Genomic DNA, 56469 nt, shown 5'->3' on the forward strand with positions numbered 1-56469 from the left:
CATCCCCCGCCCAATGCATTTGCCACGCATGGCGCTCGCCGATGCGCTGTCGATGAAGCGGATCTTCTTCGGCAAGAACGCCATCGAAATCCGTGGCGCCGGGCCCGAGGACACCCGCTTCGGCGCCATGGTGTCGATCCGCGAGTATCCGGCGCAGACCGGACCGGGCTCCTTCGACAATCTGTTGCGTGTCCCGCACGAGTTCATCGCGACGCAGAGTTTCGCCATCGTCGACCGCCCCGAGGCGGCCAAGCAGATCGACCGCGTCGCCCGGCAGGTCGACATGTCGGACGAGGCCGGCTCCATCATCGCCGAGCATCTTGACGAAGCGCGTGACGAACTCCTGGCGTCCGAGGCGATCTACGGTGAGCACCACATGTCGGTGATGTGCCTCGGTCGCACGGTTGCCGAGGTTGCCGCCACCGTGACCGCGGTCGGCGCGGCGCTGACCGATCGCTCGGTGATCTGGACGCGCGAGGATCTCAATTGCGAGCCGGCCTTCTGGGCCCAGCTGCCTGGGAATTTCCCCTACATCGCGCGCAAGTCGGTGATCTCCTCAAAGAACTTCGCCGGCTTCACGTCATTGCATAATTACCCGAGTGGGCGGTTGGACGGGAACCATTGGGGTCCGGCGATCTCGGTGTTCGAAACCACTTCGCAGACTGCCTATTACTACAATCACCATGTTCGCGACCTCGGCAACTTCACCGTCGTCGGGCCCTCGGGCAGCGGCAAGACGGTCTTCCTGTCCTTCATCTCGGCGCAGTCGCAGCGCGTCACGCCGCGACCGAAGCTGCTGTTCGTCGACAAGGATCGCGGCGCCGAGATCTTCATCCGCGCCATGGGTGGCCAATATGAGGTTCTGGTCCCAGGCGAGCCGACGGGGTTCAATCCGCTGTCCCTGCCCGACACAGCGCCGAACCGCGAATTCCTGTTCCAGCTCCTCGGCTTCATGTTGCGGCCAGGCCATGGCGGCGAGCTCAGCGCCTCCGAGGAGCAGGTCATCCGCAACGCCATCGCTTCAGCGCTGAGCGCCGGGCCGGACGGGCGGACGCTAAAGGCCTTCTCGACGCTGTTGCGCGGGCGCATCCGGGCCGGCGAGGGCGATCTCCTCGCTCGGTTGGAGAGCTGGATGCGGCCGGACCAGCGCGGTTGGCTGTTCAATAATGAGGCCGATCAGTTCTCGGTCTCGAGCATCTTCGGGTTCGACATGACACGGGTGCTGGACGATCCCGTCATCCGCACCGCGGCGCTGATGTACATCTTCCACCGCACCGAGGAGCTGTTGACGGGCGATCCGGTGATGATCTTCCTCGACGAGGGCTGGCGGCTGCTCGACGACCCGGTCTTCGCCTTCTTCATCAAGGACAAGCTGAAGACGATCCGCAAGCAGAACGGCATCATCGGCTTCGGGACGCAATCGGCCGCCGACATCGTGCGCTCCAACTCGGCGAGCACGCTGATCGAGCAGACCGCGACCAATGTCTTCTTCCCGAATCCGAAGGCGGATGACGAAAGCTACACCCGCGCCTTCCGGCTCTCGGAGCGCGAAGTGACCTGGATCCGCAGCACGGTGCCGGAGAGCCGTTCCTTCCTGATCAAGCACGGCCGCGACAGCGTCATCGCCAAACTCAATCTCGCCGGCATGCCGGACATCATCAAGGTGCTGTCGGGCCGCACCGAGACCGTGGCCGAGCTCGACGCGCTGCGGGCCCGCGTCGGTGACGATCCAGCCGTCTGGCTGCCGATATTCATGGGAAGGGCTGAGGCATGAAGCGGCTCGCGCTGACAGTGATTGCCTGGTCGTGGATCGGCGCAGGCGCGGCCTTTGCCGCCATCCCGACCACCGACGCCGCGCAGCTAACGCAGCATTCGGAGACCGCAGGCGCGACCATCAAACTGGTACCGATCTCCACGCAACGGCAGAACGCCAATCAGGGCGTGAAATGCGCCGTCACGACGGGCAAGAAGGCCAGCGTCACCGATCCGACGGTGCAGCCGCAATCGGGCGCCGGCAGCCGCACCATCCAGGTCTATGCACCGGATATGCCGGCGGTCCCGACCGCGGATGCGCGCGGCGCCGCGCTCAACAGCCAGACCTTGTTCAAGTCGACGGGCGACGTCGTCGCCAGCCTCGATGCCAGCCGATCGACGCTCGGCGCCGCCCAATCCGCGTTTCGCACCGCCGGTTCTCAGGTCGGCACCGCCACTACGGTGATGGCGGCCATCGATACGAACAGTGCCGCGCGTCTGCAGAACAACCTCGCCTGGAACGGCGTGATGGGCTCGGCGAATATCTGGGTGACGGCCCTGAACGCGCTCAATCTGGCGCAGAACAGCGACATCAGCCGCGCCACCATCGGGATGCGCTCGGCGACAACGTCGTCGTCCGGCACCCCGACCACGCCGGCCTGCACGGTCGGCATGGTCGGATCGGGGACCGTGGCCGATCCCTGCCGCACGGCGGGGTCATGCTCGACCACGCCGCCGGGATCGCCCGTGGACCCAGGATGCGTCGCGGCCCGCCACATGGATAGCGACGGCAACGTCCTGTTCTACCTCTCGGCGGCTCAGGACGAGGCGCGGACTGCCGCTGCCGCGCCCTCCACCCAGCCGCCCTTGTCCGGCGCTGATGTCGCCGCCGCGATCGAGAGCATTCAAGCCAACGGCCAATAGGAGGCTGCCATGCGATCTGTCCTGAAACTGGCGCTCGGCCTCGCCGTGGCCCTGCTCATCGCCACGTCGGGAGCGCGCGCCCAGGTGCCGGTGATCGACAATGCGAACCTGACGAAAGCGCAGGAGATTGCGACCAGCACCCGGCAGATTCTCGACGCCGACCAGCAGATCCTGCAATTCACGCAGAAGACGGTTGCCGCGGTGACCGGGGATCGCACCTCCCAGGCGCAGGGCAGCCTGGCGCAGATGGCCCTGGGTGGTGGTTTCTCCATGGCGCAGGCGCCGTCGCTGGGCTCGGTGATCTCGGGCGGCGCGCTGTCCTTCGCCGGCATGGGCTCGGGATCTCAGAACATCGTGTCGACGCTGATCAATGGCCTGCAGCTCGTCCAGAGCCTCACCGGGCTGAGCGGCGGTCAGACGCACCCGGTCGACACCGCCTACAAGAACTCCGTCAATGTCGCGGCGACCCTGTCCGGCCTGATCGATTCGACTCAAGGGGCGGTGAAGCAGCGCTCCTCCGCATTTACCCAAGGCGGCCAGCAGATCGGCCAGGCCCAGGACCTGAAGGGCAGCGTCGACCAGAACACTCAGGTGCAGATCCAGACCGGACAGACCATCAACGAGCTCAACGGCGTCGTGAACAACGCCGCCGCCGCTGCCAACCAGGCCAATCTCGATCGCATCGCGGCGGAGTCGGCCGTCGCGCGCGCCATGAAATTCACCCAGCAGTGACTTTGGAGGACGCTTGAACAAGATCACCATCGCCGTCGCCGCTGCGATCATCCTCATCGTCGCTGCCGGCGTGATCGTCATCCGCATGCCCGCGCCACCGGCACCCGCTGCGCAGACGAAGAGCGAGCCGGACACCGATGGCCTGTCGCGCGCCATGACCTTCACCTCGCCGGCCGAGCCGAAGAAATGATCCGCACCTCGGCAGCACTCGCCGCGATTTGCTGGATTGCGCTTGTCCTCGCGGGCTGTGCCTACAAGCCACTCAAGGCGCCGTGTTCGCCGGACGAAGACGGCGCGCCACTCGGCTACGCGGCGTCCGCGCCGACGCCATCACCTCAGCCGTTCGAGTCGCTTGACGCCTGTGGCCCGATGAAACCGATCTGAGGGCACGATGGCGACGTTCAGCATCACCTCGCTACTGCAATCGGTCGACCAGATCGGCCAGAACTATGTCTCAACCGCCTATCAGGCGCTGTCGAACGCGCTGACGTCGGGGGGAGCGACGAGCGTCGCCGGGCTGCTCCTGACGCTCTATGTGATCTTCTGGGGTATCGGCATCTGGCAGGGCACGGCAACCGGCGGCCCGGCCGACCACGCCTTCAGGCTGTTTCGCGCCTTCCTCATCTATGCGCTCGCGACCAGCTGGAACGATTTTCAGACGCTGGCCTACCGGTTCATGAATGACGGGCCGTCGGCGATCGGAAACGCCTTGCTCAGCGCCGTGACCACCGCCAACAACACCGGCACGGCGCAGAACCTGACCTCGGTCAACGGCGTGCAATCGGCCCTGCAGAACATGTGGGACACCACCAACAGCGCCACCGAAGCCTTCCTGCAGAATGCGGGTCTCACCAATTGGGGCCCCTACATCTTCGCCGCCGTCTTCTATGTCGTGATGGCGCTGCTGATCGGTTTCGCGATCTTCCTGATCGTGCTGTCGAAACTTTTCATGTGGCTGCTGCTGGCGCTGGCGCCGGTCTTTATCATCCTGCTGCTGTTTGGGGTCACCTCGCGCTTCTTCAGCGGCTGGCTCGGCACGCTCATCCAGTATTTTCTGGTGCAGGTCCTCGTCTACGCCTTCCTCGCCTTCTACGTCTCGCTGATCCAGCAGACCATCGACACGTTGAACGGCGTCGCCAACACCAAGAGTGCGAGCTGGGCGACGATCGGCCCCGTTGTGCTGCTCGCCATCATCGGCGTGCTGCTGCTGGCCCAGATCAACAACGTCGCTGCGGCCATCGCCGGAGGCGTGCCGATCTCGAGCTCGCGGATCGGTGCGGTGCTCGCCACGGTCAGCGGCTATCGGCTCGGCGTGGCGGCGAACAGGGCCCGCCTTGCCTTCCGCAACCCGTTGAACCCGGCCTCGACGTCACGACGCGAGGAGCTGGCGGCGCGCCAGCGCGCGCGTGTCGGTTTGCGGGCGTCGTCATGGGCGCAATCGCCTGAGTTTCGCAGGCTCGCCGAGCAGATCAAGCATCCCGGCTCGCCGCCGGCGCAGGGTGGGGGAGGGAGCCGACCTTGAGCGATACTCCGACGGCTGAGGCTGGAGTGGTCGAGCCGCCAGCCAAGATCGATCCACGGTACTACATTGAAGGCGCGAGCTGGGAGCATGACGTCGCCCGACGCAACCGGAACTCGCGGGCGCTGGCCTGGATCGTCGCCGGCGTCATGACCATCGTTGCCGTCGGCTCGCTCGGCGCACTGGCGCTGCTGGTGCCGTTGAAGACCTACGAGCCCTATATGGTGGTGGTCGATAGGGCTTCGGGCTTCGTCGAGGTCAAGCGACCGATGGCCGAGGGGCCGCTGACGCAGGACGAGGCCGTCACCACCTTCAATGTGGTCCGCTATATCAAGGCGCGCGAGACCTATGATCCGAGGGCGCTGAAGGACAATTTCGACCTGGCGCAGCTTCTCGCTACCGGCGACGCGGCGCGTGAGCTGACCGAGATCTATTCGCCGGCCAATCCGCAGAATCCGGTCAAGATCTACGGCTCCAACACAGAGGTCACCGTCTCGGTGAAGTCGGTGACGTTCCCGAACAACCGCACCGCGCTGGTGCGGTTTTCCACCGACGAGAAAACGGCGACCAGCATCACGACGCGCAACTGGGTTTCGCTCGTGCGCTTCCGCTACACCTCCGCACCGATGCGCAACGAGTATCGCTTCGACAATCCGCTCGGCTTCCAGGTGCTCGAATATCGACGCGACCAGGAGACGGCTCCCTCTCCCGGCACGGCCGGAGCGCAGAGATCATGAGGCGGCGCCTGATCCTTGCAGGCTGCGTCTTGCTTGTGTCCGGCCATGCGTTCGCGGAAGCGATCCCGCGCGCGGGACGGGTCGATGCTCGCGTCCGCGACGTCGTCTATAACCGCGACAACGTCACGGCGATCGACGCCACCTACGGCACGTCGACGATGATCCAGCTGCAGCCGGACGAGAAGATCGAGACGCTGGCGCTCGGCGATTCCCTTGCCTGGAAGGTCGAGCCCAATCGCAAGGGCGACATCATCTTCGTCAAGCCGATCGACAAGAATGCGCAGTCGAACCTCAACGTCGTCACCGACAAGCGCATCTACAGCTTCCTGCTGCGGTCGAACACGCGCGCGCCGAATGACCAGATCTACGCGGTTCGGTTCCGGTTTCCCGACGACGAGGCGAGCGCGAAGCTGCTCGCGGCCGCCAAGGAGCGCGCCGCCAATCCGAACCTGCGCGATCTCAACATCGCCAACGCCAACAGCGACTATGGCTACAAGGGCTCGTCGACCAACAAGCCGGTCGCCGTGTTCGACGACGGCGTGAAGACCTGGTTCCGCTTCGAGGGTGAAACGCCGGCGATCTACATCGTCGATGCCGAGCGCAATGAGAGCCTGGTCAATTTCCGGACCGAGGGACCGTTCGTCGTCGTCGACAAGGTCAGCCCGCAATGGACGCTGCGCAATGGCACGGAATCGACCTGCATCTTCAATCGGCGTGCGACCAATGTGCACGAGCCGAATGGGCTCGAGCCCTATGCGCCGCAGCGCGTAGGTTTTCCGTCAGCCAGCGCAGGAGGCTGACGCGCCATGCCCTCGCCACAGGATTATCGCTCGCTCGAACTGGAAGCCTCCGCTGCGACGGCGGTAGCGCGGGGTTCGACTGCCCTCGGCAATTTGGTGAAATTCGGCGTGCCGCTCGGCGCCGTCTTGATCGCGGGATGGATGATCTACGCCTCGCTCGGCAGCGGTCCACGGAACATGACCGCGCCGGACAAGGAAGAGTTCACGACGACGCAGTTTCCGGCGCCATCGCTGCAAACCCCACGGACCCAGACCGACCAGGGCACTATTCTCATCCCGCAAGCGCCGCCTGTGCCGCCCGAGCCGGTCTTGCCACCACCGCCCATCGCGCCGCCCCTGGCACTGCCGGCGCCGCCGCCACCCGAGCCACCGCTCGCCCTGTCGGCACCGAACGATGATGAAGCGCGCCGGCTGGCCGAACTCGAGCGGCTGCGCCAGGAAGAGGAGCGGCGGAAGTGGGAACGGTTCCGCGCGCCGCAGGTGATTGCCGACAACGCCAGTCCGAGCGATGCAGCTGGCAGTCCCGCCGATCCGGCGCGCGCGGCTGCCGGGCAGGACGAGGACCCCAACCGCCGCTTCCTGGCGTCGGTCGCGAGCGCCGGCGTCGAGATCGCGAAGGCGGTGAAGAACGATCGGATCGATGCGCTTGTCGCACAGGGCACGATGATCCGCGGGATTCTTGAGACCGCCGTTCAGAGCGACCTGCCGGGCATGGTGCGCGCCGTCACGGCTGAGAATGTCTGGTCATTCGACGGCCGCCGCATTCTCATCCCGGCAGGAAGCCGGCTCGTTGGCGAATACAAGTCCGGAATCTCGCAGGGGCAGACCCGCGTCTTCGTGGTGTGGACGCGGCTGCTGCGCTCGGATGGGGTGTCGGTCCAGCTCGGCTCGAACGGCACCGACGATCTCGGCCGCGCCGGCAATGCCGGCTTCGTCGACAATCACTACCTCGAGCGCTTCGGCTCCGCGATCATGCTGTCGGTCGTCGGCGGCGTTTCGCAATTCCTGAGCGGCTATGGCCAGTACGACAACAATAATAATGGCACCACGATCACGACGACCGATCCGGTCACGGGCCTCGTCACCACGACCCAAACGGGCACCAACCAGAACAGCCAGTCGCTCCAGGCCCGCCAGATCGCCGCGCAGAATGTCTCGCAGACGCTGACCAATATCGCCCAGGAGGCGCTGAAGAACTCGATCAACATCCCGCCGACGATCTATCTCGACCAGGGCACGCGGATCATCGTCTTCGTGCGCCGGGACCTGGATTTCTCCTCCCTTTACCCCGATCCGGTGAAGGAGGCGCTCAGGGAGCTCAAGCGTGAACGCGCCGGCGCGAAACCTGACAGTCTTCCTCGATAGGGCGCTCGGGCCCATTCGGCCTTGGCTCGACGACGACCAGGTCGTCGAGATCTGCGCCAATGGCCCCGGTGAGGTCTGGGTCGAGCGCTTCGGTCAGGCCGCGATGGAGTGTCATCCGGTTCCTGAGCTCACCGAGCTCGCAATCCGACACCTCGCCGAACGCATTGCCGGTCATTCCGGCCAGAGCGTCAACGAAGAGCATCCGCTGCTGTCGGCGGCGCTGCCGACGGGCGAACGCTTTCAAGGCGTGATGCCGCCGGCGACGACAGCGGGCGGGGCTTTCGCGATCCGCAAGCAGGTCATCAAGGAGATGCGGCTCGATGATTATCGCCGGCTCGGCTCGTTCGAGAAAGTCGCGACCGTCACTGAGGGCGAATTGTCGGATGTCGACCGGCAGCTCTGTGCGCATCTCGACGCCGGCCGCATCGAGAACTTCATCCGCCTCGCCGTCGTGAACCGCTATTCGATCCTGCTCTCGGGTGGCACCTCCTCCGGCAAGACGACATTCCTCAACGCGATTTTGAAGGAGGTCCCAGTCGAGGAACGCATCGTCACCATCGAGGACACCCGCGAGGTGAACCCGATCCAGAGGAACTATCTGCCGCTGGTCGCCTCGAAGGGCGATCAGGGTGAAGCCCGCGTCACCGTCGAGACGCTGCTGCAGGCTTCGATGCGCCTGCGTCCGGACCGTATCTTCCTCGGCGAGATTCGCGGTGCGGAGGCCTATTCGTTTCTGCGGGCCATCAACACCGGCCATCCCGGCAGCATCACCACGGTCCATGCCGATAGTCCGGCCGGCGCGTTCGAGCAGCTCGCGCTGATGGTGATGCAGGCCGGGCTCGGTCTGCGGCGGGACGAGATCGTTGGCTACATCAAATCCGTCCTGCCGATCGTCATCCAGCAGACCAAGGTCGGCGGCTGGCGCGGCACCTCGGCCGTGTATTTTTCGCGGATGGCGGAGTGGCGGGCGGAGAGGGCAGGGGGGACAGGAAGGAAGGCCGGCCATGGCCCGCGTCGTCGTTTATAGGATCGGCATTGCGATCCTGCTCGCCATTGCCTTCTGGCTGCTCTGGAGCATGGCCTATGAGATCGTCGTCGGGCTGCGCTGGGCCCCAGCGCGCTTTCCGGGCGAGGGCGCCAGCCGCTGGGGATTGCTGCGGCTGCAGAATGCCGACCGCTCGGCCGGCTTCTTCCTGGTCGCCTGGCAGCATTTCCATGCCCGTCTTCTTTACCCGGCGACACAGATCGAGGCGCTGATCCGCGCCGGCATTGCGGCGGGGGTGGTCATTGCCCTTGGTCTGGCAGGATGGCTGTTCGCCTTCATCAATCGCCGCCAGATGCCCTTTGGGGCGGCGCGCTTCGGTACGTTGATGGAGGCGGCGAAGCAGGGCCTGACCGGCAAGCAGGGCATCGTGCTGGGGACGATCGGTGGTGTCACGGTGCGTTCGGATGAGCCAGCCCACATCCTCGTGGTCGGGCCCTCGCGATCGGGCAAGGGGACCGGGTTCGTGCTGCCGAACGGCTATCTCTGGCAAGGTTCGGCGGTGTTCTTCGATCCGAAGCGGGAGAATTTCGACGCGCTGGCGAACCACCGCAAGGCCATGGGCAACAAGGTCTTCATGTTCTCGCCGGGCTCCAATGACACGCACCGTTACAACCCGCTCGACTTCGTGCGCCGCGACGAGCGCATGGCGACCGATTGCCTGGTCGTCGCTTCCTTCGTGATCCCCGAGAAAGCGGATGACACCTGGGCCGGGGCGGGGCGACTGCTGCTATCCGCCCTGATCGGGTATGTGCTCTCGTCGCCGCTGATCACCGGGGCGCAGCACATGCGCACGGTCGCCCGGATGACGACCACGGGACGGGACATCTCGTCGGTGCTGCGGGCGATCGTGAAGACCGAGCGGCAGCATCTGCCGACCTGGGTGATCGACAATTTCAACCAGTACATCGCGCTCGAGCCGGAGACCCGCAACAGCGCCGTGTTCAACGTCAACATGGCCATGTCGCTCTGGAACAACGGCTTGATCTCGGCGGCGACCGAGACGTCCGACTTCGACATTCGCGAGCTGCGCCGCCAGCCGATGACCATCTTCATCGGCTGCACCATCGCCGAGCTCGCCATCTTCCGTCCGCTGATCCGCATCCTGTTCCAGCAGATCCATGATCTGATGATGGTGAGGATCCCGGGCGAGGATGAGCCGCACCAGGTGCTGCTCATGCTCGATGAATTCTACCATGTCGGGCGCATGGACTCGCTGATTTCCAAGATTACCATCAGCGCCGGCTATGGCTTCCGCATGGCGATCGTGATGCAGGACATCTCCCAGCTCGATGAGCTCTATGGCCGCAACACGCGCATCACCACCGTGTCCGGTTCGCAGATCAAGCTGTTCATCCAGATCAACGATCTGGAGACGTCGGATTTCGTGTCCGAGATGCTCGGCGAGACGACGCAGGTCTACAAAACGCCGGTGATGCGGCCAGGGCAGGGGATCTTCGCGCCGCGCGCCTGGGCGCCGCACTACACGCCGCGCCCGCTACGCAGCCCGCTCGAATTGCGCGAGATGTCCGACCGCGTGTCGATCCTGATGGTGAAGAACTCGCGCTCGTTCGAGCTTACCAAGATCCGCCACTATCTCGACAAGCCCTATCGACGGCCCTACGAGGCGGCGAAGGGAAATCCGCCGGCGTTGCCGAGCCTGCGCGAATGGAAGGATGAGGCATTGGGCGGCGCGATCAATCCGGCGCCGGCCGCCGAGAGCACCGAAGACGACACGGTCGCCCGGCCACCGCTCCAAGCCGCCGCGCAACGGGCGCCAAGGCGAAATCCTCAACCCCCAGGAAAGAAGGCCCCAGCCAAGCGGCAAGCCGCGGCGGAACCCGCTTTCTTTCCGGCGCCGCTGGTGATCACGAGGGTGAAGCCAGTCGAACGACTGGCCCGCAAGCAGCTCTCGCTTGGTGACCAGCCATTGGTTCCGCCTGGGGAGAATTGCAACATCAGTGATCTACTGGCCGCGTCGGAAAGCGCTCAGCGCCGCGACTTCGAAGCGATGGCTGCCAGCACCGCGGCAGTTGGTCAGGAAGAGCGGGTCAGGCAAGCGCTGACAACCCTTACCGGGCTGCAGGACGGGTTCGGCGACGACGCGCCATGAAATATGTAGCCGTGGTCCGCGCGGCCCGCGTCGCTCACCGAGACGAGCTTGAAGCGACGCGATGGCTCTGCTTCTCAGCAGACGCCGTCCGTTCAGAATAGGCCCATCGGGCTCACCATCAACTGATCGGCGGTGCGCTTCTGCTCCTCGCTGAAGCTTGCGTAGAGCGGCTCCACCGCTACTTTGATCTTTTGGAGCGCTTCCTGGCAAAGAGCCATGGCCTTCTCGATCCGCTCAAGACGCACTGGAAGAGCGCCGTCACGTGCCTGCATCATGCCCTCACGCATGCCCATCATCGCCTTCGCGTTGGCTCGCACGGCGTCTGCGAACACGTTCCATTTGGATTCCTGAACGTCGGTGATCTTGATTTCGGTTTTCAAGAATGCCAGCCGGCCTTCAACGCGCCCGGTCATCATGCCCATCATGGGCATGCCGCCAGTACCCATCATCGACATCATCCCACCCATGGGAATTTGTGATCCGGGCGCGTTCAAAGGCGTGGCGGGCGCTTCAGCGCCCCCGGCCGGATGGTGCTCATCATTAGCCGAGGCGGGTGACCCTGCGAGGAGCATGGCGCTGAAAAGCAGGATGGAGATCGAGGGCATCTTGATCATCGGAGCCGATTCCTTCGCGTTGTGAGTTGTCATGACAGGGCGGAGCCTGCTACGGCGAGGCCCGAAACTCGCTGTTCAACCTTGGCCGGCGTGGCTACTTTTCGGGCCGCCGAGCCGTGGAATGAAGCCCGGCACGTCTCGCATATAGCGTTCATAGTCAGAGCCAAATTCCCCCAAAGACTCGCGTTCTTCGGCGCGGGCAAGACGCACGTACATGAACACCAGCACCGGGAACATCGCGAGGGTCAGCAAGGTCGGCCATTGCAGCAGGAAGCCGAACATCACCAGCACGAAGCCGACATATTGCGGATGCCGCACATAAGCGTAGGCGCCGGTGGTGGCGAGCGTTTGATGGCGCTGTGCCTCGTAGAGCACCTTCCAGCCGGCCGAGATCAGGATAAAGCCGCCACCGATGAATGCGAAGCTCAGGAGGTGAAATGGCCCGAAATGCGGATTGGCTCTCCAGCCGAACATCTCCTCGAGAAGATGCCCGGCGTCATGGGAGAACCAATCGACTCCCGGAAAGCGGCTCTGTAGCCAGCCGGAGAGCAGATAGATCGTCAGCGGGAACCCATACATCTCGGTGAAAAGCGCGACCAGAAAGGCGCTGAAGGCGCCGAAGGACCGCCAGTCGCGCTTTGTCTGCGGCTTGAAAAAACTGAAGGCGAAGAAGATGAAGATCGCCGAATTGATAATCACCAGTGACCAGAGGCCATAGGCAGGAACATCGTCGTGCATGGTCGACCTCCGGACCGTTGATCGCGGCTCAATGTTTGTGAGGCTGGTTCTGGCCGGCATCCGCCGATCCGCTGCCGCTGTCGTTGCTTCCTCCCCGTCCGCCGTGGCCGCCATGCCCGCCATGCATGAAAACATGCATCAACGGGCAGGCGAGGATCAGCAGGAACGGCCAATACCCCAAATACGGGATGAGATGCGCGCGATGCTCGGTCAGAAGATAGAAGCCGCCGATCGCGAGAAAACCGATCAGGACCCAATTTGCGCGGGAGCGAAAGAAGCCACCCTCACCACCATGACCGCCGTGTTCCATTGGAAACTCCACCCACGTCAGACCAGGACGCACCGGCACGCCCTGCAACCGTCCAGAGGTCGCTAGACGATGCAGGCTTGCATCGGCCAGACGCCATCCTCCGAGCGACACGACAGCGCTCGAACCATGGCCGGCCATCTGTTCTGAATCTTTGATCCCGGTTAAACATCCGCCGAGTGTGGATCGATGCAGCAGGACCGATCAGATGCCTCGCCTGCCCCGGCCCGTGGCAGCCGGCGTCATGCTGCAACGAGAGCGGAAAAGCAGGCCACGAGTTCCTGGATCGTCCTCACGCACGAGCCGAGCCTCACGTCGATCCCAGCAGCACAAAGTCTCTGTTTCTCTGGCTCGCCGATAAAGCCGCAGATCAAGCGACCTGGTCTGGCTGCGACAATGAGATCGCATACCGCTGCGGACGTGCGCTGCGGGTTGGCGCGGAATTCTGTCGCGCCCGTGGCGGTATCGACGATCCATATTCCATCGCACTTGCCGAAGAAGGGGCAGAGTGCTGGGCCCGCGTCGGATTTCATCACGATGATCGCAATGCGATTTGCCGGCGGGGGTGGTACGCAGGCGGACCTAGCCATCGGTTCCTCGTTTGAACACCAGCAGAGTCGGGCAATTATGGGACCGGCTAACATATCGGACTTTAAACTCGATCAAACATTCGCGCGGGCAGCGCGGCATGACATCATCTGCCGAGCATCCGACGGGCGGCCGCAGAGTTGCCCCGCGCGCAGGTTTCCGGGCGGTTGATGCGCCCCGCCCGGCATTTGATTTCAATCAATCTCGCCGGGCCTTTCCCCGTATAGGTTTCCGCCGGGCAAATTGGTAGCTGCGGGGCGGTGTGATAGCCTCCGGTTCTGGCCTTCTTGGAAAGAGGCGGATGCTGCGGTTCCTCGCCATACTGATCTTCGCCACAGCGATCATCATGACGCTGAGCGGGCGGAGTATGGCCGGGACAGTAGCGATCACTGCTGATGCGACCATGGTGGTTGTGAGCGCTTCTGGCCTTGGGCCCCACAGTGACGAATGCGACGACTGTCCGGAGTGTCCAAATTCGGACAAGCCCTGCTGTCCGATGAGTACCTGCTCCTGCCCGGCCACCTGCTCAACGAGCTTGGCGCCCCTCCCTAGCAGCCTCGCGGCCCATGCCTTCGAGCGCTCTTCAGTAGGGATGGGGTCCGAAGAAGCCGACCCAGGCTCGGTCATCCCCGGACTCGACCCCCCAGTTCCTCGGCGCTCGACCTAGCGGGTCGATCGGCCCAGCGGAGCGCGATCTAGCTGCCAACGGTCCACGCCCTGCGCGGATCGGGAGCGTGGCTTGATTGTTCCATTCCCGCTGGCGTCGCGCCGCCGAAGCGGCCGGCCGAGCCGGGCGACCTGGTCAGATGGATTCAACCTTCCAGGTGAAACCGACCAGATCGAGGACTGTAATATGACTCCGAGCCAAGCGTCTTATTTGGAGAGCACTATCCGAGCGTCGCGGGATCACGCCCATGGCCGATACGACGGTCTGCAACCCGGGGTGGTCCGGTCCCCAGTTCCTTGGGGAACCGCAAACACGATCAGTGATGCGGAAAGGAACGCCCGTATGCCGATGCCTGGGAATGGCACGACGAAGCAACCCCCGGGCTGTGAGGCTTGCTTCGCGCGGGCTAACCGGGGTTTGTGCGGCGATTGCCAGCCGGGATCGCCCTGTGTGATCGCGAGTTACAAATCTGCTGATCGGGAATTCAAGGCCGGCCAGGATCTCTTCAGCCTCGGTGAGCCGTGCGATTCGATCTACAATCTCCTTGAAGGTTGGGTCATTCTCTATAATTTATTGGAAGATGGGCGACGGCAGATTTTGCACTTCGCATTGCCGGGCGCCGTGCTTGGATTCCATCCTGGCGGCGGCGCGATGATGACATTTGGCGCGCAAGCCTTGACGGATATCGTCGTCAGCACAATTCCGCGCAAGGCGCTTCCACCGATCGTCAAACAGCAGCCGGAGTTCGGTCTGCGGCTTGCCTGGCTGATCGCGCGCGATTGCACCCTGGCTTATGACCGTCTTACCAGCATTGGGCGGCATTCAGCCCGTGAGCGTGTTGCCCACCTGCTGCTCAAGCTGTTCGTCCGCTACCGCGCGCAATGGCCGGGCAGTCATATCGAGGAGATGCATCTTCCGCTGACCCAAGAAGATATCGGAGATGCGACGGGTCTGACCTTCGTTCATGTCAACCGGGTGCTAAGGGATCTGCGAAAGGATAGGATCCTGGAATTCCATTATCGACGGCTCCGGATCCTCGATCCGGACAAACTCGTCGACGTTGCAGGTCTTGACCCTCAGCTCGTGATGTCCTGGATCCGCTGATGGACGATCGACCGGGACAATATTGGATGGAGCGGGCGGAATGTCCGATCCAGCCTTGTTGCGAGCTGCCGCGTCATGCTCCTTCGGCTCCATTGTTGCGCAAAGACAACCGCTGATCTTCCGTCACCAGCGGCCCCTTTGCGTTGCGGCGTCACGGGTCGCGTCTGCGCCCAAAGATGCGATCTCACTCCACGACAAGCCTGTCCGTGAATATCCCCATCTGGCAGCCGAAGCCGAATTTGCCGGGCTTGTCTGGCATGGTCTCCACCCGAACCGTCTGTCCGGCCGACAGGTCCGCGCGCTTATTGAGTCAGCGAAAGCGACCTTCTCGGAACAGAGCGCCGTCTCCTCCCGCGGAAACGTTCAATTGCACCGGCTTGCCATGGCGAACGACGACGGTGTCAAGCTTATACGGCCGGTGGCGCTGCTGGCCGAGCCGAGGCGGGAACATCGTAAAGCGCCTGGAAGACCCGTTCCTCCGTCGCGTCGCGCTGCCTGCGGCCGTTTTCGATCACCTCGGAGACACGGTCAATCGCCTCCCGCTCACGACGGAGATTGGCATCGTCCTCCGGCAGCGGCTGGCGGCGCTGCTCGATCAGACGCGCGAGCGCAGCGACGCCACGCATCCACGGACTGAAGGATTCCGACAGCAGGTAGCGGCTCGTGCGCATCGGATGGAGCCATTCGAGCGTCGCTGCGGTCCAGGGATTGGAGGCCATGCGCACGAACGGGCTGACCATGGTCTTGTAGAATTGCTCGTTCACCTCTGAAAGATGGCGAACCTGCTCGAACTCCGCGCGCGGCGTCGCGAACCGAAGATCCTCGACACGCCGCTCTTCGAACCGGACCGAGTATTCCGGCTTATGGCAGTCGGGATTGCCGGTCGGATTGTCGATCTTCATCTCGTAGAGACCGGGGGCGAGGGTCTCGATTTCGCCGAGGCTTTCGAGGATCGCGCGATGTTCGAACCGCGCCACCTTGGCTGACACGAAAATGCCGAGATGGCCCGCATGGGGGTTCGTCAGGTAGACAATGCGCTGACCGGCGGCCTTGAGATCGCTCGTATCCTTGTACACCACCGGGATCCAGCCGAGCGCCTGGTGCGGCGGGGTGATGTTGTCGCCGTAGGACGCGAAGATCACCAGCGGATTGCGAATACGCCGAAGGTCGGCGACGCAACCCTCGCAGATCCGCATCTTGCCCTCCTCGAGGCGATTGCCGATGAAGAGGTTCTCGACGATGGCGACGATCTCTTCCCGGCTGAGGAAATAGAAGCCATTCCACCACCGCTCGAACTCGAGGAAGCGCTCCCGTTCCGTGTCGACATGCGTAAACAGGTTGGCGTATTTCTCCCAGACGGCTTCGGGCTGAAGGTTTTCGAAATTGAAGGCGAGCCACGCACCGTCCAGGCGGCCGTCGTTGAGATCGGCGAGAAGGTGGGTGGCCCAGACGCCGCCGAGCAGCCCGCCCGCGTTCCGCATCGGATTGACGCCCGATTCTCCCGCCCAATAGGAGAGCGGAGAGCCGTTGAGCACGGCGGGGCCGACCAAGCCTTCGCAATCCGCCGAGAGCAGGGTGATCGCCCAGCCGGCCTGACAGTTGCCATAGAGCACCGGAGGCTTGCCGGGGTGACGTTTGACCACGTCCTCGACGAAGCGTCCGAGCGCATGCAGCACATCCGCCAGGGTCTGGCCCACGCAGGGTTCCGGAAAGAAGGAAACGAAATAGACCGGATAGCCCTCGTGCATGGCGATCCCAACCTCGGAGTCGCGCTTCAAGCCGCCGATGCCGGGCCCATGGCCGGCTCGAGGGTCGAGGATGACGACGGGTGGCTTCGCCGGATCGATACAATCCTCGATGCAATCGTCGCCGATCCGGGTGATCCGCAGGAGGGCGTAGTTGACAGGTCGTTCGAAACGGCGGGCATCGACCAGCGTCTCATAGTCGAAGTCGAGAAGCGGCGGTTTGCCGGCGCGCTCATGGGCGATCATGTTGTTGGCACGCTGGCGCAGCGTGTCCCAAAACAGAATCGACCGTTCAAAGACATCCCTCTGATAGGCCAAGGGATCACCGATGTTGATCGGCAGCCCGGCTGGATTCGCCGCGACGGCCGGTTCCAGGCTTTTCACCGTAGCGGCCGCTACGGTAGCCCGCCGAACAGCCAATTGCCGACCCGGCGACGCCTTCGGCTGGTCAATCAGCGCGGAATCCGATCTTGCTTCGGCCATCACCATCTCCATCATCTGATCTTTAGGGCGAGGAAGTTGAACAGCGGCCAGAAATCCGGCTGCTGTGCCAGCCGCACGCCACGGTCTCGGCAAGACCCCGCGGGACGCTCTTCAACACTATATGCGGCTAGGATGCCTTGACGCTGCTTCCGGCGTCAGGGGTTCCATTTGCCTGCCGACGGATTTCGCCTGCGGTCTCCCGTGCCATGGTCGCACAGTAGTCTTGGACCTTCTGCGAGAGATCGAGCCAAGTCTTCGTCTGCAATGACGTCTCTTCCAGGATGGCCGCCATGACGCTCGATTCCGCCGCGATCACATCCTGCGGTCGCCGGCACTGCACGAATTCCAGAAGCGAGCGTCCGATCCGCTCATTGGCGCCAAGGAGCGTGCTCATCTGAGCGCTGTATGTCTCGCCATAGGCCTTCTGCAGATCGGACGTGAAGGCCTGGAACCGTTTGAACTGGCCGTCGAGCTTGCCGGTATTGTCGGCGCCCGACAGTCCCCACCATGCGAATACAGCGTTCATGCGATCGAAACCAACTGGCGCCTCATTCTTCGTGGCCATTGTTCTCTCCTTCATTGTTTTGTTGCAGTTTCAGGAACGCGACGTTCGATTTACTGTGATGGGTCGCATTTTGCGCTCTCGCGGTCAGTGGATAGCCTCAAGCGCCAAAGCGACCCCCTGACCGCCGCCGATGCACAGCGTCACCAATCCGCGGCGGAGACCGTCCCGGTGCATCGCGTGAAGGAGGCGGGTCGTCAGCACGGCTCCTGTCGCACCGATCGGATGGCCATGTGCTATGGCGCCGCCCTCGACATTGACGATGTCCTCCGGGAGCCCGAGCTCTCCGATGAGCGCCAGGACGATCGCAGCGAAGGCCTCGTTGATTTCCACCCGCTCGACGTCGCCGAGGGTCCAGCCAGCGCGATCCAAGGCCTGCCGAACCGCGGGAACCGGCCCGAGACCGAACAGGCCGGGTTCGACCGCGCCGACCCCGAAGGCCACAAGACGGGCCATCGGCGTCAGGCCGTGCTTCTCGGCCCAGCGGACATCCGCAACGATCATGCCTGCGGCGCCGCTGTTGAGGCCCGGTGCATTGCCGGCGGTGATGGTCCCATCCTTGCGGAAAGCCGGCTTCAACTTGGCCAGCGACTCCAGCGTTGCGTCCGGGCGGTTGTGCTCATCCTTGTCGAAGATCGTCGGCCCCTTGCGACCGGGGATTTCGATCGGCGCGATCTCGGCATTGAACTTGCCGGCCGCCTGCGCCGCGCCGAAGCGTTGCTGCGTTCGCTCCGCCCAGCGGTCCTGCGCCTCGCGCGTCACCTGAAACTTACTGACGAGATCCTCGGTCACCAAGCCCGAGTGGTGATCGGAAAAGGCGTCGTTGAGGCCGTCGCGCAGCATGCTGTCGTAGATCTGGGCATCGCCCATGCGGTAGCCCCACCGTCCGCCCGACATCAGGTAGGGCGATTGGTCCATGTTCTCCATGCCGCCGGCGATGGCGCTCTCGGCGAGGCCGAGCATGATCTCCAGCGCGGCGGTCGCGATCGCCTGCGCACCCGAACCACACACCCGGTTGATGGTCATCGCAGGAACGCCGGCCGGAACGCCGGCCTTGATCGCCGCCTGCCGCGCCGGGTTCATCTTGGCGCCGGCCTGGACCACCTGCCCCATCACGACGGCGTCGATCGCACCGTCTGCGATCTTCGCGCGGGCCAATATTTCCTTGATCACCACGGCGCCAAGCTCGGGTGCAGCTATGTCCTTCAGCGTTCCGCCATACGTGCCGATGGCTGTCCGCACCGGGGTGCAGAGCACGACGTTCGACTGTGCCATGTGGATGTCCTTTCGATTTCCCGGGGGGTGCCTATGCCATGTACTGGCCGCCATTGGCGGTGACCGTTGAGCCGGTGATGAACGTCGCCTCCTCGCTCACCAGGAACTGGACGATGCGGGCGACATCGTCGGCATTGCCCAGCCGCCCGACAGGGATTTGCCCCTCGATCTTTGCGAGAACATCTTCAGACATGGCAGCGACCATGTCCGTCGCGATGTAGCCGGGCGCGACCGCGTTCACGGTGATGCCCTTCGACGCCGTCTCGAGCGCGAGCGCTTTGGTGAAACCAAGGATGCCAGCCTTCGCGGCTGCATAGTTGGTCTGACCAAGCTGCCCCTTCTGACCGTTGATCGAGGAGATATTGACGATCCGGCCGAAGCCGTGATCACGCATGGCGCCGATGACTGCTCGGCACATGTTGAAACAGGAGGTGAGGTCGGTCGCGATGACCTCGCCCCACTGGGCAGATGTCATCTTGTGCAGCATGGCATCGCGGGTGATGCCCGCATTGTTGACGAGGACCTCGACCGGTCCGCCGAGGTCGTTCGCCACGCTGGCCACGCCATCCTGGCAGGCGTCAAAATCGGCAACATCCCATTTGTAGACCGGGATACCAGTATCGCTCGAGAACGCGTCGGCCGCTGTCGCGTTGCCGTGGTAGACGGCCGCAACCGCGTATCCCGCGTCCTTGAAGCGACGCGCAATCGCAGCGCCGATCCCTCGCGTTCCGCCGGTGATGATCGCCACGCGCTTGGTGAGATCATTTGCATTCATTGTATTCATCCGTCTTGGGGCGGCGTCTTGGTTTCGTCAGCGAGTTCACGAGCTCGTTGGCGAATGCGCTCGGCCTCATCGCACCGGCAATCGAGGAAGCCGTGGACCGGACAGGTCAGGCACATTTCCTCGAGCCTCTTGCGGAGCGCCTGGCGCCCGCGGTGAAGCCGGACCGCGATGTTGTTGAGCGTGGTGCCGAGGCTCGCGGCGATCCGATCCCGCGGCTCGCCAAGAATGTCGGAGCGCCAGACGACATCGGCATATTCGGGCTTGAGCGTCGGCAGCAATTTATGGAGGCAGTTGCAGACGGCCTCATCGGTTTCTCGATCCGGCTCGATCGCCAGGTTCTCGACGTCCGACTGCTCCATGTCGACCTCCCGGCGACGCCGTCTGATGGCGCGGCGCTGGTGATCGACGAGTGTCGTCGCCAGTATGCGCCCGAGCCAACCGCGGACCGTGCGGACGTCCCGCAATTGCCAGGCGCGCTCGATCGCCCGGAGCGAGAACTGCTGCAACAACTCTTCAGCCTCGTCCCGGCTGCCCACCCGATGATGCAAAAAGACCAGAAACTCCTCGCGTGCCTCGACAAGCGCTCGTCGTACAGCCGCGTCCGCTGGTTTTGCGGCGTCCTCTCCTTCCGGATCACTGCCCGAATGCTTGGCATCCGTCTCACGCCTGTTGGTCATCGTCCAGCCAGATCTTTCAATGGTTGAGACGTCCTCTTGAGACGTCTCTGCCAAAACCAGACAGGATTTAACGTTACGGCCGCGACCGCTCACGTTCTTTAACGCAGATCAAGCTTTCTGTTGCCGGTCGTCGCTACGAATCCGTCTCGAATATCAGCCTTTTCGCCGCGATGGGCTGCTGTTCTGGCGGGATCGGAACGGACCGAACTCTCGCCGGCACGTCGTGCACCATCTTAGGTCGTTGGCCAGCGGTGGGAGAGCAAATGACCATGCGAGCAATGAGCGTCGGGGTGGCGCTGGGTCTGATCCTGCTTTCCGGATTGGCCCACACAGCAATGGCGGCCCCTAGCGGCGACAGCAGAGTCGTCGGCGATGTCCAGATCTATATGGGAATCCTGCCGGCGGAATTAGTCCGCGGTCATCCGCAAGGCCACACGGAGAATTCCATGCATGGCGGGCAGCCGATGGCCCGCGGGCAATTCCATATCGTTGTTGCACTCTTCGACGTCAGGAGTGGGCGACGTCTCACCGGCGCCGACGTCTCGGCCCGCGTCTCCGAAATCGGCCTTGCTGGGAGCCAGAAGAACCTCAATCCGATGGAGATCGCGGGCACCGAAAGCTACGGCAACTACTTTGAAATGCAGGGCAATGGACCGTTTCGGATCAGCCTGACGATTCGCCTGCGGGACCGGGCGCAGGATATCAAGGTGGAATTCGAAGAACAGCACCAGTAATAACGACTATGAAGTGATCGGTCGAGCGCGTCGGTTATGTCGATGAACGAGGCCCTGCCATTTGTGACTACGCCGGCCAGAGAGATGAAACCGCAGCGAGTCGTTCAAATGGAACGAATGCATTTCCACTCGGAAGAATATCAACCCCACAATAGTTGAGGGCCAGCGCATATGGCCGGTCCCGGGGCGCGCTTGGCGCTGCGCGTCGACGCCGGCCGTACGAACACGCTCACTATGATGCAAGACTACATCACTGATCGCGAGTGCCAAGACAAACGCAAGACCGCGGGCTTGCAATCCATCACGACGCGCGCTGCGATTTCCTTCGGCGCTTCGCGCGGCGCAAGTGGCGATCTTTAACCTGCCGCAAAGCTCTCACTGCGATTTCAGCTTTCCTCAGTGCCTCAGTCGACAGGAGGCAGACATGGATTGGATCTCCCAGAACTGGATCTGGATCGCACTTGCAATTGGCGCATTCTTCTTCATGACCCGCATGGGCGGTCGCGGAATGGGCCGATCGGCACGCCACAGCCACGGAAGCGGGAAAGACGGCCCACCATCCGACGCTGGAGCCGGTCCGCGGTCGGTCCTTGATCCCGTAAGCCGGCAGTCTGTCAGCGGCAGTTCGTCGATATCTTCGGTCTATCGGGACCGCGCCTACTTTTTCGAGTCCCGCGAAAACCGTGAGGCGTTCGAGGCGGATCCCGAAAAGTATCTGACCGGGACGGCTGCTTCGGGCCAAGCGATCGATAACCAGCGCGACGACAACCATCCCCAGCACCACCGACATGGCTGCTAGGGCGCAGAGGTCCCGGACCGTTCGGCTTGGTCCCAATACGGGTAGAGCACCTCAGAGGCGGGAATGAACCATACGGGCACGATCGAAAACCGGACGTTCGAGGAGATTCGGATCGGTGACACCGCCAGCATCGTCCATACGCTCGTCCAAAAGGACGTCGCGCTCTTTGCCGTCATGTCGGGGGACGTCAATCCCACTCACGTCGATGAAGCCTTCGCCAAGAGCGATCTCTTTCACAAGATCGTAGCACACGGCATGTGGGGCGGTGCCCTTATCTCGACCATTCTCGGCACCGAGCTGCCAGGCCCAGGCACCGTCTATTTTGGCCAGACTCTTCGTTTCCATCGTCCAGTTGGTCTCGGCGACACCATCACGGTGACCGTGCGGGTCGCCGAAAAGATTGAAGACGGGCATCGTGCCCTTCTCGACTGCAAGGCGGTCAATCAGCTCGGTGAGATCGTCATCAGTGGAATCGCAGATGTGATCGCGCCAACGGAGAAAATCTCTCGCCAGCGCACGATTCTGCCAGAGGTAGAGTTCATCGAGAAAGGGCGTTGGCATCGCCATCTCATGGGATTGGCCCAAGGTCTTGAGCCAATTCGCACGGCTGTGGTTCATCCCGTCGATACAACATCACTACTCGGCGCGATCGAGGCTGCTCAACAGAAGCTGATCGTCCCCATCCTGGTCGGACCTGAGGCGAAGATTCGGGCCGCTGCTCAGCAAGCTGCGCTCGATCTGTCCCCCTTTGAAATCGTCCCGACGGAGCACAGCGATGCTGCGGCGGCACAGGCGGTCGCGATGGCGCGTGCCGGCAAGGTCGGGGCCTTGATGAAGGGGGCGCTGCACACCGATGAACTCATGGGCGCCGTAGTGGATCGCGATCATGGACTGCGGACCGCGCGGCGGATCAGCCATGTGTTCGCGATCGACGCGCCACGCTATCCACGCCCGCTCTTCATCACCGACGCGGCGATCAATATCAATCCCAATCTCGACGACAAGCGCGACATCGTGCAGAACGCGATTGACTTGGCTCATGCCCTGGGACTCACGACGCCGAAGGTAGCCGTCTTGTCGGCCGTCGAGACGGTGTCGTCGAAGATTCCATCGACACTCGACGCCGCAGCTCTCTGCAAGATGGCGGACCGCGGCCAGATCACCGGCGCGCTCCTCGACGGCCCGCTCGCGTTCGACAATGCCGTTTCCGTCGATGCGGCAACGACGAAGGGCATCATCTCTCCCGTCGCGGGCCAAGCAGACATCCTCCTTGTGCCTGACCTCGAGGCCGGAAACATGCTGGCGAAGCAGCTCGAATATCTTGCCGAGGCCGAAGTCGCCGGCATCGTACTGGGCGCGCGTGTCCCGATCATCCTGACCAGCCGTGCAGGCACGACGGCGGCGCGGTTGGCCTCCTGTGCCATCGCGCTTCTGCTCGCCCGCCATAGGGCCGGTATCCGGCCGTAACGGGCACAATCCTGGTCCAAGATGCCGGATCTTTGATCTAGCGATCCAAGTCGGCCTCATTCAAACCGGCGGGGCTCAACCTGAAGCTACGAGCAATGTCTGTTCGTGCATGCTTCCAGAGCTTGATCATGCATTTCACTCAACATTCGGGGCTCGCCATCTACGCCCGTGGATAGTGCATTTCCAGTGTGGCGGCGCAGGCTTCTATACTGCCGATGAGGCCATCCGCAATCGAATTGCCGGGCTTCGGCGCTGTCATGAAGGTGGCAATGGCCCTGTTCCAGGCGGCTTCGCCGACGCATGCGTGGAGGGCGTTGTCGGCCAAAATCTCAACATGGCGTTCGCCCAAGGACACGAAGAGCAGCATGCCGGGACGATGTTCGTGGTCGGCCAGGATCCGTGCCGCAAACTCACGACGGGCCAAGCCGACACAGTGCTCGCGCTTGATCCGGCCAGGCACGAGCAACAAACGTAGAGGCAACCAATCAAAGATCAGAGCCGAGCTCGCGAACGTCCCCGCCTGGATCAGAAAGCCGATGGGGAGCGGCAATAGCGGCCAGAAGATCGCCAATAGGCCTCCGACTGCAAGGGCGGCTGCAGCCGCCCATATCAGCGGAAAAAGCAAATACCGATCGCTGAGCGGAGTGACCACCAACGCGAAGTGTGCGCCAGTGCGCCGTTCGACGGTCGTCATAAGCTCGTGTAGGCGTCGGCTGTCGTCGTCGGACATGCATTTCATCTTCATCACCAGCGTCCTGATGCTCCCCCGCCACCAAACGAGCCTCCGCCGCCGGAAAACCCGCCGCGCGAGAAGCCGCCACGCCCGGACCCCCCGTGCCGTCCGCCGAACCCGCCAAGGAACAGCAGAGGCCAGAAGAAACGGCCGAAGATGAACATGATGACGATAATGGCGATGACGCTTCCGCCTCCGCTACCGTCTTCGTCTTGGCTCCTTCGTTGCTCAGTTTGCTGGGGCAGGGCAGACGCATCGCCGCCCAGAACACGCAGAAGCGTCGTTGCCCCGACAAGAACGCCGGTGTTGAAATCGCCCTTCCGAAATTCGGGCAGGATGAGATTCTCGATGATCAGCTTGCTCTGTGCATCGGTGAGCCGACCCTCCAGGCCGTAGCCGACTTCAACGCGCACATTGCGTTCGTTCGGCGCTACCAACAGCAATGCACCGTTGTTCTGACCCTTTTGTCCGATCCCCCAGGCGCGGCCCAACTGATAACCAAAGTCGTCGATGGAATAGCCTTGAAGTGATTTGATCGTTGCAATGACAATTTGGTTCCCGGTCTGCACCTCATGCTGAGCCAACATTTGTGTCAGCTTTTGCTGCGTTTCAGCTGAAAGGATACCTGCGTCATCCACGACGCGACCGGTGAGGGGTGGAAAAACCGGCGCTGCGTAGAGCGCGGTGGCAAGCAATACATAGAACAGCCCTGCGAGAAGTGCCTGCCATGCGACCTGCGGATGCATGCGGGGGCGGATCATAGTTTGACTTGCGGCACTTCTTGCGCCTTTTCATCGATCGTAAAGGTTTCTCTCACCTTGGCGTTCGGATAAAGGATAGCTGCGATCCATCGGCTGGGAATGGTGCGCAAGGTCGTGTTGTAGGTTTGCACCGTGCCGATATAGTCGCGCCGCGCGACGGCGATGCGGTTCTCCGTGCCCTCGAGCTGCGATTGAAGCGCTAGGAAATTTTGGTTCGACTTGAGATCGGGGTATTGCTCGCTGATAGCCAAAAGGCGTCCCAAGGCCCCGCCAAGAGATGCTTGGTTTTGTTCGAACTGACGGAAGGCGTCCGGGTTGGTGAGAATGTCCGCCGGCAAGGTCACTTGGGTGGCGCGCGCACGAGCCTCGGCGACCTGCGTCAGCACCGTCTGCTCCTGTTTAGCATAGCCCCTCACCGTTTCTACCAGGTTGGGAACGAGATCGGTGCGCCGTTGATACTGGTTCAGCACCTCGCTCCAAGCAGCTTTCACCTGCTCATCTTGGGTTGGCACAGCGTTGATACCGCAGCCGGCGAGGCCGATCGCAAGAAGGAGGACTGCGCCAACGCGAGCGGCCAAGCGTGCAATCGGATGGCTCATTCTATTGTCTCCTCCTGGACGGCAGGGCGATCCAGGGATGGCGGAATTGCCAGGCATTTTTCGTCTGATGCAGCCTTGGCTCCCGGGAGCGCTCAGACTTCGAGTTTTTGACCTTAGGTGGTACGCTTGTCGGGAATCTTTGATCCTGATTAAGGAACCGCGCTTTGGCCGCGCACAGTGTTCATCCGTGATGAACCTCAGCATCCGACGTGTCTTGTAACCCGCACACATCGACTGCCAATCGCACAGATGCTCGCCGTCCCGAAGAATTGCGCTATCGCTTCGACGTCCATGGCAAGATTCGAGCTATTGTTGCGGCGCCAATAGACGTTGCTAAACCCACACCATTTTGGAGAGGGCTGATATAGTCCTTCAGCTTCACGTCAGCATAGGATGGTATTTGCTCAAGGCAATTTCTTGGGAGAGACCTTGCGCATATTACTGATCGAAGACGACCAGGTGCTGGGCACGGCCATCCGCGATCACATCGCGTCAAACGGCCACGGCGTCGACTGGGTGCAGCGGATCGACGACGCGCGATTGGCCCTGGCCACCGTCGGGTATGAACTGATCCTTCTCGACCTCGGGCTGACCGACGGTGACGGTCTGGCCTTGTTGCGCGAATTGCGCGCCGCGCGAAACCCGGTGCCCGTCATCATCGCAACGGCACAGGACCAGATCGCCGTCCGAATCGAGGGGCTGAACGCGGGGGCGGACGACTATCTGGTCAAGCCGTTCGACCTCAGCGAAATGATCGCGCGGATTTCCGCCGTGACGCGTCGCTATACTGGCGATCCGAACCCAGCCATCAACATCGGCCCGGTCTCGATCGACCTGGCCCTGAAACTGGTCACGGTGGCGGGCGAGGATGCCGGGATCACCGCGCGGGAATGGGCGGTACTGGAACGGTTGGTCCGCCATCGCGGCGCCGTCGTTACGAAGAGCGAGATCGAGGATTCGCTCTATGAATTCGGCGCGGAAATCGACAGCAACGCCGTCGAGGTCTATGTCAGCCGCCTGCGCAAAAAGCTCGGCAGGGAGTTCGTGAGCACCATCCGGGGCCTTGGCTACAAGGCGGGAAGCTGAGATTGGCGCGTCCTTCGATCGCCTGGCGCCTCGCCGCTGGTCTCTCGGCGACCATGGCCGTGCTTTGGATCGGAGCCGCGGGCCTCGCCGGCACGGTCATGATCACCCAGATCAATGAGGCTTTCGACCAATCCTTGCGCCAGGGTGCTCTTCGCCTGCTGCCGCTGGCGGTTCATGAAATCGGCGAGGGTGACAAATATGGCCTGGATCGCGTGCGCGGCTCCGATCTCGACGAGGACGAAGCCTACTTCACCTACTACTTGATCGACCAACATGGCGCCGTGGTCTTGCGGACGGACGACGCGCCGAACGATCCGCCGCCATTTCCGATTTCTGCCGGCTTCTCGGATGTCGAGGGCCGGCGCCTGTTCTCGAAGACGGACCCTCGGTCCGGTTTCTCCATCGTCCTTGTCGAGCGCACCGAGCATCACCGCGCGGCCCTCAAGGCGGCGCTCGCAACGGTCCTATGGCCCCTCGCCGGGCTGATACCGCTGGTCGCGGGCGGCATCTGGATCGCGATCCGGCTGGCGATGCGTCCCGTCGAGCGGTTGACACACGATATTTCACAGCGCGGCAGCCGGAACTTGTCGCCTCTGACATCGGACGGGCAACCCGCCGAACTCGCGCCCATCGCGGTGGCGGTGGCGAGCCTGCTCAGGCGCCTGAGCGCGGCGCTGGATGCGGAACGAGCGTTCGCGGCCAGCAGCGCCCACGAATTGCGAACGCCGATCGCGGGCGCCTTGGCTCAAACCCAGCAACTGGCGATCGAACTCGGCGACCAGCCGGCAGGCAGGCGTCTGAGGGAGGTCGAGCTCTCCTTGAGGCGCCTGGCGCAACTGTCCGAGAGGCTGCTGCAGCTCTCGCGACTCGAAGCGGGCTTCGCGCAGGCCGAGACAGCCTCCGATCTTCTCCCGGCTCTGCGTCTGGTGGTGCGGGATTTCCAGGTCGCATCCGGAACGCGGTCTCGGGTGAGATTGCACGTTTGCGAAGGGCTGGTCCTCGTCGGCCGGATCAACCTCGATGCCTTCGCCGTCGCCGTGCGCAACCTGGTCCAGAACGCCCTGATCCATGGCGCGCCGGATGGCTTGGTCGAGTTGATCGGCGGACCCGGCAGGCAGGTTCGCGTGATCAATGCGGGGCCGGTTGTCCCCGGAGCAACGCTGGCGCGGATCGCTGAGCCCTTCAGGCGCGGTGCCACATCGGCCAAGGGAACGGGCCTCGGCCTGTCCATCGTCCGCTCCATCATGGACCAGACGGGTGGAAGCCTGACGCTCCGTTCGCCCGCGATCGAGAGGAAGGATGGCTTCGAGGCCATTCTCCAATGGCCGGACGAGTTGCCTTCGGAAAAAGCGGCCGTCCATTGCCGTAGTGCGGTCGTGGGTACCGTCGATGACGACTTGCCGGTGCATCACCTACCACCGCAGGTACCGGCGAAACGTTGAAAAGCTTGCGGCCACGCACTGGAGCGACAGCCGGCTTTCCGCCGACCTCTAGCGGACGATGATGGAGCAGGATTCAAGCCGGCGTCATGCGGCGAAGGGTATCGTCCTTCAGGACGAAGTGATGATACAGCGCCATGAGACCGTGGAGACCGGCGATAACGAGAAACACGGTTCCGCCGTTGCTGTGGAGGTCCGCGACGATGCCCGGAGGTTGCTGGATCGGAGCCGTCAGGGCCGGCAGGGTCACTCCGAACACGGTAACTGGGATGCCTAGCGCCGAGGCGGCGTACCATCCAGAAAGCGGCATGGCGATCAAAAACGCATAGAGCACAGCATGGCCGGTCTTGGCGGCAAGTTGCAGCAGCGGGGCGCTCCGCGGGTCGAGCCGAGGAGCACCGCCGGCCAGCCGCGCGATGAGCCGCGGCACCACGAGCACCAGCACGGCGAGACCGAACGCGAAGTGTACTGTTGGAGGGTTCTTCAGAATTTGTGGTCCGCCTTCGCCGAGGAACCAGGCGATCACCACGCAAATCGCCGTCAGCCAATGCAGTACGATCATGAATTTCGAGTAACGCTGAACCATGTGCCGCCTCGGCTGTCTTTCCATAGGATTGTTGCCGGTGCAACTAGACCCTACCAAGCTGACACCCACCTGAAGCTCAAGCGCAGCGTCCAAATGAACGTAGCCTTACGTGACGCCGCGAGCGGAATGGCCAACGTTCACGCGACGGCGCCAACGCCAACTGATTGCATTCTGCCCCGAAATAAACGACGGTTGAGCGGATGCGCTACGATCAATCGGAGATTGTCTTCGGTGCCTCGCCTTGGCGAGCCAACAGGACTTGCCCATCCCAATCAGCATCGGTCATTTCGACAGCCCGCAAAACGAGACGTCCCCCACCGAGAGACCCTGCCAGGACTTGTCGCGGCGCATTGACGTCAGTCTGCGTCGAGGCCACCGAGACGAGCGAAAAGGGACGATAGAGGCGTTCCTCGACGACCGATCCGATCCAGAGCGGAGCGGTCTGTCCATTTGTGAGCTCGAGGTCGACGGCCCACAGTCGGAGCACGAGACGCGACGCGGTGGGTGTACCAACGCTATTGGGTCGAATGAGAGTGAGGCTGGGAAGACGCCCGCTGGCGAAGAGAGGAACAACCGGAAGATTGGCGGGGTCCGCCGATGGGGTAAGCCAGCTTAGGGCGCTCAAGAGCTCCCAGGCAGCTGATGTGTGCCACCCATCCCGCAGCAAGGCGTCTTGCAGGTCCCGCAGGCTACCGGTCCACTGGAAGGTCAGCGGCTCCTCCACCTCGCCGGTAAGATCGATCCGCCTACCTGGCAATTGCTGCCAACCCGATGCCCACCATTCGGCGGCGGCCATCGTCGGCAGCACGCTTTTGACGGCATAGCGATCGCTGTCCGTTGCGTGGTTGCGGTAGATGTTGAAGCCACCGGCGAGGACAACCGCCGCACATCCGACGGCGAGCAGGCCGCCCGGCTCAACGCGTTCTACTTTCCGCCGCAGATAGGACAGCCCGAGCAGCGCCAGCCATGCAGACCCGAATGCCAGGCCTCCGAGCACGTCGGAAAGCCAGTGCGCACCGAGGTAAAGGCGTGAAAATCCGATCAAAAATATCAGGGTTGCCGCGCCGAGAGCGACCGATACGCGCAGTGCCGAGCGAAACTCACGCGCGATGAGGAAGGTGAGGAAACCGTATAGAACCAAGTTGATTGTGCTATGACCACTGGGGAAGGAAAACGCGCTCCAGCCCGAGTAGTGCAGATCACCGGGCCGCGCTCGATGCAGTGCCATTTTGATCGCGGTATTGAGCGCCGAGGCGCCGGCGATCGCAACCAACCAATAGGCTGCCGTGCGCCATGCCCGTTTCCAGGCAAGCCACAGGAAGACGATGACAGTGACCGCCACGACGACGACCGTATCCCCAAGTTCAGTGATGGCGATCATTACCGCATCGCCGGGCGCCGTGCGGAGATCCTGGAGAGCGCGGTAGATAGCGCTGTCGGCCAGCACCAACGGATCTCTGCTGACGACGTCTTCAAGGATACCGAAGAAAAGCCACGCCGCGCCGACGAGCAGAACAGTCAATAATGCGAGAGTCCGCGCCTCGTGCCGCTCTGGGTCGAGCAAACTGGAGAGATTGCGGCTGAGCCAGGTGTCGCGGGTGCCGACCCAGCCCCGCAGCCGTTCCACACCAATGATGAGAAGGGGTATGCCGCGACGCAACGTCCAGCGCACGATGTGCAGAATGACCCAACCCACTGCGGCCAGAACGACCAGAAGGACGGCGAGCGGCTTGGCGGCCGCGCCGAGAATGCCGAAGGCGGCCCCGACGAATACGCCGGGCAGAATATGCGACGGAGCCCAGGCGAGCGCCGATGCGACATTGACGGCGTAGAATCGGCGGACCGGCATTCCCAGCACACCGGCGAGGAGAGGAACGAAGGCGCGGACGCCCGGTGTGAAGCGTGCGAGAAAAACACTCTTGTCGCCGTGGCGGGTGAAAAACGATTCGCTACGCTCGATCAGTCCCGGATGCCGGTTCAATGGCCAGAGGCCAAGAATCTCGCGGTGGTATCGATGCCCTAGCCAAAACGAAACTCCATCACCGGCGACGGCGCCAAACGTGGCGGCAGCCAGCAACGGCCAGAGCACCAACGCGCCGCTCGGTACTAAGGTGCTGAGTGCCAGGATCCCGACCGTACCCGGTATGACGGCACCGATGATCGGGATCGACTCCGAAAGGGCCAGGAGAAACACCGCCAGATAGGCGACATGCCGATGTGCCGTCAGGAAATCGACTATCGTTAGGACCAAGGACGTCATCATCCGACAGTGCCTATCGAATGCCGGTGATGACGCGATCGATGCGCGTGTCTTCTCGATAGGCTGCGTGCACGATGACGCCTACAATAATTCTTTTGGCGCTCCGCCACGGCATCTCAGGCGACCGTGCCGAAGATGGCCCCGATCCCGGCCGTCACGGCCATTGCGAGAGCCCCCCAGAACGTCACGCGGATCGTCGGCTTCAGGATGTCGGCTCCGCCGGCTCTGGCGCCGATCATGCCGAGCAGGGCCAGGAACACGAGCGAACCAACTGAAACAGCTGGCAGCAGCCAGCTCGATGGCGAGACGAGCACGAGCGCCAACGGCGCGGCCGCTCCGAGGGAAAAGGTCGCCGCGGACGCCAGCGCTGCTTGCACGGGACGCGCCGTGGTGATCTCCGAGATGCCGAGTTCGTCCCTGGCATGGGCGCCCAATGCGTCCTTGGCCATGAGCTGCTCCGCGACCTGGCGGGCAAGCCCGGTCTCGACGCCTCGGGAGACATAGATCTGAGCCAGTTCCTTCTTCTCGAACTCCGGATCACTCGCGAGTTCGCGCTTTTCACGTGCGAGATCGGCATGCTCAGTGTCGGACTGCGAACTGACAGAGACATATTCCCCCGCAGCCATGGACATGGCGCCGGCGACTAGACCGGCGACGCCCGTCAGCAGGACATTGCTTGAGGAGGCCGCTGCCGAAGCCACGCCCAGGATCAGGCTCGCCGTCGAGATGATCCCGTCGTTTGCGCCCAGCACAGCGGCGCGCAGCCAGCCAATTCGCCCGACAAGGTGCCTCTCGTTATGCATGCGACTCATGTCAGCCTTGCTCCATTGATTCCATCCGCAGCGCTTCCCTCACACAAGCATTGCTGAAATCCCGGCTTGATCTACCAGAGGGAGATGTCTTGGAACTTACAGAAGCTCGATATCCCATCGGGGAAATACGCCTCGAAGCATGGTATCGACAAAGCTCGCGCTGCGAGACGCCCCCGTTCGGAGTCCTTGGGAAATGGCAACAGACACAGCGCCTGCCGGGCCGAAATCGCGTGCCAGGCTGCCGCCAGGCATCTGGGCGCTCGGCTTCGTCAGCATGTTCATGGACATCTCGTCGGAGATGGTCAACGCGCTGCTGCCGGTCTATCTGGTAACCGTGCTCGGCGCGTCGACGCTGACGGTCGGCTTCATCGAAGGCATCGCGGAAGCGACCGCCAATATCACCAAAATCTTCTCGGGCGCGCTGTCCGACTGGCTCGGCAAGCGCAAGTTGCTGACCGCCCTCGGATACGGTCTCGCCGCCGTCACCAAGCCGATCTTTCCGCTGGCCAACTCGGTCGGCTGGGTGGTCGCCGCACGTTTCATTGATCGTATCGGCAAGGGCGTCCGCGATGCTCCGAGGGACGCGCTCATCGCCGATCTTGCGCCGGCGGAGGTGCGGGGCGCGAGCTTCGGCCTGCGGCAGGCGCTCGATACGGTCGGCGCCTTTGTCGGGCCGCTCGCCGCGATCGTCCTGATGTCACTCAGCTCCGACAATTTCCGCTTCGTGTTCTGGATCGCGATCATCCCGGCGTTCATCTCGCTCGCCGTGATGATATTCGCCGTCCGCGAACCGGTCCGGCGTGAAACCGATGCCAAGCCGCGACTGCGCCTCGCGGATGCGAAACGCCTGTCCCGCCCGTTCTGGATCGTGGTCGGCGTCGCCACGATCCTGACGCTCGCGCGGTTCTCGGACGCGTTTCTCATCCTGCGTTCCCAGAATGTCGGTCTGCCGATCGCGCTGGTGCCCGTCGTCATGGTGGTGATGAACGTCGTCTATGCGCTTGGCGCTTATCCGGCCGGCGTGCTCTCCGACCGGATCGGCCGAGGTGGATTGCTCGCGGTCGGCATCGTCTGCCTGATCGTCGCCGACCTCATCCTCGCGCTCGGCACAACGGTTCCTCTGGTCATGCTCGGCGTCGTGTTCTGGGGGCTGCACATGGCGCTCACCCAAGGCCTCTTTGCCAGCCTCGTGGCCGATACCGCGCCCGAGGATCTGCGCGGGACGGCGTTCGGCGTGTTCAACTTCGCGGGGGGCATCGCCATGCTGATCGCGAGCGTCATCGCCGGCGGCTTGTGGGACGCTTACGGTCCGGCAGCGACCTTTCTGGCCGGCGCGGGGTTCACCGTGGTTGCGTTGATCGCTTTCGGCCTGTCGCAATACTGGGCCGGCGGCGCCTCCCCGGACCCAAGCAAGGATTGATCTGCCCTCTCGCCCCGAGACTCAGGCCGTCAACCATCCGCGCCAGAATCGCTTCAGGATCTCCAGAACGACAACCAGACCTACGGCGATGCCGAACGCGACGGCGAGATCATCGGCGTGCAGAGGCCCGAAGCGAAAAGATCGCGCGCCCACGCCAGGGCAGTGCCCAGTAGGACGCCGGCCACGGCGCTTACCCGCCACAGCGCGTGATTGTCCCACCGCAGCGCCCCGCGCATCGAGCTGTCGAAGGAGCGGTTGACCAGCACCAGTCCCAGATTGGCCAGCACGAGCGACACGAAGGTGAGCGCACGCACATCCCCGGCCGGCATGCCGCGCTGTAGCGCCAGCAGATAGAGTACGGCAACGGCTACGAAGGCGAGAACGCCCTGCAGCAGACTCCAGAGCACGAGCCCCGACGAGAACAGACGGCTCGTCGCCGCGCGCGGCCGTCGGCTCATGATGTCCTTCTCCTCCTTCTCCGCCTCGAAGACCAACGAGCAAACGGGATCGATGATCATCTCGAGAAAGGCGATGTGGATCGGCGAGAAGATGATGGACAGGCCGGTCAGCAACGGTAAATGCAATTACATGCTGTCCGGTTCAACCGTGAATGAGCTTCCGTCAATATTCTTCGTAGGTGGCGGGAACAGCCCCGGAGATATTCTCCGCTTGCTTGCCTTCGACGATGAGCATAGCTGTCGCGGCCTCAATGCGACGCTCAAGTTCCGTCATGAAATGCCGCCGATCAAGTCCAAGCTGGATTGGGGGGAGAAACTCAACGAGGATTGTGCCGGATCGTTTTAGGAAGGAGCGACGGCCCCAAAATAGACCGGAACTGAGTGCCACCGGCACGACCGGAAGACCAAGCTGCATGTAAAGCGCGGCGACCCCGGGATGATAGGCTTGGTGAGCTGCCACCGGCGTGCGCGTCCCCTCCGGGAAGATGGCGATCGAGCGACCGTCTGTTATCGCAGAGCGAGCCGCCGCGACCATCGGTCTTAACGCTTTCGCGCCTGCCTCGCGATCGATGATGATCGCCTCGCCCCGTTTCATATACCAGCCAAATACCGGTATCCTGGCCAAGCTCTGCTTCAGCACGATAGCCGGATTCTTAAGCAAGACCCACAGCGCAATGGTCTCCCAGGCGGAATGGTGCTTGAGCGCAACGATAACCGGGCCTTCGGGCAGGTTGTGTCTGCCGCGCACCTCGTAGGTCAGTCCGACGATTGACCGCAGCAGCAACAGGGAAACGGTCGCCCACAGTTCGGATACACGCGCAGCCGCGCGTTGCGAGATGAAAAGCGCTGGCAAGGCAAGGACAGAAAGAAGAGTTGTCCAAGAATAGAACGCTAGGTCGAATAGGAGGGAGCGAACGAGGGTCACCGTGCAAGGCCTCCGTTATTCGCTGGACGGGAAACTGATTGAGGGGGCGCATCGACATCCGCCGCATCAATCTTGTGCAGCTGCTCCCAGCTCTGGATGTAATCGCGGGTCAGCGGTGCGGCATTGACACGCTTGCTCACCTGAATCTGGAAATTGATCAGGCCGCCGTGGCGAAAGGCTGCTTCGCAACTGGCCAGGTAGAATTCCCACATCCGGCAGAACCGCTGGTCGTAGATTTCCGCGACGCGCCCACGGTTAGCGATGAACCGTTGCCGCCACGCCTTCAGCGTTTCTGCATAATGTAGCCGCAATATCTCGATATCGGTCACGTACAATCCGGCCCGCTCGATGGCGGGCAGAATCTCCGACAGCGCCGGGACGTACCCACCCGGAAAGATGTACTTGTTGATCCAGGCGTTGGTCGCGCCGGGGCCGTCGGCGCGACCAATCGTATGGATCATTGCCACCCCGTCGTCCGTGAGGAGATTCCTAACCTTCTTGAAGTATTCGCGGTAATGTCCCACCCCGACATGCTCAAACATGCCGACCGAGACGATGCGGTCATACCGGCCTTCTTCTTGGCGATAGTCCTTTAGCAAGAATCTCACCCGGTCCCCCAAGCCCGTCTCGGCAGCGCGTCGTTCGGAGTATGCGTGTTGCTCGGTCGACAGTGTCAGGCCTGTAACGTCAACGGCGGCAACCTGGGCAAGATAGAGACCGAGCCCACCCCATCCAGATCCGATGTCGAGGACCCGCTGCCCTGAGCTCAGTAGCAACTTAGCCGCCAGGTGCCGCTTCTTTTGTTCTTGTGCTCGCTCCAGTGTGTCGTCACTTGAGTTGTAGTACGCACAGGAATACTGACGGTCTGCGTCTAGAAATTGCTCGTAGAGCGCGTCCGACAGGTCGTAGTGGTGCGCGACGTTCGCACGTGCGACTGGGATGGGATTGTGTTGAACAAAGCGTCGGACGAGGCGACTCAGGGCTGCACGCGCGCGCCTTACCCCTTGGCCAGTGCTCCAGCCGATGTTTGAAAAGCAGAGATCAAGAAAGCCGTAGATATCCCCGTCGTCCACCAATAATGCGCCATCCATGTAGGCCTCGCCGAGGGCAAGATCTGGATTGAGGAGCAGTCGCGGAATCACAGCTGGATCCACGATACGAATCGTAATTGACGGTGTTCCGTTACCGATGTGATGGACGCCTCCGTTCGGCGCGATCACAGTCAATCTGCCGTCGTGGATGATCTGCCCAAGCAGCCTCCGAAACAGGAGCATTGTCGCATTCGTGCTCATGTTTTTGAGCGACCGAATTGGGCTTGATCGACTCACTTCGATATCAATCGGTTGGGGCCTCTCAGAAACGGTGGAAGCAGACGAAGGATCGGATTGGATGCTCATCCTTGGGCCCCACGCAGACGACGGCTGTTGAATGCCAATGAACCCCGCGGAGCGGGCGCATTCTTTGATTGGGGTTAAACATCGGTATTCGATGATGGCTTCAATCGATCGCCGATGAGAGCGGCCGCGACGACGGCTCGGGTGCACCGTGGCTTCCAGCAAAAGCGGAAGGCAACATCCACAACACTCGACTGCTCTTTAACCTCGAGCAATGTTTCGCTTCGGTCGAGCCGAGAGACTATCGATACGTGATCGACACAAGGAGATCTTCAATGGCATTGATGCGAGCAGCCGTTTTTGTCGAACCTGGCCGCATCGTCCTTGATGAAAAGCCGATTCCAGACATTGGTCCGCTTGACGCGCTCATCCGGATTACGACCACGACGATTTGTGGAACCGACGTGCATATTCTCAAAGGTGAGTATCCGGTGGCCAAAGGCCTGACCATCGGTCACGAGCCGGTCGGGGTGATCGAGAAGCTCGGCTCCGCCGTTTCCGGTTTCCACGAGGGGCAGCGCGTCATCGCCGGCGCAATCACACCGAGCGGTCATAGCAATGCTTGTCTTTGCGGCTATCACTCGCAGGACGGGGCAGACACCAAGCACGGGTGGAAGCCGGCGGGCGGTTGGAAATTCGGCAACACGATCGATGGCTGTCAGGCCGAGTTCGTGTGCGTTCCTGATGCCATGGTCAATTTGAGTCCCGTACCCGAAGGCTTGACCGACGAACAGGTTCTGATGTGCCCGGACATCATGTCTACAGGCTTCGTCGGCGCGGAGAACGGAGACATTCGCATTGGCGATAGCGTCGTGGTTTTCGCTCAAGGGCCGATCGGCCTTTGTGCCACCGCCGGCGCCAAATTGAGAGGCGCCACGATGATCATCGCCGTCGATGCGATCGGCGAACGAATGGCCGTGTCGCGCATGCTCGGCGCGGACTTCATCATCGATTTCAAGAAAGCTGACCCTGTCGAGGAGATCATGAGGATCACGGACGGGCGCGGGGTTGATGTCGCGATCGAGGCCCTCGGGACGCAGGCAACCTTCGAGGCTGCGCTGCGCGTGCTGCGGCCGGGCGGCACGCTGTCGAGCCTTGGCGTCTACTCGACCGACCTTCGGATCCCGCTTGGGGCCTTCGTTGCTGGGCTAGGAGATCACAAGATCGTCACGGCGCTGTGTCCGGGTGGCAAGGAGCGGATGCGGCGGCTCATGGACGTGATCGCTTCCGGCAGGGTCGATCTGACGCCGCTGATCACCCACCGCTACAAGCTCGACGACATCGAGAATGCCTATGACCTCTTCTCCCATCAGCGTGAGGGGGTGTTGAAGGTTGCCATTACTCCGTAGCGCCTGGAGCGCCACTCGCTGCCGATACACTGCTGCGACGAACTACAGGTCCTTAACCAGGCGCTTTTCTAAAACATTCGGAAGCCTCAAGATGTCTCGGGAGGAAAGCAGTTCTTCACCCTTCGATCCCCGGGGTGACACGACACCATCTTCGCCCTGATATCGGTGGTCACCCTTACCGTTCGAAGAGTTGTGGAGCCCAGCTTCAATTTTCGCGGAGAATTTCCGGTTCCGCTTGATCTCAACCACGAAGGGCCGAACCGACTGTTTCATCCGTCCTCTCCAATCTCTCGGCAGGGCTTGCATGCTACGACACCGATGTGACTGGCGTTTGATCTCAGTCAATTCCGTCGCAGCGGCACACTTACCTCAACCAATACATCGTCACTCGAAGGACCGGACTGCCTGGCAAACGCCGGAGTGCCGAACTCGACTTCCCGCCAAGCGGCATTCGGGCCCCCAAGGCCTTTAGAGCGACAGGGGTCGCGCGTCAGCGCGATCCCGACCTATCCCGCGGCCATTCCTGCAACGCAACAATCCAGAGACCCACCAAGTTGGCCAGAGGCACGAGCGCAACGATCGACCAAAGTGGCGAGAATCCAATTCGAGCGAGAATGCGTCCGACGGGGTAAAGCAGCAGCGTGACAAACAAGACGAAAGCGATCCAGTGCCAAGCCGACCAATAGCCAATCATCATATAGGGTTGGTCCATCATTAGAATGTCCTTAGGACTTTTGCTGCCTGAATTCACAACCTGAGATACAAGAATCTGCGAAGGGGCGAGCCCTCCGTCCAGGCTCGTCGCGGTAACACGAAAAGCCAGATACTTCTCGCGTCAACACCACCAATTGACATGTCTCAGCAGCCATGCCGACCTAACGTGCGACGATTTCATCGTAAGATGGCAAGTTCTATGCTGGAATAATTACTCCGAGATAAGGCCGTTCGTAACCGCCGCCTTGTCGTACAAGAATACGAGATTGGGGTCGGGGAGGTCGCGAGCGCGGTCCTTACCGTCGAAGTCGAAGCGCGTCAGGAAATCTCGGATGACATTTAGCCGTGCCTCTGACTTGTTATCCGCGCGCACGACGGTCCAAGGCGCAAATGGCGTGTGCGTACGGGCCAGCATCTCGTTCCGGGCTACACTATAATCGTCCCAGTGCTTTGTCGCTGTATCGTCGATCGGGCTCAGCTTCCACTGCTTGAGCGGATCGTCGCGGCGATCCTTCAGCCGGCGCTTCTGTTCGGTTCGCGAGATATCCAAATAGTATTTGAGGATAGTGACGCCACAATGGGCGAGCAGCTGCTCGAACAGCGGGGCCGTCATGAGGAACTCGTCATATTCCTCGTTGCTGCAGAAGCCCATTACCCGCTCGACCCCGGCGCGATTGTACCAACTGCGGTTGAACAGCACGATCTCCCCGCCCGCCGGGAGATGCGGCACCCAACGTTGGAAATACCAGGACTTCTGGTCGCGGTCGGACGGCTTGCCCAGTGCGACCACCCGCGTCTCGCGCGGGCTGAGATGCTCAACGATTCGCTTGATCGTTCCATCCTTGCCGGAGGCGTCCCGTCCTTCGAAGATCACGAGAACCTTCTTGCTGGATTTGATGAGGTGCTTCTGAAGGCCCGCCAGCTCCACCTGGAGTTCGTGAAGTGCTTGTCTGGTGGCTTCGTGTTTTTCTTTCTTGCCCATCTGGAATTCCTGTCATGAGGTTTGTTGCATTCCGAAGTATCGTCGATTGCAATTCAACGGTACGAAAGCGCAGCCGCCTGCCAACCTAGACAGGCGTTCACCGGGGGCCGGTCCTACTCAGTCGGATATCTTCGGCTTGCCAATTCGTAACTTCCATTCTCTCGCTGAATCGCGATCTAAAGGCGCCGAAATCCATCAGTGCGCCGTTTCAAGAGCGGCGGGAGAGTTAACCCGTGCCAGGAGGCCCGGGATACCAAGACTTGCGACGACGCCTCCCAGCACCACGAGGGCCGTTAGCGTGAAGGGCGCGTTTGGCACGAAGGAAACCCCAAACAGCAGACCGCCAGCGGCCGATCCTGCCGCTTGGCCGAGACTTGCGGCCGCAGTCTGCCGACCCAATTCCGCTCCTTGCCTTTCCCCCGCACTGAGCGAAATCCAGTACGTCGCGATGGGGGAGAGGATACCAGCGCTGGCCGCGATCGCGGCTACGACGATGGCCGTAGGCACGGTCGCTGCGGCGAATGGCACGGCGGCGACGCTCACTGCCAAGACAACAAGGGCGGGCGTGAGGAACCAGCGTGTGGTCTCCGGCTTGACGAGCGGCGAGAAGACGATCGTTTGAGCGACCAACATGACGAGGCTGCACACACTGAACATGAGCCCGATCTGGTAGGTACTCATGTCGAGAACTTGCATTCCGCGAAGCGACAGGCCGACTTCGAAGGCACCCACAGCCGCGGCGGTTACGAACGAAATGACAAGGAGGCGTGGAAGGGCGGCACGGCCCTCAGGCCCACTTGCAACTCCCTCCTGATTTACGCCGCGCTCCATGGCGTCAGGCACAAAGAACCATACTGCCAGCGCCACCAGAAGCGAAAAGCCCGATGTCGTTAAATAGGGTGAAAGGGAAATTGCAGCCTCGCCCGAGCCTGGAAGGAGTTCGCGGGCGACAACCACGGTGAAGCTTCCCAGCATCGGCCCGACCAGGAAGCCGATGGCACCGGCAATGTTGAGCAGAGCAAAGCGGCGCGCGCGCCATTCCTTGGTCCGAGCATAGTCGCCGACAAGGGCATAGGCTGCGGGCACAATGGAAGCCGCGAACAACCCGTTCAGGAAGCGGCCGAGATAGAGCAGAGGGAGGCCATCGGCGAGCGCAAACAGTGCCAGGGTCAAGGAGAACCCCATCAGTCCCGCGAGCAGCACGGGGCGGCTACCATGCCGATCCGCAAGGCGGCCCCATAGTGGTGCGAACAAAAACAGCGCGAGGGTGTAGGTTCCGGTCAGTATGCCGGTATGCCGCGATAGGACAGTAGGATCCGTCGTTCCTGCTATCCGTTGAATCGCAAGCGGAAGTATCGGCAGAAGGAACCCGTAACCCACGGTAATCGTGAACATTGCCAGAAGCAATGAGATCATCATCCACCATCGCAATGGTTGGAAAGAACTTGCCGCGATCACGCCGCCGCCTCGACTGCGGCTTCCGTTGAACCACTTTGGACTCTGCTGCCGCGCGTGATGCCGGCCAGCCGTGTGCGCTTGAGCATCAGGGCGTTGATCGCCACCAGAGCCGAGCTGCCCGACATGGCGAGAGCGGCGATTTCGGGGCTCAGCAGCATTGGGTAGAGCACGCCCGCTGCGAGCGGGAAGGCGATGACATTGTAGGCCACGGCCCACCACAGGTTCTGGTGCATCTTGCGCAGGGTTGCGCGGGAGAGCTCGATGGCGCCGACGATGTCGTACGGATCGCTCTTCATCAGCACGACGTCGGCGCTCTCGATGGCGACGTCCGTCCCCGCACCGATGGCGAACCCCACATCGGCCTGGGTGAGTGCCGGAGCGTCGTTGACGCCGTCGCCGACCATCCCGACCTTGTGGCCTTGTGCCTGCAGCTCCTGAATCTTCGCCGCCTTCTGGCCCGGCAGTACATCGGCCAGCACCATATCAATGCCGAGAGTTGCGGCGATTCGCTTCGCCGTGCCGGCGTTGTCGCCGGTCAGCATGGCGACCTGGACGCCACGCTCGCGCAGCTTGGCTACGGTCGCCTGGGCGGTCGGGCGCGGTGCGTCGGCGATCGCGACGATGCCGAGAAGGCGGCCGCCACCGGCGACATGAACCACGGTTCGGCCGGCGCCCTTCAACTGCTCCGCCGCATCGGCGAGTTCGTCAAGGCCGATCTTTTCCTCGTCCATGAGCCGACGGTTGCCGAGAAACGTCGTCTGACCCTCGATCTCGGCGCGGGCGCCTTTCCCCTCGAGATTGAGGAAGGACTGCGCGTCCGGCACAGTGAGCCCTTCAGCGCGCTCGATGATCGCCAGCGCGAGCGGATGATCCGAACCGTGCTCGACCGCGGCCGCGATGCGCAGCACCTCATCGGGCGACGCCTGGCCTGCCGCGATCACGTCGACCACGCGCGGCTGACCCATGGTCAGCGTGCCGGTCTTGTCGAAAACGATGACGTCGAGCTTGGTCGCATCCTCCAGCGCGGACGCGTTCTTGAACAGGATGCCGTTCATCGCGCCGAGCCCGGTTCCCACCATCACCGCCATCGGCGTGGCGAGCCCCAGCGCATCGGGACAGGCGATGACAAAGACGGTGATGGTCAGCGTCAGCGCGAAGAGGAGGGTCTGACCGATCCAGAAATACCAGACCGCGAAGGTGACGAGACCGATCAGGATCGCCGCGAGCACAAGCCATTGCGAGGCCCGATCGGCGAGAAGCTGCGCCGGCGCCTTGGAATTCTGCGCTTCCTGGACGAGCTTGACGATTTGGGCGAGGGCCGTGTCGGCACCCACCTTCGTCGCCTTGTAGCGCAAGCTGCCACTCTTGTTGATGGTGGCTCCGATGACCATGTCGCCCGGCTTCTTCGAGACCGGCATCGACTCGCCCGTCAACATCGATTCATCGACGTCGGAGCGACCTTCGAAAACCTCGCCGTCCACAGGGATTTTGTTGCCGGGACGCAGAATGACCGTATCGCCCAGTAGGACCTCGGCGGTCGGGATCTCGATCTCGGCACCGCTCCTGAGCACCGTGGCCTTGGGCGGCGCGAGGTCCATGAGCTGACGGATTGCCTCCGACGCGCCAGCTCGTGCCCGCATCTCAAGCCAGTGTCCGAGCAGAATGAACACCAACAGAACGGCAACAGCCTCGTAGAACTGCTGGCCTTTGAAGAAAAAGGTCGAGCCGACGCTGAACAGGTAGCCCGTGCCGACACTGAGCAGCACCAATACCGCCATGTTGAGCACGCCGTTGCGCAGCGCGCGGATCGCCGCGACGACGAAGGGCCAACTCGGATAGAGGATCGCGGCGCTCGCGAGAACGAAAAGGAGGATCTCGCGATCGAGGCCGAATGGCGGATCGATGCGCAGGAAATCCATGCCCATCGGCTGCAGCAGAAATATCGGCACGGAGAAAATCAACGCGACCCAGAACCGGTTGCGCATGTCCCGGACCATGCCCTGCATGTCCATTCCCGCGCCATGACCCATCTCATGGGCCATGGCATCGTGCGAGATCGGCATCGCTTTACCCGGCGTCCCAGAGGCAGGATGCGCCCCGTGGCCCGCGTGACCGGCGCCATGACGATGCGGCGCCGCCGGATGCGCCGGCGGCACGGTCGTCTCGTTTGGCACGCATTGGTGCCTCGGAACCACCTCGCCGCGGCAATGGAAGCCGCAGGCGATCACCTCGGCCTGGATGGTCTCCAGGCTGGTACGTGTCTCGTCGAAGCCGACCGTAGCCGTGCCGGACGCGAAGTTGACGGCGGCGGAGGTGACACCGGGCAATCGACGCAGGCGTTTCTCGACCACGAGCGGATCGAGCACATCGAAGAATTGCTCCACGTCAATTGTTGTGGTCGTCACAACCGGCGTCTCCTGTCGAAATCGGAGCGGATGCCCACCACGAACCACCCGCCTTTTTCACGGATCGCGCTGTCAACTGCCGCCGCAGCAGCCGGTCTTCTTCGGGTGATGACCAGCACTGGAGACTGGCTTGTCCAGTTCGCCAGCGGGCGCGACCGTGTCGGGCGCCGCAGCATTTTCGTGATTGCCGCAGGAGCCATGAGCATTCGCTTTCTCCGCGGCCTCTGCGCCGGCATGGCCATCGCAGCAGGAAGAGGCATTTGGGACCGAATGCTCGGAAGTCGTCTTGGTCTGGTCGGCAGACGTGGTGCTCATTCCGGTGACTCCTGCTTGCGGGCACGACGATAGATAGCGCCATTGCGGGCGCTGTCGCCCCATGCCGCACCCGCACTCTCATTTCCTGATTTTCAAACTTAGGCGATGGCCCGGTCAGCCATCTTTAATCTCGATTAAGGATCGGCATCCTTGGGTCGCGCATCGCTCCCGGAGCTGACGACCCCTTTCAGACTCAGTGTTCCGCTTGTCTCATTTGGCGGCATTTCGAATTGCATCGCTGCGATACGCCGAAGGGGGTCAATCGCGCATCCAGAAATCGCTCTCCCCAGGGTTGGCTGAAGTCGTTTCCACGATGGCGCCGACTACTCGCCTAACATGGATGAGAATGTGCGTATTGCTCCGATCATTGCCGTCGTCATCCTCGCGGCCGCCGGGGCTGCCGGCTATGCCTATTGGTGGAGGCAACAGGCGACCCGCGTCCCCGCGGGACTGGCCCGGGCAAATGGCCGGATCGAAGTCGAACGCGTCGACATCGCTACCAAGTACGCGGGCCGCCTCGCCGAAGTGCGCGTCAACGAGGGCGCCGATGTTCAGAAGGATGGCATCCTCGCCCGCATCGACACGACCGAAATTCTTGCGCAACTCGCGGCAGCCAGAGCTGCCGTGCACCGCAGCCACCAGGGTGTGGCCATCGCCGAGTCCAATGTGGCTCTCCGCTCGGCAGAGTTGAAGCTTGCCGAAGTCGAGCTCCGGCGCATCGTCGAACTGATGCGCACGAATACGGCGACGCAAGCGGAACTTGATCGCCGCACGGCGCAAAGGGATATTTCAAAGGCCTCGCTGGATAGCGCGAAAGTCGCCATCGAGGACGCCAAGGCGGCCGTCGAGGCGGCTGAGGCCCAGGTCAGCCAGATCGAAGCCGCAATTGCGGACATGACGCTGAAAGCGCCGGTATCGGGTCGCGTCGAGTATCGTCTTGCACAGGCCGGGGAGGTCGTAGCTGTCGGCGGGCGGGTACTCACCCTTCTCGACCTTTCCGACGTCCACATGACGATCTTCCTGCCGACGAGCCAGGTCGGCAGCGTCGAACTCGGGTCGGATGCCCGTATCATGCTGGATGGTACGCCCGGCTACGTCGTTCCCGCAACAGTCGCCTTCGTTGCCTCGGAAGCGCAGTTCACGCCGAAATATGTCGAGACCGCGAACGAGCGCGAGAAGCTGATGTACCGCGTCAAGCTGCACATCGATCCGAAGCTCATCGAGACCTATCGCGCTTACATCAAGGCCGGCATGACCGGCAACGCCTACGTCAAGGTCCAGGCCGGAGCGGCGTGGCCGACGAATCTGACGCCGAGGCTTCCGGATGTCCGCTGATGCCGAGCCGGCCGTTCGAGTCGATTCGGTCCATCACCGCTACGGTGACACCGTTGCGATTGACGGCGTCAGCCTATCGATCGCCTCCGGATCGACGGCGGCCTTCATCGGCCCCGATGGCGTCGGAAAGTCGACTCTCCTTGGCCTGATCGCCGGCGTCAAGCGCATCCAGTCCGGAACCGTGACGGCCCTCTCCGGCAACATGGCATCGAGCTCTCACCGTGACATCGTCGCGCCGCGCATCGCCTATATGCCGCAAGGCCTCGGCCGCAACCTCTATCCGACGCTCTCGGTGGTCGAGAACATCGATTTCTTCGGGCGCCTCTATGGCCAGAGCGAGAACGAACGTCGCTCACGCATCGCGGGCCTGCTGACCGCCACGGGGCTCGACCCATTCCCGGACCGCCTCGCCGGCAAGCTCTCGGGCGGGATGAAGCAGAAGCTCGGCCTGTGCTGCGCGCTGATCCACGATCCGGACCTCTTGATCCTCGACGAGCCGACGACCGGCGTCGATCCCCTGTCACGGCGTCAGTTCTGGGAGTTGATCGAACGGATCCGTGCTGAGCGCCCCGGCATGACACTTCTGGTGGCGACCGCCTATATGGAGGAGGCCGCGCGTTTCGACCACATCATAGCGATCGACGAGGGCAAGGTCATCGCCGCCGGCGACATGGCGGGGCTACTTGATCGGACCGCGACGCGTACGCTGGAGGAGGCCTATGTCGCGCTACAGTGCCCCGAACGGCGCGGCGATCAGGCGGCATTGGCAATCCCGCCGCTGCTGGAGAGCGGCGGGCCTCCGGCGATCGTCGCAGAGGCCCTGACCATGCGCTTCGGCGATTTCACCGCCGTCGATCATGTCAGTTTCCGCATCCGGCGCGGCGAGATTTTTGGGTTTCTCGGGTCGAACGGCTGCGGCAAGACGACGACGATGAAGATGCTCACTGGACTGCTGCCGGCGAGCGAAGGGCGAGCTGAGCTGCTGGGGAAACCGATCGACGCCCGTGATATCGCAACAAGAATGCGCATCGGCTACATGTCGCAAGCGTTCTCGCTCTATGAAGAGATCTCCGTCCGCGCGAATCTGGAGCTGCACGGACGTCTCTTCCGCATTCCCCCGGGCGAACTCAGGCTGCGCGTCGCCGCGGCGCTTACCCGTTTCGACCTCGACGCCGTTGCCGACGCCTCGCCGGCGTCGCTTCCGCTCGGGATGCGTCAGCGGCTCCAGCTTGCCGCCGCCTGTTTGCATCGGCCTGAAATATTGATCCTTGATGAACCCACATCCGGCGTCGATCCGGCAGCGCGCGACAGGTTCTGGCGCCTTCTCGTCGAGATGTCGCGCCGCGACGGCGTAACGATCTTCATATCGACCCACTTCATGAACGAGGCCGAGCGGTGCGACCGCGTATCCTTGATGCATGCGGGCCGTGTCTTGTCCGTCGGCAGCCCGGAGGAGCTTCGCGTCGCTCGTGGCACCACGACTCTCGAGGGCGCTTTCGTTGTCTATCTGGAGGAGGCGTCAGCGCCGCCTGCGTCCAAAGTGATGAAGGAAGCGCCTTCATTGGCGGCTGCCCCAAAGCCGATCGGTGCCCCGGATAATGTCCAAAAGGGAACATCGTCGGTATCCCAATCATCGCATAGGTCATCGTTGGCTTCTTTGCGCCGAGTCTGGGCCTTTGCCCGGCGAGAGGCTGTGGAAGTCCTCCGGGATCGCATTCGGCTCGCCTTTGCGCTCCTCGGCCCGCTCGTACTTATGGTCGGGTTCGGCTACGGCATTTCGTTCGACATCGAGAATCTCCGTTATGCGGTTCTTGATCGCGATCAGTCCTACGAGAGCCGGCTATTCCTGGAGCAGTTTTCGCAATCCCGTTATTTTGTCGAACAAACGCGGCTGGACGACGAATTTGAGATTGATCGGCGTCTCCGATCCGGCGAGCTGCGGTTTGCCGTCGATATTCCGCCCGGCTTCGGTCGCGACCTTCTGCAGGATCGCCAGCCGCAAGTGAGCTTCTGGCTCGACGGTGGCGCGACGTTCCCTGCAGAGACGGCACGGGCCTATATCCAGGGCGCTGTTCTAACCTATGCCGCGGATCGCTACCGCCAGCTGCACGGCCGCGCTCCACAGGTCCTCCCGATCAATGTGGAACCCCGGTTTCGCTACAATCAGGATTTCCGCAGCGTTTTCGCGATCACGCCCGGCGCGATCATGCTTCTCCTGATCCTCATCCCCGCGATGCTGACAGCCCTTGGTGTCGTGCGTGAAAAGGAGATGGGGTCCATCACCAATGTGTATGCCTCGCCCGCGACCGTGGGCGAATATCTTATCGGCAAGCAATTGCCCTATATTGCGATTGGGTTTGTCAGCTTCGCCAGTCTCGTGCTCTTGGCCGGCGCGCTCTTTGGAGTTGTGGCCAAAGGGTCTCTCATCGGCCTTTCTCTCGCAGCGCTCATGTACGTGTTCGCGGCAACGGCCTTTGGACTACTGATATCCGCGTTCGTCTCGACGCAAGTCGCGGCGATCTTCGCGACGGCCGTTCTAACCGTAATCCCCACGGCGCACTATTCGGGGTTCCTCTATCCGGCCTCGACGTTGGAAGGCTTGGCGCGCGCGATGGGGGTCGGCTTTCCGGCATTCTGGTTTCAGACCGTGAGCCTGGGCGTCTTCGCGAAAGGGCTCGATGCCGATGCGTTCGTGCGCGAAATCGCCGTGCTGTTCGGCTTCGGGGTCGTCTTTCTCCTGCTGGCCCGCCTCGCCGTCCGCAAGCAAGGTTCGTAGCGATGCGCCAATGGATCCTCAACGTACTTTATCTGGGTTTCAAAGAGATCGCGAGCGTCCTGCGTGACGTGGCGATGGTCGGGCTGATCATCTACGTTTTTACAGTTGCCGTTTATTCTATGGCCACTGGTCTCAAGACCGAAGTGAACAATGCCAGCGTCGCTGTCGTCGACGCCGACCGTTCGACACTGTCGTCTCGCATCAAGGATGCGCTGCAGCCGCCTTACTTCAGCCCAGCGCGCGACATCGACCGTTCCGAAGTCGACGAGCTGTTGGACAAAGGGTCATATACGTTTGTCCTGGAGATACCCCCCCGCCTCGAAGCGGACCTCCTCGCAAATCGTGGCCCCTCGATTCAAATCAACGTCGACGCGACGGCCGTGAGCCAAGCCGCTGTGGGAACGGCCTATATCCAGGAAATCATCGCCCGCGAGGCGGCAAACTTTCTGCATCAGCACGGCACGAGCGAAGTCGTTCCCATCGAGCCGGTCATCCGCGCCTTGTTCAACCAGAACCTTGAGGCGATCCGCTTCAATGCGAGCATGGACATCATCATGAACGTAACGATGCTCGGGATCATTCTCGTCGGGGCAGCCGTCATGCGCGAACGAGAACACGGCACCATTGAACATTTGCTGGTGATGCCGGTCCGGCCGAGTGAGATTGCCGCAGCGAAGATCTGGGCGAACGGTCTGATCATTCTCCTGGCAGCCGGCTTTTCTTTGCACGTTGTCATAGAGTTCGTGCTGCAGATACCGATCATCGGCTCTGTCGAGCTTTTCCTGGCTGGAACCGCCATCTATCTCTTCGCGGTGACGTCGCTCGGTATTTTGCTCGCGACGATCGCGAACTCGATGCCGCAGTTCGCGCTGCTGGCGATCCCGGTGTTCGTCGTCATGTTCCTGCTATCAGGCACGTTCACGCCGTTTGAGAGCATGCCTCCGATCCTGCAGGACATCATGTATGCGGTGCCCTCGACGCACTTTGTGAGATTTGCGCAGTCGATCTTGTATCGAGGTGCGGGACTCGATGTCGTCTGGAAGGATTTGATGGTCATGACCGCATTGGGGGCGGTGTTCCTTGCCGCCGCTCTCTCACGATTCAGGTCGATGCTCGTACGACAGTCGTAAGGTGCTGTTCGTGAGTGGTCGAGACCTGCCTCTTCCACCGAATAGCCGGCAACTGTTCGCGCAATCCGCGGAGCGTGGCGCTCGCGGTCGTCCATTGATACTTCCTCGCCCGCCCGTCGCCAGTGCCATGGCGCCGTTTCAGTTACGATAAACTCAGAAACATCGTCGAGAGGCGACATTCAGCCAAGGCTTGCATTGATTTCCTCCAATCGTGCCATGCCTGGGCACAGTTCCTTTTGCGACAGCGCATTGAGGGGCGTATCTGTCGTGTTGAGATCGGCGTGCAATTCATCCTTGTCGCTCGCAACATAGAGCAGGCCCGTCACGATCTCGGACTTGGCCTCGTGTTCGAGCAGAAAGTCTATTGCGGCGCGGCGATCGTGCACGCTGTATTCGGCGTTCAGCTTTCTCAGCCGGAGCCAGGACCCGTCGTGCTGTTGAACCAATTCGAGCTTGCCGGGCTCGTAGTCGACCGTGATCGGCGTGCGCCCGACGATCACGTCCAGCCGATTGACCGCAATGTTGTGCTCGCGGACATAGTCATAACTCTTGGTGGAGCCCACGTGGTTGTTGAAGGCGACGCAAGGCGAGATGACGTCGACTAAGGCCGCGCCTTCGTGCTCGATCGCGCCCTTGATGAGCGAGACGAGCTGCGCCTTGTCGCCGGAGAACGAGCGGGCGACGTAGCTTGCGCCGAGCTGGAGTGCCAGGGCGGTGAGATCGATGGGCTTGTCGATGTTGACGACACCCTGCTTGGACTTCGATCCATCATCGGCGGTTGCGGAAAACTGGCCCTTGGTCAGGCCATAGACGCCGTTGTTCTCGACGATATAGACCATGTTGACGCCGCGGCGCAGCGCATGCGCGAACTGGCCAAGGCCGATCGAGGCGCTGTCTCCATCGCCTGACACGCCGAGATAGATCAGGTCACGATTGGCAAGGCTCGCCCCGGTCAGGACCGACGGCATGCGTCCGTGCACGGAGTTGAAACCGTGGGAATTCCCCAGGAAATAGGTCGGCGTCTTCGAGGAGCAGCCAATGCCGGAGATCTTGGCCACCCGGTGCGGTGCGATCGACAGCTCGAAGCATGCCTCGACGATCGCCGCGGTGATGGAATCGTGGCCGCAGCCGGCGCAGAGCGTGGAAATCGCGCCCTCGTAGTCGCGCCGCGTATAGCCGAGCGTGTTTTCCGGCAGGGCGGGGTGATGGAATTTCGGCTTGGCGAGATAACTCATGCGACTGCCCTTTCGCTCTGCTTCGCGGCTTCGCCGAGACGGGCGGCGATGGCGGCCGCGATGAATCGGGCGGTGATCGGCGTTCCGTCGAAATGCAGCACCGGCGTCAGCTTCGCAGGATTGACGCCGCATTCGGTGATGATCAGCGTGCGAAGCTGGGCGTCGCGGTTCTGCTCGACCACGAACACCGCCTCATGTGCGCGCAGGAAAGCGTCGACATCGCGGTTGAAGGGAAACGCCCTGACCCGCATCCGGTCGAGTGCATGGCCATCAGCCTCCAACAGATCGGCTGCCTCGTCCATGGCAGGAGATGTCGAGCCGAAATAGATCACTCCGTAGCGCGAAGGGATGCTGGCCAGGGTGATGACCGGGCCGGGAACGAGATCCTTCGCTGTCTCGAACTTCTTTAGCAGCCGTTCCATGTTGTCGACATAGGGGCCGCCCTCTTCAGTATAGCGTGCATAACGGTCCCGGGTCGTGCCGCGGGTAAAGTAGGAGCCCTTGCGCGGATGGGTGCCAGGGTAGGTACGATAGGGAATGCCGTCGCCGTCGACGTCGAGATAGCGGCCGAAGTCCTTGCCGGCGTCGAGATCGGCTGCGGTCATCACCTTGCCGCGGTCGTAGACCCGGTCGTCGTCCCAGCGCAGCGGCGCACAGAGCCGATGGTTCATGCCGATGTCGAGATCGAGCATGAGCAGGACCGGCGTCTGCAGCCGGTCGGCGAGATCGAAGGAGAGGGCGCTGAACTCGAAAGCCTCCGCCGGCCCCTCCGGGAAGAGCAGGACATGCTTGGTGTCGCCGTGCGAGGCATAAGCCGCGAGCAGGATGTCGGACTGCTGCGTGCGCGTCGGCATACCCGTCGAGGGGCCGCCGCGCTGCACATCCATGATCACGGCCGGGATCTCGGCGAAATAGGCTAGCCCGAGAAACTCCTGCATCAGCGAGATGCCGGGTCCGGAGGTCGGCGCGAAGGCCCGCGCGCCGTTCCAGGCGGCGCCGATCACCATGCCACTGGAGGCGAGCTCGTCCTCTGTCTGGATGATAGCGTAGCGCTTCTTTCCGGTCTCGGGATCGATCCGGAAGCGCGCGCAATAGGCGGAGAAGGCGTCGGCGATCGAGGTCGATGGCGTGATCGGATACCATGCGCAGACCGTGGCGCCGCCGAACACCGCGCCGAGCGCCGTTGCGGAATTGCCGTCGATGAAGATGCGCCCGCCGACGGCGTCCGCGCGCCGAACGCACAGGCCGATCGGACAGGGGAGATTTTCGATCGCCCAGTCACGGCCGAGATGGAAGGCCCGGACGTTGGCCTCGATGAGGCGCTCCTTGCCCGCGAATTGCCGGCCGATAAGCGTGTCGATCTCACCGGTGTCCATCTCGAGCACCGCGGCGAGAACACCAATATACATGATGTTCTTGAAGAGCTGCCGTTCCCGCGGGTCGTTGTATTCCTTGTTGCAGATTGCGCCCAGCGGAGCGCCGAGGACGGTGATATCCTCGCGGAACTGGGATTTCTGAACGGGACGCGTCGAATCGTAGATCAGGTATCCACCCGGTTCGAGCCCGGCCTGGTCCTTGGCGAAGGTCTGGGGGTTCATCGCCACCACGAGATCGGTTCCGCCGCGTGCGCCCAGATAGCCGGCCTCGCAGACGCGGACCTCGTACCAGGTCGGAAGGCCCTGGATGTTCGATGGGAATATGTTGCGCGCCGCGACCGGCACGCCCATTCGCAGCACCGCCCGCGCGAACAGCTCGTTGGCGCTTGCGGACCCCGATCCATTGGTGTTGGCAAAGCGGACGACGAAGTCGTTGACGCGGCTTATCGCGAGCGTGTCGGGCATGTGTCACCTGCATGGGTCATGTCGATGAAGTATTTCTGCATGCTCCAGGCGCCGGTCGGGCAGCGCTCGGCGCACAATCCGCAATGCAGGCAAAGGTCCTCGTCCTTCACCATGACGCGTCCGGTCTTCAACCCGTCCGCGACATAGAGATCCTGGAGCGGGTTCAGCGCGGGCACCCGTAGCCGCAGGCGCAGCTCCTGCTCCTCGCCGTTCTCGGTGAAGGTGATGCAGTCCATCGGGCAGATGTCGACGCAGGAATCGCATTCGATGCAGGACGGCCCGCTGAACACCGTTTCGACATCGCAGTTGAGGCAGCGATCTGCCTCGGCGAGCGCCAGGGCCGGGTCATAGCCGAGTTCCACCTCCGTGCGGATGTCCTTCAGCGCGGTCTTGTTATCGCGCGAGGGCACCGGGAAGCGGTGGTCGAGCGTGACCTCGCTGTCATAGGCCCACTCGTGGATGCCCAGCTTTTCGCTCTCGATCTGCACATGGGGTAACAGGCGTTCGCCGATGTCCTCGCCTGACAGCAGGCGGTGGATCGACAGCGCTGCGTCGTGGCCGTGGGCGACGGCGCTGATGATGTTTTTCGGGCCCCGCGCCGCGTCGCCCCCGAAGAACACCTTGGGGTGGGTCGAGGCGAAGGTCGTTTCCGCCACGACCGGCATGTCCCATTTGTCGAAGTCGATTCCGATATCGCGTTCGATCCATGGAAAGGCGTTCTGCTGACCGATTGCGATTACGACCTCGTCGCAGTCGATCTGCCGCGGCGGCTCGCCCGTCGGTACGAACGTGGAGCGGCCGTTTTCGGTGACGGTCGTGACTGGTTCGACCAGCAGGCCCGTCAGGCGCCCCCCTTCGTTGATGAAGGCTTTGGGCGCGAGACCGGCCGAGATGGTGATCCCCTCATTGAGGAGCGCTTCCTTCTCCCAGCTTGCCGCCGGCATCTCGTCGAAGCCCTCGCGGACGACGACGCTGACCTCCTCGCCGCCGAGGCGCCGGGCAGAGCGGCCGCAATCCATGGCGGTGTTGCCGCCGCCGATCACGACGACACGCCGGCCCGTGCTTGTCACATGCCCGAACGACACTGACGCCAGCCAGTCGAGTCCGATGTGGACGCTGCCTGCCGCTTCTTTCCGGCCGGGGATGTCAAGGTCTCGGGCGCGGGGGGCGCCGGAGCCGATGAACACGGCATCATAACCCTCCGAAAGCAGCGCCTTAAGGCTGTCGATGCGCTTGCCGGAATGAAAGGTGACGCCGAGATCGAGGATATAGCCGCATTCCTCGTCGATCACGGAATCAGGCAGCCGGAATTTCGGGATCTGGCTGCGTATCATGCCGCCGGCCTTGGGGTTGCCGTCGAACACGGTGCAGTCATATCCGAGCGGCGCAAGATCGCGCGCGACCGTCAGCGAGGCGGGACCTGCGCCCACCAGCGCGACGCGCTTGCCGTTCGTGTGGGCAGTCGGCCTGGGGAGGCGGTCGCGGATGTCGTCCTTGAAATCGGCCGCGACCCGCTTGAGCCGGCAGATCGCCACCGGCGCCTCCTCGACCCGGCCGCGCCGGCAGGCCGGCTCGCAGGGCCGGTCGCAGGTGCGCCCGAGGATTCCCGGAAAGACGTTCGATCTCCAGTTGATCATGTATGCGTCGGTATAGCGGCCCTGCGCGATCAGACGGATGTATTCGGGAACCGGCGTATGCGCCGGGCAGGCCCACTGACAGTCCACGACTTTGTGAAAATAGTCAGGTGCGGAAATGTCCGTCAGTTTCATCTCATCATCTCCTGCATCCGGGGTGCCTTCACGCGCGACGTCAAAGGTCTGCCGCCAAGACTGGGAGCAGGGTTCTGCCGGATCTTAGACATATCCGATCCATTTCCAGTAAGTCGCGCCAAGCAGCATGACGAGCGCGAAGGCGATCACTGTGAGCACGAGGCCGGTGCGCACGAAGTCCTTCGCCTCGAAGGTCTCGGTTCCGTATGCCACCATGTTCTGCGGCGCGTTCACCACGAGGATGAAGCCGAAGCTGACGACGAACTGCAGCAGTATGGTCATGCCGATGATGTTGATGCCGGGGGTCGATACGCTCTGCAGCACGGCGATGACGATGGGGATCATCGCAGAGGCGAGTGCCGTCGCGCTGGCGAAGCCGAGATGGATCACGATGAGGAACAGGCTGAGCACGGCGAGGATGAAGAGAGAGGTTCCGCCGGCGAGCCCGAACCGCTCCACCACGATGCCGGCGAGCCAGACCGCGCCGCCCGTCTGGAGAAGCGCGGTGCCGAGGCTGATGCCGATACCGAACAGGATGACCGTGCCCCACGGGATCCGCGGCTGCGCTTCTTTCCACGTCATGATGCCGATGCCGGGCACAAACATCAGCGCTACCGCGGCGACCGTCGTCGACGAGGTGTCGAACGGATGCAGGACCCCTTCCGTCGACCAGAAGGCGAGCAGGGTGAGCGACAGGGTGAGCAGCTTCTTTTCTGCCGTCTTCATGGGGCCGAGCTCGGCGAGCGATTTGCGGATCGCCGCCCGTCCGCCCGGGACTTCATCGACCTCTGGCTTCATCATCCGCGTCATGACGAAATAAAGCACCACCGTCATGATGACGGCGAAGGGCGCGGCGGCGACGAACCATTCCAGCCAGGTAACGGTGTAGTTCAGGGTTCGCTCGATGAAGCCGACGGCCACCATGTTTTGGGCGGCTGCGGTTTTGATGCCGATATTCCAAATGCTGGCGGTGTTCACCGTGGTGATCATCAGCATGCCGGCGAAGGCGCCGTTCTTGTTCACGCCGAACGCCGCGATGATGCCGAGCATAATGGGAACGATGCTGGCCACGCGGGCCGTGGTGGATGGCACGAGAAAAGCCATGACGATGCCCACGATGATCGCGCCGATGACGACGTCACGGCTCCGGGTGCCGGTGCGCGAGAGGATGACGAGGGCAATGCGCTTGTCGAGCCCGGTGATCGTCATCGCGGCGGCGAGGAACAGCGCCGCCGCGACCAGAACGAGCGCAGTATTGGCGAAGCCGCCAAAGGCCAAGCCGAGCCCTCTGCTGGTGCCCATCAGCACGTCGGGATTCGTCTGAGAGGGGGACAGCCCCAGCAGGAACGCCATCAGGGCAGCGATGATCAGGGCCGAGACGGCGTAATCGACCGCTTCCGTCATCCACACGATCACGGCGAAGGCCAGCACCGCCAGCATGCGCTGGCCCGCGACGGGCAGCCCCTCCGGGGTCGGGAGCATGATGACGATGACAAGCGCCGCAAGACCCGTAAGCAGGCCCCAATGCGACCGGAGCCAAGATGGCTCCTGAGGCGCGCGGCCAGACTCGGACCTCGAACCTTGCTCTGAAGGGGCGGCGATATTGCGATCTGTCGTTCCGGACACGATGTCGAAATCCCCTTGCATTGCCAGCGCAAACACTGGCCGGGGGGAACACCGGAAACCTTAATCTATATCAAAGAGTCTACTGATCGCGGCATTCGACGGTTTGGACGTTGTACGATCAGCGGACTGAAACACTTTCTCGGGGCGGGCTGTTTTGAAGATGAAGAAGGGGAATCGTGAGCCTGTTGATCAACGGTATTGCTGGCTCTGTTGTTCGCGACTTTTGAATGGCGTATTAATTAGAATGATTATAATGAAGGGCATTCGCCCGCCGTGGCAGTCGGCGACCAGCCATCCAGAGGTTCGACGTGGGTCTGTTCACCGGCCTGGCCACGGTCCGCGCCAGACTGTTGCTGGTCGTCATCGCGTTATTGGGGCTGGCGGGCGGCGGGATCGCCTTTCTGACGGACAATGGCGCTTGGGCTGAACGCCTCTGGTCCGCAGGGACGCTCCCCGTTCTGGCGGCGCTCATCATCGAGATCTTCTCTGCCCTCCGACGCGGCCAGATCGGGCTCGACATCGTTGCCGGCTTGTCCATGTCGACGGCGCTCGCCTTCGGCGAACCGCTCGCCGGCAATGTCGTGGCGTTGATGTATGCCGGCGGCCAACAATTGGAGAGTTTCGCCGAGGGCCGGGCGCGGCGGGAAATGACGGCGCTGCTCGGGCGCGTCTCGCGGACCGCCATGCGCTATGCCGGCAATCTTCTCGAGGAGGTGACGATCGAGAGCCTGCGCCCTGGTGATCGCATTCTGGTGCGCCACGGCGAGGTGATCCCGGCTGACGGGACTGTCGCGCGGGGTGAAGCGCTGCTCGATGAGGCGGCACTCACCGGGGAGGCTTTGCCGGAACGCAGGCTTACGGACGAGGAGGTTCTGAGCGGTTCCACCTGCGCGGGTGACGCCTTCGATCTCGTCGTGGCCCGTGAGGCGGCGGAAAGCACCTACGCCAATATCGTCCGCCTGGTCGAGACGGCGCAACAGAGCAAGGCGCCGATGGTACGCATGGCGGACCGCTATGCGATCTGGTTCCTGCTGTTCACGGTCGTTCTCGCTGGCGCGGCATGGGGGCTGAGCGGCGATCGCCTGCGCGCCTTGGCGGTTCTGGTCGTTGCCACCCCCTGTCCGCTCATCCTGGCCGTGCCCGTGGCGATCATATCGGGCATGTCGCGCGCGGCCGCGCGCGGCGTCCTCGTCAAGAACGGCGGGGCGCTCGAAGCGCTGGCCAGGATACGCACGGTCATTCTCGACAAGACCGGAACGCTGACTTTCGGCCGGGCCGCCGTCACCGGAATCCGGACCGTGGAAGGCTGGGACCAGGACGAGATCCTGCGGCTCGCTGCCTCGCTCGATCAGGCCTCGGCCCATGTCACGGCAGAGGCGCTGGTGACGGCGGCGCATGAGCGCGGACTTGTTCTGTCGAGCCCTTCCGAGGCTCAGGAGACGGCAGGCACCGGCATCGAAGGCATCGTCGAGGGCCGGTGTCAAACGGCGTTGGAACGGGACCCTTGATCGGCGCGCAAAAGGGACCCCGGGA

The 56469-nt window shown here is 62.6% G+C and carries 50 protein-coding genes (1 of these 50 cut by a window edge); 23 read left to right on the forward strand and 27 right to left on the reverse strand.

All coding sequences use genetic code 11. The annotated features are described in order from the left end of the window. The 11 genes in view from KHC23_RS20520 to KHC23_RS20570 are tightly spaced (at most 47 nt apart) and all read left to right on the forward strand, a layout consistent with a single transcriptional unit that may run on beyond the window. Positions 1–1774, forward strand: partial view of a VirB4 family type IV secretion/conjugal transfer ATPase gene (locus tag KHC23_RS20520; protein ID WP_213375254.1) — the 3' portion only. Its footprint begins 638 nt before the window's first position; 1774 of the gene's 2412 nt are visible here — the last part of the coding sequence; the start codon falls outside the window, past its left edge; the stop codon is at positions 1772–1774. After that, positions 1771–2676, forward strand: a complete 906-nt coding sequence (locus KHC23_RS20525; protein ID WP_213375255.1) for a hypothetical protein — start codon at positions 1771–1773, stop codon at positions 2674–2676. The genes KHC23_RS20520 and KHC23_RS20525 overlap by 4 nt, the downstream gene beginning before the upstream one ends. 9 nt (positions 2677–2685) lie before the next feature. Beyond that, positions 2686–3408: a type IV secretion system protein gene (locus KHC23_RS20530; protein WP_213375257.1), complete on the forward strand. Its 723-nt coding sequence runs from the start codon at positions 2686–2688 to the stop codon at positions 3406–3408. 13 nt (positions 3409–3421) lie between these two features. Further along, on the forward strand, positions 3422–3598 hold the full coding sequence (locus KHC23_RS20535; protein WP_213375259.1) for a hypothetical protein: 177 nt from the start codon (positions 3422–3424) through the stop codon (positions 3596–3598). Beyond that, the gene (locus tag KHC23_RS20540; protein WP_213375261.1) at positions 3595–3792 is read left to right on the forward strand and encodes a hypothetical protein; all 198 of its coding nucleotides are present in this window, start codon (positions 3595–3597) and stop codon (positions 3790–3792) included. The genes KHC23_RS20535 and KHC23_RS20540 overlap by 4 nt, the downstream gene beginning before the upstream one ends. A 7-nt stretch (positions 3793–3799) precedes the next feature. Continuing rightward, positions 3800–4930 carry a TrbL/VirB6 family protein gene (locus tag KHC23_RS20545; protein WP_213375263.1) on the forward strand — a complete coding sequence of 377 codons (1131 nt, stop codon included), beginning with the start codon at positions 3800–3802 and terminating at the stop codon, positions 4928–4930. Positions 4931–4977: 47 nt separating this feature from the next. Beyond that, complete coding sequence (locus KHC23_RS20550) at positions 4978–5664, forward strand: VirB8 family type IV secretion system protein (RefSeq protein WP_373878492.1); 687 nt, start codon at positions 4978–4980, stop codon at positions 5662–5664. Beyond that, entirely contained in the window at positions 5661–6464 is an 804-nt protein-coding gene (gene virB9, locus KHC23_RS20555; RefSeq protein WP_213375267.1) for a P-type conjugative transfer protein VirB9, read from the forward strand. The genes KHC23_RS20550 and virB9 overlap by 4 nt, the downstream gene beginning before the upstream one ends. 6 nt (positions 6465–6470) lie before the next feature. After that, positions 6471–7829, forward strand: coding sequence for a type IV secretion system protein VirB10 (virB10, locus tag KHC23_RS20560; RefSeq protein WP_213375269.1), 1359 nt, complete (start codon positions 6471–6473; stop codon positions 7827–7829). Continuing rightward, the gene (gene virB11, locus KHC23_RS20565; protein ID WP_213375272.1) at positions 7789–8856 is read left to right on the forward strand and encodes a P-type DNA transfer ATPase VirB11; all 1068 of its coding nucleotides are present in this window, start codon (positions 7789–7791) and stop codon (positions 8854–8856) included. The genes virB10 and virB11 overlap by 41 nt, the downstream gene beginning before the upstream one ends. Then, a complete protein-coding gene (locus KHC23_RS20570) occupies positions 8834–10984 on the forward strand; it encodes a type IV secretory system conjugative DNA transfer family protein (protein ID WP_213375274.1) in 2151 nt (716 codons plus the stop codon). Before virB11 ends, KHC23_RS20570 begins: the two co-directional genes overlap by 23 nt. 92 nt (positions 10985–11076) lie before the next feature. Here the strand turns inward: KHC23_RS20570 and KHC23_RS24560 are convergent, their stop codons facing one another. The 4 genes from KHC23_RS24560 to KHC23_RS20590 form a co-directional block, all read right to left on the reverse strand. Beyond that, on the reverse strand, positions 11077–11598 hold the full coding sequence (locus KHC23_RS24560) for a Spy/CpxP family protein refolding chaperone (protein ID WP_246544817.1): 522 nt from the start codon (positions 11596–11598) through the stop codon (positions 11077–11079). Between the two features lie 75 nt (positions 11599–11673). Continuing rightward, positions 11674–12336: a methyltransferase family protein gene (locus KHC23_RS20580; RefSeq protein WP_213375276.1), complete on the reverse strand. Its 663-nt coding sequence runs from the start codon at positions 12334–12336 to the stop codon at positions 11674–11676. Positions 12337–12364: 28 nt separating this feature from the next. Further along, positions 12365–12784, reverse strand: coding sequence for a DUF2933 domain-containing protein (locus tag KHC23_RS20585; RefSeq protein WP_373878491.1), 420 nt, complete (start codon positions 12782–12784; stop codon positions 12365–12367). A gap of 101 nt (positions 12785–12885) precedes the next feature. Continuing rightward, complete coding sequence (locus KHC23_RS20590; protein ID WP_213375278.1) at positions 12886–13176, reverse strand: NifB/NifX family molybdenum-iron cluster-binding protein; 291 nt, start codon at positions 13174–13176, stop codon at positions 12886–12888. A gap of 1172 nt (positions 13177–14348) precedes the next feature. On the opposite strand from KHC23_RS20590, the gene KHC23_RS20595 reads away from it, so the two are divergent. Next, positions 14349–15002 (forward strand): Crp/Fnr family transcriptional regulator, encoded by a 654-nt coding sequence (locus tag KHC23_RS20595; RefSeq protein WP_271188570.1) that lies wholly within the window; start codon positions 14349–14351, stop codon positions 15000–15002. A gap of 407 nt (positions 15003–15409) precedes the next feature. On the opposite strand, the gene KHC23_RS20600 is transcribed toward KHC23_RS20595, so the two are convergent. From KHC23_RS20600 to KHC23_RS20620, 5 genes are all read right to left on the reverse strand, one after another. Further along, positions 15410–17245: a DUF3141 domain-containing protein gene (locus KHC23_RS20600; RefSeq protein WP_246544818.1), complete on the reverse strand. Its 1836-nt coding sequence runs from the start codon at positions 17243–17245 to the stop codon at positions 15410–15412. Positions 17246–17357: 112 nt separating this feature from the next. After that, positions 17358–17795 carry a hypothetical protein gene (locus tag KHC23_RS20605; protein WP_213375279.1) on the reverse strand — a complete coding sequence of 146 codons (438 nt, stop codon included), beginning with the start codon at positions 17793–17795 and terminating at the stop codon, positions 17358–17360. A gap of 84 nt (positions 17796–17879) precedes the next feature. Then, positions 17880–19067 carry an acetyl-CoA C-acetyltransferase gene (locus KHC23_RS20610; protein WP_213375282.1) on the reverse strand — a complete coding sequence of 396 codons (1188 nt, stop codon included), beginning with the start codon at positions 19065–19067 and terminating at the stop codon, positions 17880–17882. A gap of 31 nt (positions 19068–19098) precedes the next feature. Further along, complete coding sequence (phbB, locus tag KHC23_RS20615) at positions 19099–19842, reverse strand: acetoacetyl-CoA reductase (protein ID WP_213375284.1); 744 nt, start codon at positions 19840–19842, stop codon at positions 19099–19101. A gap of 5 nt (positions 19843–19847) precedes the next feature. Continuing rightward, positions 19848–20528 carry an RNA polymerase sigma factor gene (locus tag KHC23_RS20620; protein WP_213375286.1) on the reverse strand — a complete coding sequence of 227 codons (681 nt, stop codon included), beginning with the start codon at positions 20526–20528 and terminating at the stop codon, positions 19848–19850. A gap of 263 nt (positions 20529–20791) precedes the next feature. Between KHC23_RS20620 and KHC23_RS20625 the strand changes: the two genes are divergently transcribed. The 3 genes from KHC23_RS20625 (at position 20792) to KHC23_RS20635 (ending at position 23528) form a co-directional block, all read left to right on the forward strand. Then, positions 20792–21262 carry a hypothetical protein gene (locus KHC23_RS20625; RefSeq protein ID WP_213375288.1) on the forward strand — a complete coding sequence of 157 codons (471 nt, stop codon included), beginning with the start codon at positions 20792–20794 and terminating at the stop codon, positions 21260–21262. Between the two features lie 424 nt (positions 21263–21686). Next, positions 21687–22061 carry a YHS domain-containing protein gene (locus KHC23_RS20630; RefSeq protein ID WP_213375290.1) on the forward strand — a complete coding sequence of 125 codons (375 nt, stop codon included), beginning with the start codon at positions 21687–21689 and terminating at the stop codon, positions 22059–22061. Between the two features lie 63 nt (positions 22062–22124). Further along, the gene (locus KHC23_RS20635; protein ID WP_213375292.1) at positions 22125–23528 is read left to right on the forward strand and encodes a bifunctional enoyl-CoA hydratase/phosphate acetyltransferase; all 1404 of its coding nucleotides are present in this window, start codon (positions 22125–22127) and stop codon (positions 23526–23528) included. Positions 23529–23688: 160 nt separating this feature from the next. Here KHC23_RS20635 and KHC23_RS20640 read toward each other — a convergent pair whose 3' ends face one another. The 3 genes from KHC23_RS20640 to KHC23_RS20650 are packed head-to-tail and all read right to left on the reverse strand — an operon-like array spanning position 23689 to position 25621. Then, on the reverse strand, positions 23689–24258 hold the full coding sequence (locus tag KHC23_RS20640) for a hypothetical protein (RefSeq protein WP_213375294.1): 570 nt from the start codon (positions 24256–24258) through the stop codon (positions 23689–23691). 14 nt (positions 24259–24272) lie between these two features. Then, positions 24273–25007 (reverse strand): TPM domain-containing protein, encoded by a 735-nt coding sequence (locus tag KHC23_RS20645; protein ID WP_213375296.1) that lies wholly within the window; start codon positions 25005–25007, stop codon positions 24273–24275. Between the two features lie 11 nt (positions 25008–25018). Further along, the gene (locus tag KHC23_RS20650; protein ID WP_213375297.1) at positions 25019–25621 is read right to left on the reverse strand and encodes a LemA family protein; all 603 of its coding nucleotides are present in this window, start codon (positions 25619–25621) and stop codon (positions 25019–25021) included. 429 nt (positions 25622–26050) lie between these two features. On the opposite strand from KHC23_RS20650, the gene KHC23_RS20655 reads away from it, so the two are divergent. Both KHC23_RS20655 and KHC23_RS20660 read left to right on the forward strand, forming a co-directional pair. Next, positions 26051–26707, forward strand: a complete 657-nt coding sequence (locus KHC23_RS20655) for a response regulator transcription factor (RefSeq protein ID WP_213375299.1) — start codon at positions 26051–26053, stop codon at positions 26705–26707. Positions 26708–26709: 2 nt separating this feature from the next. Beyond that, positions 26710–28149: a sensor histidine kinase gene (locus tag KHC23_RS20660; RefSeq protein ID WP_213375301.1), complete on the forward strand. Its 1440-nt coding sequence runs from the start codon at positions 26710–26712 to the stop codon at positions 28147–28149. Positions 28150–28222: 73 nt separating this feature from the next. Here KHC23_RS20660 and KHC23_RS20665 read toward each other — a convergent pair whose 3' ends face one another. From KHC23_RS20665 to KHC23_RS20675, 3 genes are all read right to left on the reverse strand, one after another. After that, positions 28223–28732 carry a cytochrome b gene (locus KHC23_RS20665; protein ID WP_213375303.1) on the reverse strand — a complete coding sequence of 170 codons (510 nt, stop codon included), beginning with the start codon at positions 28730–28732 and terminating at the stop codon, positions 28223–28225. A 211-nt stretch (positions 28733–28943) separates the two neighbouring features. Continuing rightward, entirely contained in the window at positions 28944–30995 is a 2052-nt protein-coding gene (locus tag KHC23_RS20670) for a bifunctional DedA family/phosphatase PAP2 family protein (RefSeq protein WP_246544819.1), read from the reverse strand. 113 nt (positions 30996–31108) lie between these two features. After that, positions 31109–31804 (reverse strand): VIT1/CCC1 transporter family protein, encoded by a 696-nt coding sequence (locus tag KHC23_RS20675; protein WP_213375305.1) that lies wholly within the window; start codon positions 31802–31804, stop codon positions 31109–31111. Positions 31805–31997: 193 nt separating this feature from the next. Here KHC23_RS20675 and KHC23_RS20680 point away from each other — a divergent pair, with 193 nt between their 5' ends. After that, positions 31998–33224 carry an MFS transporter gene (locus KHC23_RS20680; protein ID WP_213375381.1) on the forward strand — a complete coding sequence of 409 codons (1227 nt, stop codon included), beginning with the start codon at positions 31998–32000 and terminating at the stop codon, positions 33222–33224. 80 nt (positions 33225–33304) lie between these two features. Here KHC23_RS20680 and KHC23_RS20685 read toward each other — a convergent pair whose 3' ends face one another. The 3 genes from KHC23_RS20685 to KHC23_RS20695 are packed head-to-tail and all read right to left on the reverse strand — an operon-like array spanning position 33305 to position 35881. Further along, entirely contained in the window at positions 33305–33796 is a 492-nt protein-coding gene (locus KHC23_RS20685) for a cation transporting ATPase C-terminal domain-containing protein (RefSeq protein ID WP_213375307.1), read from the reverse strand. Between the two features lie 49 nt (positions 33797–33845). Next, positions 33846–34607, reverse strand: coding sequence for a lysophospholipid acyltransferase family protein (locus tag KHC23_RS20690; RefSeq protein WP_213375309.1), 762 nt, complete (start codon positions 34605–34607; stop codon positions 33846–33848). After that, a complete protein-coding gene (locus KHC23_RS20695) occupies positions 34604–35881 on the reverse strand; it encodes an SAM-dependent methyltransferase (protein WP_213375311.1) in 1278 nt (425 codons plus the stop codon). Before KHC23_RS20695 ends, KHC23_RS20690 begins: the two co-directional genes overlap by 4 nt. Before the next feature lie 395 nt (positions 35882–36276). Between KHC23_RS20695 and KHC23_RS20700 the strand changes: the two genes are divergently transcribed. After that, positions 36277–37350, forward strand: a complete 1074-nt coding sequence (locus tag KHC23_RS20700) for an NAD(P)-dependent alcohol dehydrogenase (protein WP_213375313.1) — start codon at positions 36277–36279, stop codon at positions 37348–37350. Positions 37351–37840: 490 nt separating this feature from the next. Here the strand turns inward: KHC23_RS20700 and KHC23_RS20705 are convergent, their stop codons facing one another. The 5 genes from KHC23_RS20705 to KHC23_RS20725 form a co-directional block, all read right to left on the reverse strand. Beyond that, positions 37841–38065, reverse strand: a complete 225-nt coding sequence (locus KHC23_RS20705) for a hypothetical protein (protein WP_213375315.1) — start codon at positions 38063–38065, stop codon at positions 37841–37843. Between the two features lie 210 nt (positions 38066–38275). Beyond that, the gene (ppk2, locus tag KHC23_RS20710) at positions 38276–39046 is read right to left on the reverse strand and encodes a polyphosphate kinase 2 (RefSeq protein ID WP_213375317.1); all 771 of its coding nucleotides are present in this window, start codon (positions 39044–39046) and stop codon (positions 38276–38278) included. A 195-nt stretch (positions 39047–39241) separates the two neighbouring features. Further along, positions 39242–40465, reverse strand: a complete 1224-nt coding sequence (locus KHC23_RS20715; RefSeq protein WP_246544820.1) for an MFS transporter — start codon at positions 40463–40465, stop codon at positions 39242–39244. 35 nt (positions 40466–40500) lie between these two features. Next, positions 40501–42909, reverse strand: a complete 2409-nt coding sequence (locus tag KHC23_RS20720) for a heavy metal translocating P-type ATPase (RefSeq protein ID WP_213375319.1) — start codon at positions 42907–42909, stop codon at positions 40501–40503. A gap of 72 nt (positions 42910–42981) precedes the next feature. Next, the gene (locus tag KHC23_RS20725; protein WP_213375321.1) at positions 42982–43224 is read right to left on the reverse strand and encodes a hypothetical protein; all 243 of its coding nucleotides are present in this window, start codon (positions 43222–43224) and stop codon (positions 42982–42984) included. A gap of 336 nt (positions 43225–43560) precedes the next feature. Between KHC23_RS20725 and KHC23_RS20730 the strand changes: the two genes are divergently transcribed. From KHC23_RS20730 to KHC23_RS20740, 3 genes are read left to right on the forward strand one after another with little or no spacing between them, the layout of a single operon-like run. Next, a complete protein-coding gene (locus tag KHC23_RS20730; protein WP_213375323.1) occupies positions 43561–44559 on the forward strand; it encodes an HlyD family secretion protein in 999 nt (332 codons plus the stop codon). After that, positions 44549–47335: a ribosome-associated ATPase/putative transporter RbbA gene (rbbA, locus tag KHC23_RS20735; protein ID WP_213375325.1), complete on the forward strand. Its 2787-nt coding sequence runs from the start codon at positions 44549–44551 to the stop codon at positions 47333–47335. The genes KHC23_RS20730 and rbbA overlap by 11 nt, the downstream gene beginning before the upstream one ends. A gap of 2 nt (positions 47336–47337) precedes the next feature. Further along, positions 47338–48465 carry an ABC transporter permease gene (locus KHC23_RS20740; protein WP_213375327.1) on the forward strand — a complete coding sequence of 376 codons (1128 nt, stop codon included), beginning with the start codon at positions 47338–47340 and terminating at the stop codon, positions 48463–48465. A 179-nt stretch (positions 48466–48644) separates the two neighbouring features. Here the strand turns inward: KHC23_RS20740 and KHC23_RS20745 are convergent, their stop codons facing one another. The 4 genes from KHC23_RS20745 to KHC23_RS20760 form a co-directional block, all read right to left on the reverse strand. Further along, positions 48645–49700: a 2-oxoacid:ferredoxin oxidoreductase subunit beta gene (locus tag KHC23_RS20745; protein WP_213375329.1), complete on the reverse strand. Its 1056-nt coding sequence runs from the start codon at positions 49698–49700 to the stop codon at positions 48645–48647. Continuing rightward, positions 49697–51541 carry a 2-oxoacid:acceptor oxidoreductase subunit alpha gene (locus KHC23_RS20750; protein ID WP_213375331.1) on the reverse strand — a complete coding sequence of 615 codons (1845 nt, stop codon included), beginning with the start codon at positions 51539–51541 and terminating at the stop codon, positions 49697–49699. The genes KHC23_RS20745 and KHC23_RS20750 overlap by 4 nt, the downstream gene beginning before the upstream one ends. Continuing rightward, positions 51520–53310: an FAD-dependent oxidoreductase gene (locus KHC23_RS20755; RefSeq protein WP_213375333.1), complete on the reverse strand. Its 1791-nt coding sequence runs from the start codon at positions 53308–53310 to the stop codon at positions 51520–51522. The genes KHC23_RS20750 and KHC23_RS20755 overlap by 22 nt, the downstream gene beginning before the upstream one ends. An 84-nt stretch (positions 53311–53394) precedes the next feature. Beyond that, on the reverse strand, positions 53395–54912 hold the full coding sequence (locus KHC23_RS20760) for a DASS family sodium-coupled anion symporter (protein ID WP_271188574.1): 1518 nt from the start codon (positions 54910–54912) through the stop codon (positions 53395–53397). 332 nt (positions 54913–55244) lie between these two features. Here KHC23_RS20760 and KHC23_RS20765 point away from each other — a divergent pair, with 332 nt between their 5' ends. Beyond that, a complete protein-coding gene (locus tag KHC23_RS20765; protein WP_309299164.1) occupies positions 55245–56444 on the forward strand; it encodes an HAD-IC family P-type ATPase in 1200 nt (399 codons plus the stop codon). Positions 56445–56469: the final 25 nt, after the last annotated feature.

Source organism: Ancylobacter dichloromethanicus (assembly GCF_018390645.1).
GTDB classification, from domain to species: Bacteria; Pseudomonadota; Alphaproteobacteria; order Rhizobiales; family Xanthobacteraceae; genus Ancylobacter; species Ancylobacter dichloromethanicus.

Excerpts from the sequence above, each read along its gene's own strand:
- KHC23_RS20650 (WP_213375297.1), bottom strand. The coding sequence starts at position 25,621 with ATGAGCCATCCGATTGCACGCTTGGCCGCTCGCGTTGGCGCAGTCCTC.
- KHC23_RS20755 (WP_213375333.1), bottom strand. The coding sequence starts at position 53,310 with ATGAAACTGACGGACATTTCCGCACCTGACTATTTTCACAAAGTCGTG.
- KHC23_RS20605 (WP_213375279.1), bottom strand. The coding sequence starts at position 17,795 with ATGGCCACGAAGAATGAGGCGCCAGTTGGTTTCGATCGCATGAACGCT.
- KHC23_RS20645 (WP_213375296.1), bottom strand. The coding sequence starts at position 25,007 with ATGCATCCGCAGGTCGCATGGCAGGCACTTCTCGCAGGGCTGTTCTAT.
- KHC23_RS20620 (WP_213375286.1), bottom strand. The coding sequence starts at position 20,528 with ATGACCAACAGGCGTGAGACGGATGCCAAGCATTCGGGCAGTGATCCG.
- KHC23_RS20680 (WP_213375381.1), top strand. The coding sequence starts at position 31,998 with ATGGCAACAGACACAGCGCCTGCCGGGCCGAAATCGCGTGCCAGGCTG.
- KHC23_RS20600 (WP_246544818.1), bottom strand. The coding sequence starts at position 17,245 with ATGATGGAGATGGTGATGGCCGAAGCAAGATCGGATTCCGCGCTGATT.
- phbB (WP_213375284.1), bottom strand. The coding sequence starts at position 19,842 with ATGAATGCAAATGATCTCACCAAGCGCGTGGCGATCATCACCGGCGGA.
- KHC23_RS20740 (WP_213375327.1), top strand. The coding sequence starts at position 47,338 with ATGCGCCAATGGATCCTCAACGTACTTTATCTGGGTTTCAAAGAGATC.
- KHC23_RS20570 (WP_213375274.1), top strand. The coding sequence starts at position 8,834 with ATGGCCCGCGTCGTCGTTTATAGGATCGGCATTGCGATCCTGCTCGCC.
- KHC23_RS20670 (WP_246544819.1), bottom strand. The coding sequence starts at position 30,995 with ATGATGACGTCCTTGGTCCTAACGATAGTCGATTTCCTGACGGCACAT.
- KHC23_RS20705 (WP_213375315.1), bottom strand. The coding sequence starts at position 38,065 with ATGATGGACCAACCCTATATGATGATTGGCTATTGGTCGGCTTGGCAC.
- KHC23_RS20610 (WP_213375282.1), bottom strand. The coding sequence starts at position 19,067 with ATGGCACAGTCGAACGTCGTGCTCTGCACCCCGGTGCGGACAGCCATC.
- KHC23_RS20730 (WP_213375323.1), top strand. The coding sequence starts at position 43,561 with ATGGATGAGAATGTGCGTATTGCTCCGATCATTGCCGTCGTCATCCTC.
- KHC23_RS20525 (WP_213375255.1), top strand. The coding sequence starts at position 1,771 with ATGAAGCGGCTCGCGCTGACAGTGATTGCCTGGTCGTGGATCGGCGCA.
- KHC23_RS20580 (WP_213375276.1), bottom strand. The coding sequence starts at position 12,336 with ATGCACGACGATGTTCCTGCCTATGGCCTCTGGTCACTGGTGATTATC.
- KHC23_RS20590 (WP_213375278.1), bottom strand. The coding sequence starts at position 13,176 with ATGAAATCCGACGCGGGCCCAGCACTCTGCCCCTTCTTCGGCAAGTGC.
- KHC23_RS20695 (WP_213375311.1), bottom strand. The coding sequence starts at position 35,881 with ATGCTCCTGTTTCGGAGGCTGCTTGGGCAGATCATCCACGACGGCAGA.
- virB9 (WP_213375267.1), top strand. The coding sequence starts at position 5,661 with ATGAGGCGGCGCCTGATCCTTGCAGGCTGCGTCTTGCTTGTGTCCGGC.
- KHC23_RS20750 (WP_213375331.1), bottom strand. The coding sequence starts at position 51,541 with ATGCCCGACACGCTCGCGATAAGCCGCGTCAACGACTTCGTCGTCCGC.
- virB10 (WP_213375269.1), top strand. The coding sequence starts at position 6,471 with ATGCCCTCGCCACAGGATTATCGCTCGCTCGAACTGGAAGCCTCCGCT.
- KHC23_RS20700 (WP_213375313.1), top strand. The coding sequence starts at position 36,277 with ATGGCATTGATGCGAGCAGCCGTTTTTGTCGAACCTGGCCGCATCGTC.
- rbbA (WP_213375325.1), top strand. The coding sequence starts at position 44,549 with ATGTCCGCTGATGCCGAGCCGGCCGTTCGAGTCGATTCGGTCCATCAC.
- KHC23_RS20585 (WP_373878491.1), bottom strand. The coding sequence starts at position 12,784 with ATGGCCGGCCATGGTTCGAGCGCTGTCGTGTCGCTCGGAGGATGGCGT.
- KHC23_RS20675 (WP_213375305.1), bottom strand. The coding sequence starts at position 31,804 with ATGAGTCGCATGCATAACGAGAGGCACCTTGTCGGGCGAATTGGCTGG.
- KHC23_RS20725 (WP_213375321.1), bottom strand. The coding sequence starts at position 43,224 with ATGAGCACCACGTCTGCCGACCAGACCAAGACGACTTCCGAGCATTCG.
- KHC23_RS20715 (WP_246544820.1), bottom strand. The coding sequence starts at position 40,465 with ATGATGATCTCATTGCTTCTGGCAATGTTCACGATTACCGTGGGTTAC.
- KHC23_RS20625 (WP_213375288.1), top strand. The coding sequence starts at position 20,792 with ATGACCATGCGAGCAATGAGCGTCGGGGTGGCGCTGGGTCTGATCCTG.
- KHC23_RS20530 (WP_213375257.1), top strand. The coding sequence starts at position 2,686 with ATGCGATCTGTCCTGAAACTGGCGCTCGGCCTCGCCGTGGCCCTGCTC.
- KHC23_RS20630 (WP_213375290.1), top strand. The coding sequence starts at position 21,687 with ATGGATTGGATCTCCCAGAACTGGATCTGGATCGCACTTGCAATTGGC.
- KHC23_RS24560 (WP_246544817.1), bottom strand. The coding sequence starts at position 11,598 with ATGATCAAGATGCCCTCGATCTCCATCCTGCTTTTCAGCGCCATGCTC.
- KHC23_RS20665 (WP_213375303.1), bottom strand. The coding sequence starts at position 28,732 with ATGGTTCAGCGTTACTCGAAATTCATGATCGTACTGCATTGGCTGACG.
- KHC23_RS20540 (WP_213375261.1), top strand. The coding sequence starts at position 3,595 with ATGATCCGCACCTCGGCAGCACTCGCCGCGATTTGCTGGATTGCGCTT.
- KHC23_RS20640 (WP_213375294.1), bottom strand. The coding sequence starts at position 24,258 with ATGTCCGACGACGACAGCCGACGCCTACACGAGCTTATGACGACCGTC.
- KHC23_RS20635 (WP_213375292.1), top strand. The coding sequence starts at position 22,125 with ATGAACCATACGGGCACGATCGAAAACCGGACGTTCGAGGAGATTCGG.
- KHC23_RS20545 (WP_213375263.1), top strand. The coding sequence starts at position 3,800 with ATGGCGACGTTCAGCATCACCTCGCTACTGCAATCGGTCGACCAGATC.
- ppk2 (WP_213375317.1), bottom strand. The coding sequence starts at position 39,046 with ATGGGCAAGAAAGAAAAACACGAAGCCACCAGACAAGCACTTCACGAA.
- KHC23_RS20745 (WP_213375329.1), bottom strand. The coding sequence starts at position 49,700 with ATGAGTTATCTCGCCAAGCCGAAATTCCATCACCCCGCCCTGCCGGAA.